At 64.1% G+C, this 57,671-nt stretch carries 46 protein-coding genes, 1 other RNA gene and 1 pseudogene (2 of these 48 only partly in view); 17 read left to right on the forward strand and 31 right to left on the reverse strand.

From position 1 onward, the window contains the following. The 4 genes from rlmD to surE all read right to left on the reverse strand — a co-directional run. Positions 1 to 191, reverse strand: partial view of a 23S rRNA (uracil(1939)-C(5))-methyltransferase RlmD gene (gene rlmD / locus SRAA_RS07020; protein WP_082039960.1) — the beginning only. The gene continues 1,363 nt to the left of window position 1, outside the view; 191 of the gene's 1,554 nt are visible here — the first part of the coding sequence; it begins with the start codon at positions 189 to 191; its stop codon lies off the left edge, out of view. Further along, on the reverse strand, positions 191 to 1,102 hold the full coding sequence (locus SRAA_RS07025; RefSeq protein ID WP_231849262.1) for a peptidoglycan DD-metalloendopeptidase family protein: 912 nt from the start codon (positions 1,100 to 1,102) through the stop codon (positions 191 to 193). Before SRAA_RS07025 ends, rlmD begins: the two co-directional genes overlap by 1 nt. Positions 1,103 to 1,201: 99 nt before the next feature. Next, complete coding sequence (locus SRAA_RS07030; RefSeq protein WP_082039962.1) at positions 1,202 to 2,023, reverse strand: protein-L-isoaspartate(D-aspartate) O-methyltransferase; 822 nt, start codon at positions 2,021 to 2,023, stop codon at positions 1,202 to 1,204. Further along, positions 2,020 to 2,889: a 5'/3'-nucleotidase SurE gene (surE, locus tag SRAA_RS07035; protein WP_045531719.1), complete on the reverse strand. Its 870-nt coding sequence runs from the start codon at positions 2,887 to 2,889 to the stop codon at positions 2,020 to 2,022. The genes SRAA_RS07030 and surE overlap by 4 nt, the downstream gene beginning before the upstream one ends. Before the next feature lie 100 nt (positions 2,890 to 2,989). On the opposite strand from surE, the gene SRAA_RS07040 reads away from it, so the two are divergent. The 11 genes from SRAA_RS07040 (at position 2,990) to gcvP (ending at position 14,054) form a co-directional block, all read left to right on the forward strand. Further along, positions 2,990 to 3,982 carry an NADPH:quinone oxidoreductase family protein gene (locus SRAA_RS07040; RefSeq protein WP_045533487.1) on the forward strand — a complete coding sequence of 331 codons (993 nt, stop codon included), beginning with the start codon at positions 2,990 to 2,992 and terminating at the stop codon, positions 3,980 to 3,982. A gap of 115 nt (positions 3,983 to 4,097) precedes the next feature. Next, positions 4,098 to 5,246 carry a cytochrome-c peroxidase gene (locus tag SRAA_RS07045; protein WP_082039963.1) on the forward strand — a complete coding sequence of 383 codons (1,149 nt, stop codon included), beginning with the start codon at positions 4,098 to 4,100 and terminating at the stop codon, positions 5,244 to 5,246. 93 nt (positions 5,247 to 5,339) lie between these two features. Beyond that, entirely contained in the window at positions 5,340 to 6,098 is a 759-nt protein-coding gene (locus SRAA_RS07050) for a Crp/Fnr family transcriptional regulator (protein ID WP_045531725.1), read from the forward strand. 165 nt (positions 6,099 to 6,263) lie between these two features. Next, entirely contained in the window at positions 6,264 to 6,479 is a 216-nt protein-coding gene (locus tag SRAA_RS07055) for a glycine zipper 2TM domain-containing protein (RefSeq protein ID WP_045531726.1), read from the forward strand. A gap of 105 nt (positions 6,480 to 6,584) precedes the next feature. Further along, positions 6,585 to 6,731 carry a lmo0937 family membrane protein gene (locus SRAA_RS12485; RefSeq protein ID WP_144318724.1) on the forward strand — a complete coding sequence of 49 codons (147 nt, stop codon included), beginning with the start codon at positions 6,585 to 6,587 and terminating at the stop codon, positions 6,729 to 6,731. Positions 6,732 to 6,791: 60 nt separating this feature from the next. Next, positions 6,792 to 7,007, forward strand: a complete 216-nt coding sequence (locus SRAA_RS07060) for a hypothetical protein (RefSeq protein WP_045533491.1) — start codon at positions 6,792 to 6,794, stop codon at positions 7,005 to 7,007. Positions 7,008 to 7,182: 175 nt separating this feature from the next. Further along, positions 7,183 to 8,871 carry an electron transfer flavoprotein-ubiquinone oxidoreductase gene (locus SRAA_RS07065; protein WP_045531727.1) on the forward strand — a complete coding sequence of 563 codons (1,689 nt, stop codon included), beginning with the start codon at positions 7,183 to 7,185 and terminating at the stop codon, positions 8,869 to 8,871. A 132-nt stretch (positions 8,872 to 9,003) separates the two neighbouring features. Then, complete coding sequence (locus tag SRAA_RS07070; protein ID WP_045531729.1) at positions 9,004 to 9,228, forward strand: hypothetical protein; 225 nt, start codon at positions 9,004 to 9,006, stop codon at positions 9,226 to 9,228. A gap of 174 nt (positions 9,229 to 9,402) precedes the next feature. Beyond that, complete coding sequence (gene gcvT / locus SRAA_RS07075; RefSeq protein ID WP_045533493.1) at positions 9,403 to 10,587, forward strand: glycine cleavage system aminomethyltransferase GcvT; 1,185 nt, start codon at positions 9,403 to 9,405, stop codon at positions 10,585 to 10,587. 46 nt (positions 10,588 to 10,633) lie between these two features. Next, on the forward strand, positions 10,634 to 10,999 hold the full coding sequence (gcvH, locus tag SRAA_RS07080; RefSeq protein WP_045531731.1) for a glycine cleavage system protein GcvH: 366 nt from the start codon (positions 10,634 to 10,636) through the stop codon (positions 10,997 to 10,999). A gap of 76 nt (positions 11,000 to 11,075) precedes the next feature. After that, a complete protein-coding gene (gene gcvP, locus SRAA_RS07085) occupies positions 11,076 to 14,054 on the forward strand; it encodes an aminomethyl-transferring glycine dehydrogenase (RefSeq protein ID WP_045531733.1) in 2,979 nt (992 codons plus the stop codon). Positions 14,055 to 14,077: 23 nt separating this feature from the next. Here gcvP and SRAA_RS07090 read toward each other — a convergent pair whose 3' ends face one another. From SRAA_RS07090 to gyrA, 11 genes are all read right to left on the reverse strand, one after another. After that, the gene (locus SRAA_RS07090) at positions 14,078 to 15,730 is read right to left on the reverse strand and encodes an acetolactate synthase large subunit (protein WP_045531735.1); all 1,653 of its coding nucleotides are present in this window, start codon (positions 15,728 to 15,730) and stop codon (positions 14,078 to 14,080) included. Further along, the gene (locus SRAA_RS07095) at positions 15,727 to 17,352 is read right to left on the reverse strand and encodes an FAD-dependent oxidoreductase (protein ID WP_029461665.1); all 1,626 of its coding nucleotides are present in this window, start codon (positions 17,350 to 17,352) and stop codon (positions 15,727 to 15,729) included. Before SRAA_RS07095 ends, SRAA_RS07090 begins: the two co-directional genes overlap by 4 nt. 21 nt (positions 17,353 to 17,373) lie before the next feature. Continuing rightward, entirely contained in the window at positions 17,374 to 18,522 is a 1,149-nt protein-coding gene (locus tag SRAA_RS07100) for a lipopolysaccharide assembly protein LapB (protein ID WP_029461664.1), read from the reverse strand. Next, a complete protein-coding gene (locus tag SRAA_RS07105; protein WP_029461663.1) occupies positions 18,512 to 18,805 on the reverse strand; it encodes a lipopolysaccharide assembly protein LapA domain-containing protein in 294 nt (97 codons plus the stop codon). The genes SRAA_RS07100 and SRAA_RS07105 overlap by 11 nt, the downstream gene beginning before the upstream one ends. A gap of 73 nt (positions 18,806 to 18,878) precedes the next feature. Continuing rightward, the gene (locus SRAA_RS07110) at positions 18,879 to 19,187 is read right to left on the reverse strand and encodes an integration host factor subunit beta (protein ID WP_045475833.1); all 309 of its coding nucleotides are present in this window, start codon (positions 19,185 to 19,187) and stop codon (positions 18,879 to 18,881) included. A 7-nt stretch (positions 19,188 to 19,194) separates the two neighbouring features. After that, positions 19,195 to 20,874: a 30S ribosomal protein S1 gene (gene rpsA / locus SRAA_RS07115; RefSeq protein ID WP_029461661.1), complete on the reverse strand. Its 1,680-nt coding sequence runs from the start codon at positions 20,872 to 20,874 to the stop codon at positions 19,195 to 19,197. Between the two features lie 163 nt (positions 20,875 to 21,037). Then, a complete protein-coding gene (locus SRAA_RS07120; RefSeq protein ID WP_045531737.1) occupies positions 21,038 to 23,104 on the reverse strand; it encodes a bifunctional 3-phosphoshikimate 1-carboxyvinyltransferase/cytidylate kinase in 2,067 nt (688 codons plus the stop codon). Between the two features lie 23 nt (positions 23,105 to 23,127). Next, positions 23,128 to 24,117: a prephenate dehydrogenase gene (locus tag SRAA_RS07125; RefSeq protein ID WP_082039964.1), complete on the reverse strand. Its 990-nt coding sequence runs from the start codon at positions 24,115 to 24,117 to the stop codon at positions 23,128 to 23,130. A 12-nt stretch (positions 24,118 to 24,129) separates the two neighbouring features. Continuing rightward, a complete protein-coding gene (gene pheA, locus SRAA_RS07130) occupies positions 24,130 to 25,329 on the reverse strand; it encodes a prephenate dehydratase (protein ID WP_082039965.1) in 1,200 nt (399 codons plus the stop codon). 95 nt (positions 25,330 to 25,424) lie between these two features. Then, positions 25,425 to 26,573 carry a 3-phosphoserine/phosphohydroxythreonine transaminase gene (serC, locus tag SRAA_RS07135; protein ID WP_045531742.1) on the reverse strand — a complete coding sequence of 383 codons (1,149 nt, stop codon included), beginning with the start codon at positions 26,571 to 26,573 and terminating at the stop codon, positions 25,425 to 25,427. 43 nt (positions 26,574 to 26,616) lie between these two features. Beyond that, entirely contained in the window at positions 26,617 to 29,367 is a 2,751-nt protein-coding gene (gyrA, locus tag SRAA_RS07140) for a DNA gyrase subunit A (RefSeq protein WP_045531744.1), read from the reverse strand. A 328-nt stretch (positions 29,368 to 29,695) separates the two neighbouring features. Here gyrA and ompA point away from each other — a divergent pair, with 328 nt between their 5' ends. From ompA to ssrA, 4 genes are all read left to right on the forward strand, one after another. Beyond that, positions 29,696 to 30,412: an outer membrane protein OmpA gene (ompA, locus tag SRAA_RS07145; RefSeq protein ID WP_029461655.1), complete on the forward strand. Its 717-nt coding sequence runs from the start codon at positions 29,696 to 29,698 to the stop codon at positions 30,410 to 30,412. Between the two features lie 159 nt (positions 30,413 to 30,571). Continuing rightward, positions 30,572 to 31,285, forward strand: coding sequence for a bifunctional 2-polyprenyl-6-hydroxyphenol methylase/3-demethylubiquinol 3-O-methyltransferase UbiG (gene ubiG, locus SRAA_RS07150; RefSeq protein ID WP_029461654.1), 714 nt, complete (start codon positions 30,572 to 30,574; stop codon positions 31,283 to 31,285). Continuing rightward, a complete protein-coding gene (locus tag SRAA_RS07155; RefSeq protein ID WP_045475830.1) occupies positions 31,282 to 31,950 on the forward strand; it encodes an HAD-IA family hydrolase in 669 nt (222 codons plus the stop codon). Before ubiG ends, SRAA_RS07155 begins: the two co-directional genes overlap by 4 nt. Positions 31,951 to 31,962: 12 nt before the next feature. Then, positions 31,963 to 32,351: a transfer-messenger RNA gene (ssrA, locus tag SRAA_RS12275) on the forward strand. A 324-nt stretch (positions 32,352 to 32,675) separates the two neighbouring features. Here the strand turns inward: ssrA and SRAA_RS07160 are convergent. From SRAA_RS07160 to SRAA_RS07175, 4 genes are all read right to left on the reverse strand, one after another. Next, positions 32,676 to 33,770: a hypothetical protein gene (locus SRAA_RS07160; RefSeq protein WP_045531745.1), complete on the reverse strand. Its 1,095-nt coding sequence runs from the start codon at positions 33,768 to 33,770 to the stop codon at positions 32,676 to 32,678. Between the two features lie 173 nt (positions 33,771 to 33,943). After that, positions 33,944 to 34,372: a hypothetical protein gene (locus SRAA_RS07165; RefSeq protein ID WP_045531747.1), complete on the reverse strand. Its 429-nt coding sequence runs from the start codon at positions 34,370 to 34,372 to the stop codon at positions 33,944 to 33,946. Continuing rightward, positions 34,369 to 35,724 (reverse strand): recombinase family protein, encoded by a 1,356-nt coding sequence (locus SRAA_RS07170; RefSeq protein WP_045531749.1) that lies wholly within the window; start codon positions 35,722 to 35,724, stop codon positions 34,369 to 34,371. Before SRAA_RS07170 ends, SRAA_RS07165 begins: the two co-directional genes overlap by 4 nt. Continuing rightward, on the reverse strand, positions 35,721 to 36,218 hold the full coding sequence (locus SRAA_RS07175) for a DUF2924 domain-containing protein (protein ID WP_045531751.1): 498 nt from the start codon (positions 36,216 to 36,218) through the stop codon (positions 35,721 to 35,723). Before SRAA_RS07175 ends, SRAA_RS07170 begins: the two co-directional genes overlap by 4 nt. Positions 36,219 to 36,280: 62 nt before the next feature. Between SRAA_RS07175 and SRAA_RS12855 the strand changes: the two are divergent. Then, positions 36,281 to 36,394, forward strand: a pseudogene (locus tag SRAA_RS12855) (glycoside hydrolase family protein); the annotation flags it as partial. Here SRAA_RS12855 and mcrC read toward each other — a convergent pair. From mcrC to SRAA_RS07235, 12 genes are all read right to left on the reverse strand, one after another. Further along, positions 36,383 to 37,525, reverse strand: a complete 1,143-nt coding sequence (gene mcrC, locus SRAA_RS07180; protein ID WP_045531753.1) for a 5-methylcytosine-specific restriction endonuclease system specificity protein McrC — start codon at positions 37,523 to 37,525, stop codon at positions 36,383 to 36,385. The pseudogene SRAA_RS12855 and the gene mcrC sit on opposite strands and share 12 nt — an antisense overlap. Then, positions 37,525 to 39,747: an McrB family protein gene (locus tag SRAA_RS07185; RefSeq protein ID WP_045531755.1), complete on the reverse strand. Its 2,223-nt coding sequence runs from the start codon at positions 39,745 to 39,747 to the stop codon at positions 37,525 to 37,527. Before SRAA_RS07185 ends, mcrC begins: the two co-directional genes overlap by 1 nt. A 12-nt stretch (positions 39,748 to 39,759) precedes the next feature. Continuing rightward, positions 39,760 to 42,750, reverse strand: a complete 2,991-nt coding sequence (locus tag SRAA_RS07190) for a type I restriction endonuclease subunit R (RefSeq protein WP_045531757.1) — start codon at positions 42,748 to 42,750, stop codon at positions 39,760 to 39,762. Beyond that, positions 42,740 to 43,933, reverse strand: coding sequence for a restriction endonuclease subunit S (locus tag SRAA_RS07195; RefSeq protein WP_045531758.1), 1,194 nt, complete (start codon positions 43,931 to 43,933; stop codon positions 42,740 to 42,742). The genes SRAA_RS07190 and SRAA_RS07195 overlap by 11 nt, the downstream gene beginning before the upstream one ends. Continuing rightward, on the reverse strand, positions 43,923 to 45,599 hold the full coding sequence (locus SRAA_RS07200; RefSeq protein ID WP_045531763.1) for a UvrD-helicase domain-containing protein: 1,677 nt from the start codon (positions 45,597 to 45,599) through the stop codon (positions 43,923 to 43,925). The genes SRAA_RS07195 and SRAA_RS07200 overlap by 11 nt, the downstream gene beginning before the upstream one ends. Next, positions 45,596 to 47,500: an ATP-dependent nuclease gene (locus SRAA_RS07205; RefSeq protein ID WP_045531764.1), complete on the reverse strand. Its 1,905-nt coding sequence runs from the start codon at positions 47,498 to 47,500 to the stop codon at positions 45,596 to 45,598. Before SRAA_RS07205 ends, SRAA_RS07200 begins: the two co-directional genes overlap by 4 nt. After that, positions 47,497 to 49,029 (reverse strand): type I restriction-modification system subunit M, encoded by a 1,533-nt coding sequence (locus SRAA_RS07210; RefSeq protein WP_231849263.1) that lies wholly within the window; start codon positions 49,027 to 49,029, stop codon positions 47,497 to 47,499. The genes SRAA_RS07205 and SRAA_RS07210 overlap by 4 nt, the downstream gene beginning before the upstream one ends. Before the next feature lie 93 nt (positions 49,030 to 49,122). Next, on the reverse strand, positions 49,123 to 50,355 hold the full coding sequence (locus tag SRAA_RS07215; RefSeq protein ID WP_045530664.1) for an IS110 family RNA-guided transposase: 1,233 nt from the start codon (positions 50,353 to 50,355) through the stop codon (positions 49,123 to 49,125). A gap of 111 nt (positions 50,356 to 50,466) precedes the next feature. After that, positions 50,467 to 52,143: a type I restriction-modification system subunit M gene (locus tag SRAA_RS07220; protein ID WP_231849264.1), complete on the reverse strand. Its 1,677-nt coding sequence runs from the start codon at positions 52,141 to 52,143 to the stop codon at positions 50,467 to 50,469. A 59-nt stretch (positions 52,144 to 52,202) separates the two neighbouring features. After that, on the reverse strand, positions 52,203 to 53,612 hold the full coding sequence (locus SRAA_RS07225; RefSeq protein WP_045531766.1) for a DNA-processing protein DprA: 1,410 nt from the start codon (positions 53,610 to 53,612) through the stop codon (positions 52,203 to 52,205). Beyond that, positions 53,609 to 55,687 (reverse strand): RecQ family ATP-dependent DNA helicase, encoded by a 2,079-nt coding sequence (locus SRAA_RS07230; RefSeq protein ID WP_045531768.1) that lies wholly within the window; start codon positions 55,685 to 55,687, stop codon positions 53,609 to 53,611. Before SRAA_RS07230 ends, SRAA_RS07225 begins: the two co-directional genes overlap by 4 nt. A 1-nt stretch (position 55,688) precedes the next feature. Next, a complete protein-coding gene (locus tag SRAA_RS07235) occupies positions 55,689 to 56,594 on the reverse strand; it encodes a helix-turn-helix transcriptional regulator (RefSeq protein WP_045531770.1) in 906 nt (301 codons plus the stop codon). A gap of 159 nt (positions 56,595 to 56,753) precedes the next feature. Between SRAA_RS07235 and SRAA_RS07240 the strand changes: the two genes are divergently transcribed. After that, positions 56,754 to 57,671 carry the 5' end (the start) of an ADP-ribosylglycohydrolase family protein gene (locus SRAA_RS07240; protein ID WP_231849265.1) on the forward strand. The gene runs 960 nt beyond the window's last position, so the window shows 918 of its 1,878 coding nt (coding positions 1–918); its start codon is at positions 56,754 to 56,756; the stop codon falls past the right edge of the window.

A 57,671-nucleotide genomic window follows, 5' to 3' on the forward strand; every position in this document is an offset into this window, starting at 1 on the left:
AACACCACCTTGCCGTCGGGGCGCCGCGCCACCCCTTGGGCATCGAGGTCCATGGCATCGACGCGCAGCCAGCCCGCAGGTGGCAGGCTGGCGCACGGCAGAGCAACCGTTTCAGGACAGGCAGCTGGCTCGTTGCAATCGGAAGCGTTGACAGGCTCGGGGCAGGCCGTTGAGGTTTCAGCGCAGGCCATCAACGACGAGGCAAGAATGTGGCCGGATCGACCGGACGCCCTTGGCGCCGCACCTCGAAGTGCAATTTGACGCGGTCGGCGTCGCTGCTGCCCATTTCGGCAATGCGTTGCCCTTGGCGCACCACCTGGTCTTCGCGCACCAGCAGCGACTGGTTGTGTGCATAGGCGGTGAGGAAGGTGTTGTTGTGCTTGATGATGACCAGATTGCCATAGCCGCGCAACCCGGCTCCGGCGTACACCACCCGGCCCGCCGCCGCCGCCAGCACCGGGTCGCCGGCGCGGCCACCGATGCCGATGCCCTTGTTGCGTGACTCGTCAAAGGCCTCGATCACCGGGCCGGCGGCTGGCCAGATCAGGCTGATGGTGTCGGCTGTAGCCGCTGCCGGCGCCGGGGCCGGGGCCGCCGCTGCGACGCCTGGCGCTGCGCGAGCCGGCTCAGGCGCTGCCGCAGGGGGGGCGGGGTCGGTCAGCGCCCGGCCTTGCACGCTGGGGGTGGCCACCGGGGCCGCCGTGGTGCCGGCCGCGCTCGGGGCTGGGGCCGCAACCACTGGGCGCGCCGCCAATGCCGTTTCGGGTGGCACCACCCGCAGCACCTGCCCGACCTCGATCCGGTCGGGGTTCGTGATGCCGTTCCAAGCGGCGATGTCGCGCCAGCTTTGGCCCGTCTCCAAGCCGATGCGGATCAGGGTGTCGCCGGGGCGCACCGTGTAAAAGCCGGGTTGGCCGGCGTTTTCTGCTCCGGGTGGCAAGGGGGCCACCGCCGCCCGCGTTGCAGGCACGGGGCTGCGCTCAGCCACCGGCGCGCGTTGCTGTGGCGGTGCGGCACAGCCCAGCAGCAGCACGGCGCTCAGGGCCAAACCGCCCCAAAGGGCCGTGGAGTGGCCGCGCCGCCCTTTGGTCAAGCCAGACAAGGCGCCTGCGGTGCACCTGCCAAACCCCTGCCCCGCACTGGGCACAACCCTTGCATTCATACAATACCCCATCAATGATCCCATCCGGCTGGCACAGAGTCAGCCCACCCCAGATTTTAGGGGGACGAAGCGCACCGCATCGAGCACCTGCCGCTTCCAACCCTGCGCCGTGCGCTCGATCAACACCAGATGCTGCTGCCCCGGGCTGAGTTCCGTCGGCGCCACCAGCCGGCCGCCGATTTCGAGTTGCTCCAGCCACACCGAGGGCAACTCCGGCCCGGCCGCCGCCGCAACGATGCCGGCATAGGGGGCGCCGGCCGGGTAACCGAGCATGCCGTCGCCCAAGATCAGGTGCAAATTGGGCAGGCGCAGCTCGCGCAGGTTCTCGCGTGCGCGCTCGTGCAGGCCGCGCAGGCGCTCGATGCTGTAGACCTCGCGGCACAGCAGGCTTAACAGCGCCGCTTGGTAGCCGCAGCCGGTGCCGATTTCCAGCACCCGCCCCAGCGGCTGCGTTCGGCCCGCGCACAGCAGCTCCAGCATGCGCGCCACCATGGTGGGTTGCGAAATGGTCTGCCCCAAGCCGATCGGCAGGCTGATGTCTTCGTAGGCTTGCGAGGCCAGCCCCGTATCGACGAAGCGGTGCCGCTCCACCGTGGCCATGGCACGCTCCACCGCCGGGTGCTGCAGGCCTTGCGCCACCAGCCGGCGCACCAGCGCCAGCCGCACCGCTTCCGAATCCAGCCCGCTGCCCCGGGAGGCTTGCGTTGCGGCCGCCGGCCTACCCGCCGCGCTGCGCACCACGGGGGGCTGGGGCCGCAAACCCGGAATCTGCGCTGGAAAGGCTGGGCGGGTGGTCGGGCGCGAGGTCTGATGGACAGCGCCCGTCGCCGCCGGGCCAACTCCGGGTTTGGGGCGGTTCATGGCTGCGCCGGCCCCGCTGCGGGCGCGGGTGCGGGCACGGCCACCGGCTGGGCCCCGGGTGCCAGCGGGCGGGGGGCACGCGACCACTGCGCCACCGACTGGCCCCAGTAGGCCAGGCGCGCATGGTCGGTCAGATCGACCTGCAGCGGCGTCACGGCAACAAAACCGTGCTCGGCGGCATGAAAATCGGTGCCTTCGGCGTCGTCCTTGGCTGGGCCGGCGCTGCCGATCCAGTACATGGTGTCGCCGCGCGGGTTGACTTGGGTGATCACGCGCTCGGCCGCATGGCGCCGCCCCAGCCGCACCACCTTGAAGCCGCGCAATTCGTGCCTAGGCAGACAGGGCACGTTGACGTTGAGCAGCCACGGCTCGGCCGGGTGCGGCTGCTCGGCCGAGCGCGGTTGCGCCGCCGCCTGCACCGAGGGCAGCAGATGCCGCACCAGCTCCTGTGCCTTGGCCGCAGCGGCGTCCAGGTGTCGCCAGCCCTTTTCGGTTTGCGAAAAAGCAATCGCCGGGATGCCAAACAAATAGCCCTCCATGGCCGCGCCTACGGTGCCGGAGTAGATCGTGTCGTCGCCCATGTTGGCACCGTTGTTGATTCCCGACACGACCAGATCGGGCGTGTAGCCCAGCAGCCCGGTGAGCGCGATGTGCACGCAGTCGGCCGGGGTGCCATTGACGTAGCGAAAGCCGTTGGGGGCCGTGTGCACGTAGAGCGGCGAATGCAAGGTGAGCGCGTTCGACTTGGCGCTGTTGTTGTGCTCGGGCGCCACCACCTCCACGCTGGCGATTTCGCACAAGGCCTCATACAAAGCAACGATGCCCGCTGCCTGATAACCGTCGTCGTTGGACAAAAGGATCTTCATTGCCGGCAATTGTAGGCCGTCGCTGCCGAGACAGCGCGGCCCGCTGCCTGCGCGCCCGCAAACCTATGATGACCGCACCCCAACCTTTGAGGAGATGAGCATGCACGCTTGGATCTGCGACCACCCGACCGGCATCGACGCCCTGCGCTGGCAAGAGCAGCCCACCCCGCAGCCGCAAGCCGGTCAGGTGCTGATTGAAATTCGGGCCGCCAGCCTGAATTTCCCCGACTTGCTGATCGTCCAGAACAAATACCAGATCAAACCCACCCCGCCCTTCGTGCCGGGGGCCGAATACGCCGGCATCGTGCGCGCCGTGGGTGCGGGGGTGACGCACCTGCAAGTGGGCCAAGCGGTGGCCTGCCTGAGTGGCACCGGCGGCTTTGCCACCCACACGCTGGCTCCGGCGGCGCTGTGCCTGCCGCTGCCACCCGGTTTTGACTTGGTCGATGCCGCCGCTTTCATGATGACCTACGCCACCTCCTACCACGCCCTGCTCGACCGGGGTGCCTTGCAGGCGGGTGAAACGGTGCTGGTGCTGGGGGCCGCAGGCGGGGTGGGCACGGCAGCCATACAGATTGCTCGCCAAGCCGGCGCCACCGTGATCGCCGCCGCTTCCAGCGCCGAAAAATGCGCCCTGTGCCAGCAAGTGGGCGCGCACCAGACCATCAACTACAGCGTACACCGGCCCGAGGGCAGCTTGCGCGAGGCCATCAAAGCCGCCTGCGGCGGCCGTGGGCCCGATGTGATCTACGACCCGGTTGGCGGGGATCTGGCCGAACCGGCGCTGCGCTCGATCGCCTGGCGCGGCCGCTACCTGGTGATCGGCTTTGCCGCTGGCCCGATCCCGAGCCTGCCGCTGAACCTGCCGCTGCTCAAAGGGGCTTCGGTGGTGGGGGTGTTCTGGGGCGAGTACGCCAAGCGCGAACCCCAAGCCAACGCCGCCATGCTGCAGACGCTGGTGCAGTGGATGGCGCAGGGCCAGATTAAACCGGTCATCGACCGCACCCTGCCCATGCGCGAACTGCCGCAGGCACTGCGCCTGATGGGCCAGCGCCAGGTCAAGGGCAAACTGGTGTTGCTCAACCCGGATTGAGTTCCCGTGCCCGGCACAATTCAGCGGCAGCATTGATCTAGGTCAAAGATTTTGGTTCCGTCGGGGTTTACATTGTTTGTAACAAAAGTTTACCAACCCCGAAGGAGAGTGCTCCATGAAGATCAAAGCCATCGCCGCTGCCGTGGCGCTTGCCGCTGCCGGTTACGCCGTTGCATCGTCCCCCGCGCCTGCGCGCACCGGCCCAGCCGCCACCCCCACTGCGGCACCCGCGGCGGCGGCGGCGCGCGGCGCGGCCCCGGCTGCGGCCCCTGCGCCAACCCGAGCGGCGGTGCCGCCCATTCCGGCCGCGCCGGCGGGAGCGGACGACCCGTTCCGTCACCTGTTCGCCCCCATCCAGCCGCCGCAGAGCATCAACATAGGCAAGGCCAACTTGGGCAAGATGATGTTCTTTGAGCCGCGCCTGTCGCGCTCGGGCTTCATCTCCTGCAACTCCTGCCACAACGTCAGCCGCGGCGGCTCCGACAACCTGCGCGTCTCGATCGGCGACCGCTGGCAAGCCGGCACGCTCAATTCACCCACCGTGTTCAACGCCGCGCTCAACATCGCGCAGTTCTGGGACGGCCGCGCCGCCACCCTGCAAGCCCAAGCCGGTGGCCCGATTGCCAATCCGGTCGAGATGGCGTTCACGCACGAACTGGCCATCGACATGCTGGAGTCGATCCCCGAGTACGTGCGCCAATTCCGCTTGGTGTTCGGGCAAGAGCGCATCACCATGGAGCAAGTCACCGCCACCTTGGCCGAGTTCCAAAAAACCCTGCTCACGCCCAACTCGCGCTTTGACCAGTGGCTGCTGGGCGACACCACCGCGCTCAACGCCAACGAACTGGCCGGCTACCGCCTGTTCAACCAAGCCGGCTGCATGGCCTGCCACAACGGGGTCAACCTGGGTGGCAACGCGTTCCAGAAAATGGGCGTGGTCGAGCCCTACCACAGCTTGGCGGGCGCCAGTGCGGTGGGCCGGGCCGCCGTCACCGGCAAAGACGCGGACCGCTTCAACTTCAAGGTGCCCACCTTGCGCAACGTCGACATGACCTACCCCTATTTCCACGACGGTGCCGCCAACACCCTGACCGAGGCGGTGGATGTGATGGGGCGCTTGCAACTCGGGCGGCGCTTTAGCGACCAAGAAAACGCGCAGATCGTGGCCTTCCTAAAAACCCTGACCGGCGACCAGCCCGCCTTCACCATCCCGCATCTGCCGCCGTCGTCCGACCGCACCCCGCGGCCCAACCCCTTCAACTGAGTTGCGGGGCTGCCCCTAGGCGCACCCAGTGGGTGCGCCTAGAATTTACAAAGCCACCGCAACCGCCAGCGCTGGCTTTTTTTCATGGCCCTCATGACGACGCCGCACCCCAGCCAGAACCACCTGCTCGCCGCCCTGCCTGCTGCAGAATTTGAGCCCCTGCTGGCGCATCTGGAACGGGTCGAGCTGGCAGTGGGCGACACGCTCTACCAACCCGGCGGCCAGTTGCGACACGCCTATTTTCCGACCAGCGCCATTGTCTCGCTGCACTACGTGACGGCATCCGGCGCCTCGGCCGAATCGGCGGGTGTAGGCAATGAAGGCGTGGTTGGCATTTCGCTGTTCATGGGCGGCGACACCACGTCCAGCTCGGCCGTGGTGCAGACTGCAGGCCAAGCCTACCGCATGGCGTCCGCCACGCTGCAGCAGGAATTCAAGCGCGCCGGCCTGTTCCAGCGCTTGCTGCTGCGCTACACCCAGGCGCTGATGACGCAAATGGCGCAGACCACGGTCTGCACGCGCCACCACTCGGTGGAACAGCAGCTGTGCCGCTGGCTGCTGCTGACGCTGGACCGGCTGCCGTCGAACCAGTTGGTCATGACGCAAGAGCTGATCGCCCACATGCTGGGCGTGCGCCGCGAAGGCATCACCGAGGCGGCCGGCAGGCTGCAGAGCGCGGGCGTAATCAGCTACCGGCGCGGGCACATTGCGGTGCAAGACCGCGCCGGACTGGAGACCCGCGCCTGCGAATGCTACGCCGTGGTGAGGTCAGAACTCGAGCGCCTGCTGTGCGATGTGCGCTACCGGCAGGATGGCAACGAGGCCCCCACCGACGCCGCATCGTCGAAATAACTGCGCGCTGCGCCGAGTTCGCGCAACCTATGTTCGCTAGCAGACAGACGGAAATGCGGGCACCCCCTATTCTTGACGCATCGGAAGCAGCAGGCGGCACGCTCTACACCGTGGTCAGGCGCACTGCCTGTTGCCCATCCGAGTTTGTCTCATCAAGGAATCTCTATGAAAACCCTACAGAAATTTGCCATCGCAAGTGCCTCCGCCATCCTGTTGCTGGGCTTGAGCGGTTGCGCCGGCATGACGGCGCAAGAAAGAAGCACGGCCATCGGTGCCGGGGCGGGTGCGGTCGGCGGCGCCATCCTGACGGGTGGTAGCCCACTCGGCACCGTGGGCGGCGCGGCCGTCGGCGGTGTGATCGGCCACGAAGTCGGCAGGTGATGCCGGCCGCAGCGCACCGCGCCAAGACGGCGGTGCGAGGCCGTCAGGCACCACACCAAGCCGGGCGCGCGGCGCTCCAACGACAACCTTGCTGAGGAACGCATCATGTTATACACCATTGCAATCGTCTTGGGCATCCTCTGGCTGCTGGGCATGGTATCCGCGCAAACCTTGGGCGGCCTGATCCACATCCTGTTGGTCATCGCGATCATCGTCATCCTGCTGCGCGTGATCCAAGGTCGCCGCCTTTAAGGGTGTGCGTGCGCGTGCCGGCGCGCGCCCCATGCATCCTGTTTAGATAGGTGAAAAATGATTAACGCAATCAAAATACTGGGTTTCGCCTTGATCGTGGCGGGTGGCTTGGGCCTGCTGTATGGCGGCTTCACCTACACCCAAGAGACGCATCAGGCCGTGCTGGGGCCGATCGAACTGACGGTGCAAGACAAGCAGACCGTGAACATTCCCATTTGGGCCAGTATCGGGGCGATTGTGGCGGGTGGCTTGCTGCTGCTTGTGCGCATCAAGTAGGCTGCGGTTGCAGACTCACGAGCGGGATCCGCCTTGCGCGGCGCTGCCCGTGATGCCCGTGTGTGGAATGGTCTGTGTGGCATGGTCAAGCGCTGGCCTACAATTGCTTGCCTATGCGTAAGTTGAACGCAAGCTTTGAGACCAACCCACCCGCAGCCTACTGCACCATCCACCCATGAAAACCCCCCCAGCGCTACTGGAGCAACACGGCCCGCGTGAGGCCATGGAATACGACGTGGTCGTCGTCGGCGGCGGGCCGGCCGGGCTGGCCTGCGCCATCCGCCTCAAGCAGCTGGCGACCGAAAAAGGGGCCGAGCTGAGCGTGTGCGTGCTGGAAAAGGGCTCCGAGCCCGGCGCGCACATTTTGTCGGGCGCGGTGATGGACCCGCGCGCCTTGAACGAACTGCTGCCCGACTGGAAGCAGCGCGGGGCCCCGCTGCACCAAGCCGTGAGCGGCGACGACGTGCTTTTTTTGCGAGAAAAATCGGCCACCCGCACCCCGGACTGGCTGGTGCCGCGCAATTTTCACAACCACGGCTGCTACGTGATCAGCCTCGGGGCGGTTTGCAAGTGGCTGGCCGAGCAGGCCGAAGCGCTGGGGGTGGAGATTTTCCCCGGCTTTGCCGCCGCCGAGGTGCTCTACCACGAGTCCGGTGCGGTCAAGGGCGTGGCCACTGGCCACCTGGGGCTGGGCAAAGACGGGCAACCGGGGCCCGACTTCCAGCTTGGCATGGAACTGCACGCCAAATACACCGTGTTTGCCGAGGGCGCGCGCGGGCACCTAGGCAAGCAGTTGATCGAGCGTTTTGAGCTCGACGCGGGCAAAGACCCGCAAGCCTACGGCATCGGCATCAAAGAGCTGTGGGAAATCCCGCCCGCACAAGCCAAACCGGGGCTGGTGGTGCACACCGCGGGCTGGCCGCTGGACAACCGCACCTACGGCGGCGGATTTTTGTACCACCTGGAAGGCAACCGGGTCACGCTGGGCTTCGTGGTCGGGCTTGATTACGCCAACCCGTGGCTGAGCCCCTTCGAGGAAATGCAGCGCTGGAAAACCCACCCGAGCATCTGCGCCCACATCCAAGGCGGCAAGCGCATCGGTTATGGCGCGCGGGCGATTACCGCTGGCGGCCTGCTGAGCCTGCCCAAAACCGTGTTTCCGGGTGGCGCCTTGGTCGGCTGCGAGGCCGGCACCCTGAACGCGGCGCGCATCAAGGGCAGCCATGCCGCCCTGAAAACCGGCATGTTGTGCGCCGAGGCCGCCTTCGAGGCGGTGCAGGCCGGCCGCAGCGGCGACGAACTGAGCGCCTACCCGGCCGCCTTCGAGCAAAGCTGGCTGCACCAGGAACTGGACCAGGCGCGCAACTTCAAGAGCTGGTTCAAAAAGGGCAACACCGTGGGCGCGCTCATGACCGGCGTCGAGCACTGGCTGCTGCCCAAAATCGGCCTCAAGCGCCCGCCCTGGACGCTGCACCGCCACGCCCCCGACCACAGCTTTTTGCGCCCGGCGGCCGAGTGCGCGCGCATCGACTACCCCAAGCCCGACGGCAAGCTCACCTTCGACCGCCTCTCCAGCGTGTTCGTGAGCAACACCAACCACAACGAACACCAGCCCGCGCACCTGACGCTGCGCGACGCCAGCGTGCCGGTGCAGACCAACCTAGCGCGCTACGCCGGTCCCGAGAGCCGCTACTGCCCGGCCGGGGTGTATGAGTTCGTCGATGCCGAGGGTGGCGGCCAGCGGCTGCAGATCAACGCCCAAAACTGCGTGCACTGCAAGACCTGCGACATCAAAGACCCGACCCAAAACATCGTCTGGGTCACGCCCGAGGGCGGGGGCGGGCCGAATTACGCGGGGATGTGATAAGGGCGTCAAAATCCTGTGTTAGGGTACACAGCGGCTTCGGTTTGGAAACCCTTTGTGGGAACCTGACCGGGGTGCGAGCGATCGATAGCCACAGTGTTCACCGTTGTTTTTCAACCCTCAGGAGTAAGCATGGACCTCTCTAAAGTTCTGGACAAGGCCTACAAGGGCCTGCCTTTGTCTGAAGTGGCCGACGCCCCGGTCGATGCGCTGCAGGGCGTCTCGGTCGCCGACGCCGAAAAGCTGGAAGCGGCTTTTGGCATCAAGACCGTGCGCGATCTGGCCACCAACAAATACTTCCTCGCCGCCCAAGCCATCGTCGATGAGGCCGACGACGTGGAAGGCGAAGCCGACTGACGCGCGTTCCAAACCAGCATCCAGCCGGGGCCGGGTCTTGCGCGTCGGTTCTGCTTGGCCCATGCGGGCCGCACCCTCTGTGGGCTGCGGCCTTTTTTTATGGCGGCCTTTTTGGCTTCGGCCCATTTCCTTGCCCGCCGGTTTGGCCCGATTTCTGCGCTACAGTCTGCGCCCATGAGCGCCCTTCAACCCCACCCCGAACCCACAGCCCCTGCTGCGGCCGCCCCTCACGCCCCGGCGCTGCAACGCACCCCGCTGTACGCCCTGCACCAAGAGCTGGGCGCGCGCCTGGTGCCCTTTGCCGGCTACGAGCTGCCGGTGCAGTACCAAGGGCCGGGCCAGGGCCTGCTGGCCGAGCACCTGCACACCCGCGCCAGCGCCGCCTTGTTTGACGTCTCGCACATGGGGCAGGTGCGCCTGCACGGCCCCGACGCCGCCGCGGCACTCGAAACCCTGCTGCCCATGGACGTGCTCGGCCTAGGGCCCAACCAGCAACGCTACGGCCTGCTGCTCAACGATGCGGGCGGCATCCTCGACGACCTGATGTTCCTGCGCAGCGGCGCATACTTGGGGCTGGTGCTCAATGGCGCTTGCAAGGCGGCCGATCTGGCGCACCTGCAGCAGCGCATCGGGGCGCGCTGCAGCATCGAAGCCCTGCCCGAGCAGGCGCTGCTGGCGCTGCAAGGCCCGCTGGCCGCTGTGGCGCTGCAGCGGCTGCTGCCAGGGGCCGAAAAGCTCATCTTTATGCAAGGTGCAGCGCTGGCGTGGCAGGGCCACGCGCTCACCCTCACGCGCAGCGGCTACAGCGGCGAAGACGGCTTCGAGATCTCACTGCCCGCACCCGCAGCCGAGGCCTTTGCGCGCGCGCTGCTGGCGCAGCCCGAAGTGAAACCAGCTGGCTTGGGGGCGCGCAACTCGCTGCGGCTCGAAGCCGGGCTGTGCCTGTACGGGCAAGACCTCGACACCAGCACCACCCCGGCCGAAGCGGCGCTGGGCTGGGCGGTGCAGAAGGTGCGGCGCAGCGGCGGTGCCCGCGCCGGGGGCTTTCCGGGTGCCGAGCGCGTGCTAGCCGAACTCGAAGGCCGCCAGCCGCTGGCGCGCAGGCGCGTCGGGCTCATTGCCAGCGAGCGCGTGCCGGTGCGCGAACCGGCGCTGCTGCAAAGCCCCGCCGGCGAAGCCGTGGGGCAGGTGAGCAGCGGCTTGCTTAGCCCAAGCCTGAACCAGCCCATCGCCATGGGTTACGTGGCCCCTGAATACGCCGCCGTGGGCACTGCGCTGCAAGCCATGGTGCGCGGCAAGCCCGTGCCCATGACGGTGTGCGCCCTGCCCTTCGTTCCCACCCGCTACCATCGCGGGTAAATCATTTGCGCGCTTGGCGCGCCCCACCCCCATGCAAGGAATACCCATGAGCTTGAAATACACCCCCGATCACGAATGGGTGCGCGTCGAAGGCGACTGCGCCACCGTCGGCATCACGGCGCACGCGCAAGACGCGCTGGGCGATGTGGTGTTCGTGGATCTGCCCGAAATCGGCGCCGCGTTGGCGCAAAAAACCGTGGCCGGCGTGGTCGAATCCGTGAAAGCGGCGTCCGACATTTATATGCCGCTCAGCGGCACCGTGCTCGAGGTCAACGAGGCGCTGCGCGCCGACCCGGCGCTGGCCAACTCCGACCCGCTGGGCGCGGGCTGGTTTTTCAAAATCCGCTTCAGCCAGCCGGCCGAACTGAATACCCTGCTCGACGAAGCCGCCTACACCCAGTTGACGCAGTGAGCGCGGGGTAAGCGCGCCGTTCGCGCCCCTGCAAGCACACCCCCACCATTTACCCCCGCTGCGGCCCGCTCGCGATATGACCCACCCTGCCCAAACCCCCTTGAGCGAACTCGAACAAGCCACCGAGTTCCATGCCCGCCACATCGGCCCCAGCGCCGCCGATGAGGCGCAGATGCTGCGCGCCATCGGGGTTGAGTCGCGCCGCGCCCTGATCGAGGCCATCGTGCCGCCCGGCATCGTGCGCGCGCAAGCCATGCAACTGCCGCCGGCCGTGGGCGAAGCGGCGGCGCTGGCCGAACTCAAGGCCATCGCGCAGCAAAACCAGGTGCTGCGCAGCTTTATCGGGCAGGGTTATTACGGCACCCACACGCCTGGCGTGATTTTGCGCAACATCCTGGAAAGCCCGGCCTGGTACACCGCCTACACCCCCTATCAGGCCGAGATTTCGCAGGGCCGCATGGAGGCGCTGCTCAACTTCCAGACCCTGGTCTGCGACTTGACCGGGATGGACATCGCCAACGCCTCCATGCTCGACGAAGCCACCGCCGCCGCCGAAGCCATGACGCTGGCCAAGCGCTCGGTCAAGGCCAGCGGACACACGATCTTGGTCAGCGCCGATTGCCACCCGCAGACCATCGAGGTGCTGCAAACCCGCGCCGCCCCGCTCGGCCTGGTGGTGCAACTGACGCACTCGGCCGAGGAATGGCAGACTGCGCTGCAGCAAGACCACTACTTCGCCGCCCTCAACCAGTACCCCAGCAGCAGCGGCTGGCTGGCCGACTGGCAGGCCAGCGCCGACGCCATCCACGCCAAGGGCGCGGCGCTGCTGCTGGCCACCGACCTGCTGGCCCTGACCGTGCTCAAAGAACCCGGCGCGATGGGGGCCGACATCGTTTTTGGCAGCAGCCAACGTTTCGGCATGCCCATGGGCGCAGGCGGCCCGCACGCCGCTTTCCTGGCCTGCCGCGACGCCTTCAAGCGCTCGCTGCCCGGCCGCTTGGTGGGGGTGAGCGTGGATGCGCACGGCCAGCGCGCCTACCGGCTGGCGCTGCAAACACGTGAGCAGCACATCCGGCGCGAAAAAGCCACCTCCAACATCTGCACCGCACAGGTGCTGCCGGCCGTGGTGGCCAGCATGTACGCGGTCTATCACGGGCCGCAGGGGTTGCGCCGCATCGGCGAGCGCGTGGCGCGCTACACCGCCATTTTGGCGGCCGGGCTGGAGCAGCTCGGGGTGCGGCTGCTGCACCAGAGCGCCTTCGACACCCTGACGCTGGACTTGGGCAGCGCCGACGCCGCCGCCGCGCTGCACCAGCGCGCGCAAGCCCAGGGCATGAACCTGCGCCGCTATGCGCATGAGGGCGTGGGCGTGGGCAAGGGCGAGCGTGCGGCCTGGGTAGGCATCAGCCTGGACGAAACCACCACCCGCGCCGACCTGTATCAGCTCTGGGGCCTGCTGGCCGACGGCGCGCACGCCCTCACCTGCTTGGGCGAGCTGGAACACGAGACCGAGCCGCGCATCCCACCGGCGCTGCGCCGCCGCAGTGCTTACCTGACGCACCCGGTGTTCAAGCGCTGCCAGAGCGAGACCGCCATGCTGCGCTACATCCGCTCCTTGTCGGACCGCGACCTGGCGCTGGACCGCAGCATGATCCCGCTCGGCTCCTGCACCATGAAGCTCAATGCCAGCAGCGAGATGATCCCCATCACCTGGCCCGAGTTCGCGCACCTGCACCCCTACGCCCCGGCGGAACAGATGCAAGGCTACCGTTTGCTCGACGAGCAACTGCGCGCCTGGCTGTGCGAGGCCACCGGCTACGCCGGCATCAGCTTGCAGCCCAACGCCGGCTCGCAGGGCGAATACGCCGGCCTGCTGGCGATCCGCGCCTGGCAGGCCGCCAACGGGCAGGGCCAGCGCGACATCTGCCTGATCCCGCAGTCGGCCCACGGCACCAACCCGGCCACGGCGCAGATGGTCGGCCTGCAAGTGGTGGTGACGCGCTGCGACGAGGCCGGCAACGTGGACTTGGCCGATTTGCAAGCCAAGTGCGAGCAATACAGCCAGCGCCTTGCGGCGGTGATGATCACCTACCCCAGCACCCACGGCGTGTTCGAGACTTCGGTGCGCGAACTGTGCGCGCTGGTGCACCGCCACGGCGGCCGGGTCTATATCGACGGCGCCAACCTGAATGCGCTGGTCGGCCTGGCGGCACCCGGCGAATTCGGCGGCGACGTGAGCCACCTGAACCTGCACAAAACCTTCTGCATCCCGCATGGCGGCGGCGGACCCGGCGTGGGCCCGGTGTGCGTAGTCCCCGACCTGCTGCCCTACCTGCCCGGCCACGCCAGCGCCCAGGCCGTGGGGGCTTATACCGGCAGCGCAGCGCCTGCAGGCGCAAGCGTGGGGGCCACACCAGTCGGGGCCATCTCAGCTTCACCGCTGGGCAATGCCGCCGTGCTGCCGATCTCGTGGATGTACATCCGCATGATGGGTGCCGACGGCCTGCGCGCCGCCACCGAGAGCGCCATCCTGAGCGCCAACTACATCAGCCGCCGCCTGGCGCCGCACTACCCCACCCTCTACGCCAGCCGCGAGCAGCACGTGGCGCACGAATGCATCCTGGACTTGCGCCACTTCAAGGAAAGCTGCGGCGTCATGGCCGAAGACGTGGCCAAGCGCCTGATCGACTACGGTTTTCACGCGCCCACCCTGAGCTTTCCGGTCGCCAACACGCTGATGGTCGAACCCACCGAGAGCGAACCGCTGCCCGAGCTGGACCGCTTCATCGCCGCCATGAGCGCCATCCGCGAGGAAATCCGCCTGATCGAAACCGGCCACTGGCCGCGCGACGACAACCCGCTCAAAAACGCCCCGCACTGCGCCGCGCAGCTCACGCGCTCCGACTGGCCGCACCCCTACCCGCGCGAAGTGGCGGCCGCCCTGCACGGCAGCGCCTTGGCCGGCAAATACTGGCCCCCGGTTGGGCGCGTGGACAACGTCTACGGCGACCGCAACCTGTTTTGCTCCTGCCCGCCGCTGGAGGAATTGCCCTAAGCCCTAACACCGGACCAGTTCGTTTAAGGCGCCACGGCGCGCTTGATGCCGAGCGCCATGGGGCGCGGCAAATGCCGCAGCGAGTGCAGCAGATAGGGCAACAAGCGCAGCTTCAGACCACTGACCGAGCGCGGCACCACCGCTTCGATCAGGTGCGGGCCGGGGGTGCGCAGGGCGTGCTCGAGCGCGTCCAGAAATTCTTCGGTGCTGCGGGCGCGGCGCGAGGGCACGCCCATGCCTTGCCCCAGCGCCACAAAGTCCAGCGGCGGCTGGCTCAGGTCGAACTGCTGCTGCGCGGCCCGCCCGCCTGCTTCGGCCCCGACGCGCTGCAACTCCAGGTTCAAGATGGCGTAGCTGCGGTTGTTGAAGACGATGTTGATCACGTGCAGCCGCTCGCGCGCCATGGTCCAGAGCGCTTGCAGGGTGTACATGGCCGAGCCGTCGCCGTTGAGCGAGATCACCGGCCGATCTGGGCAGGCCAAGGCGGCCCCAACGGCACAGGGCATGCCCTGGCCAATGGCCCCGCCAGTGAGGGTGAGCAGATCGTGCGCCGGCGCACCGGCGCTGTAGAGCGGCAGCAGCAGGCCGGAGGTCTGGGCTTCATCAACCACGATGGCGCGCTCGGGCAGCAGGTGCCCCAGCGCTTTGCAGACCTTGTCGGCGCTGAATTTGCCGCTCGGGCGCGGGGCGCGCCGGGCCGGCTGCAAGGCGGGCGTGGCTTGTGCGGCTCCCACGGTCTGCACCAGTTGTTCCAAGCTTCCAGCCACATCTTGCTCGGCGCTGCACAGGGTGTGCAGCGTGCAGCCCTCGGGTACCAAGCGGCTGGCTTGGCCGGGGTAGGCAAAAAACGAGACCGGCTCTTTGGCGTCGATCAAAACCAAATGATCGAGGCCGCGCAGTTGCACCGCGGCCAGTTCGGCCAGATAAGCGATGCGCTCGACGGCGGGCAGGCCGGCCCCGCGCTGCATGCGGGTCGGGAAGGTTTCGGCAAACAGTTGCACCCCGGTGTGCGCGGCCAGGCGCGCCGCCGCCAGCAGGGCCGTCTGGCGCAGTGCGCGGCCGCCCAGCAGCAGCGCTTTGCGCCCCGGGCCTTGCAGCACACGGGCCAAACGCTCCAACGCATCGGTGCTGGCCAAGGGCGGCGCGGCCGCAGGGGCCGCTGCCAGCGGCTGCGCGCCCTCACCCCACGAGACGTCGGCCGGCAAGATCAGGGTGGCGACGGCACCCGGTGGGCCCTTGCAGGCGGCCAAGGCATCGAGCGCGTCCTGGCACAGCGCTGGGCTGCTGGCCGAGGTGCGCACCCAGAGCGAGACGTTGCGCGCCACGGTCTCAATATCCGACTGCAAGGGTGCGTCGTGCTGCACGTGGCGGGTGGCGTGGTCGCCCACGATGTTGAGCAGCGGCACCCGGGCCTTGCGCGCATTGTGCAAGTTGGCCAAGCCGTTGCCCAAGCCACAGCCTAGGTGCAGCAGGGTGGCGGCGGGTTTGTCGGCCATGCGTGCGTAACCGTCGGCGGCCCCGGTGGCCACGCCTTCGAACAAGGTCAGCACGGCGCGCATCTGCGGCGTGCGGTCGAGCGCGGCGACGAAGTGCATTTCCGAGGTGCCGGGGTTGGTGAAGCAGGTGTCGACACCGGCATCGACCAGGGTTTTGAGCAGGGCATGGGCGCCGTTCATGGGGTGTCTCCAAGGGCAAGGTGGCGTGCGGCGGCGCGCGCCGTGAGGATGCAGCCGGGCAGGAAGGTGCCCTCCAGCGAGCGTTTGCCGCAGGCCCCGCCGCCACCAAAACCGGCTGCCTCACCAACGGCGTAGAGGCCGGGCAGCGGCTGGCCGGTGTGGTCGAGCACCCGGCTGTGCAAGTCGGTCTGCAAGCCGCCCAGGCTCTTGCGGGAGATAAGCCGCACCTGAATGGCGATATACGGCCCGGCCCCGGGCTGGCTCAAGGGCGCCGGGGCGCAGGTGCGCAGCCGATCGGGGCCCCAAAGCCGGGCGTGCAGGATGCGGCGGATTTGATCGTCGTTGCAGTGCGCCAGCCCGGCGCTGAACTGGGCGTCGAAGGCGGCCACGGTGGCTTGCAGGGTGCCGGGGGCCAGGTCTGGGTTGCCAGCGAGCGCGTTCATGCGCTGCTCCAGCTCGGGCAGGGTGTCGGCGGCGATGAACTGCGGGCTCTCGGCCAGCATCTGGCGCACCAGCCGGTGGTTGCCGAGCAGGGTTTCGCGCAAAAACGCCAGCCAGTTGCGCTCGCGGATGTGCAGGTTGTGTTCGGCGCCGGAAATCGCCAGCTCCTTGGCGGCGATGCGCCAGTTGAGCAACTGCCACGTGTAGCCGCGCGGTTGCGCCGCCACCTGCTGGCACAGGGCGTGGGTGTCAAAACCGGTGACCAGCGCTTGCGGCCCGATGCGCCGCCCGCTGCTGTCGAGCCAGAGCGCCGATTTGCAGGGTATGAGCGAGAGCCCATGCCCAGCGAAATGCGGCTGTGGGTGCGGCACCCCGGCGGCGTAGTTCCACATTCGCCCAGCGTGCGTGACCTGCCCACCCAAGGCCTGCACGCGCTGATGCAACACACCGTCGGCGTAGGGGTGGGCGCCGTTGAGCAGATCGGGCGGTGGCGCTGAGCCAGTCGGCCAGTGGCGGCGCACCTGCTCCAGGCTGCCGTTGATCCCGCCGGTGGCGACCACCACATGATCGGCCTCGAAAACCTGCTCGACCCCGCTGGCTTCGTCGATGGCGATGGCCCCATTGACACGGCCCGCCAGCCGCGTGAGTTCGGTGACGCGGTGCCGATGCCGCAGCAGCAGGCGATCGCTGCCACGGCTGCGTGCGGCTTGCTGCAAGGCGGCGATGACGGTCTGCGTCAGGTGCGCGGCGGTGCCCCACAGCACGTGGTAGCGCGGCAGGCTGTTGCCCTCGCCGTACTGGCCGCGCTCGACCCAGTTGACGGCAGGCAAAAAGCGCAGGCCGTGACCCAGCAGCCACTCATAAACCTCGGGCGTGCTGCGCTGCACGTAATGTTCGGCCCAGCGCCGGGGCCACACTTCGCTGGCATCGAGCTCGCCAAAGCGCAGCCAGTCTTGCAAGGCCCGCTCGGGGCTGTCGGGGATGCGCTTGCGCCGCTGCAGCGGGGTATCGATCAGGCACATGCCGCCAAAAGCCCAGCGCGCCAGACCGCCCAGACGCTCTGGGGTGTCGCGGTCCAGCAGCGTGACGCGCCGACCAGCGCGCAGGCACTCCAGCGCCGTCACCAAGCCGGCCAGCCCAGCGCCGATGACTAGGACCTCGGTGCGCGGCAGGGTGGGCATGGCAGGATTCCTTGGGAACGTTCAGATCTCTTCGATGCGCAACGGCGGGTAGCTGTCCCAGCTCTGGCAGCCGGGGCAGTGCCAGAAGTACTGGCGCGCCTCAAAGCCGCAGCCGGCGCAGCGGTAGCGTTTGAGCGGCTCGCAGGCGCGCTCGAGCGCCGGTTTGATGAGGCTTTCTTCTTCTGGCAGGCCCCAGTGAGCCCCACCCAGCCACAGGTTGGCGGCCACCAGCGAGGGCTCTCGCCTCAAGTGTTCGAGGTAACGGGCGCGCGCCGCTTGCACATCGTCTTCTAGGCTGGCCAAGGCTTGCGTGACGTCGAGCGAGGCTGTGTGCTGCTGACTCCACTGTTGCAGTGTGGCCCGCACGGCCTGGGTGCGCCCCAGGCGTTTGCCCCACAGCGCCAGATTGTGCGCCACCAGCGGCAGGTGCGAGGGCGTGTGCTGCACCAGGTGCTGCAAGGCATCCCAAGCCCCTTCGGTCTGCTGCAGGCTGTGGCGCAAATCGGCCAGCTGCACCCAAGCCCGCGCCGATTCGGGGATGCGCTGCACCAGTTGCTCCAGCAGCACCAAGGCCTCGGTGGTGTGCTGCTGCTGGCGCAAGGTGGCGGCTTGCTCGCAGCGGTAATGCGCCAGCCGCAACTGAAAGCTGCCACGACCGGCGTCCTCGAGCAGCTCGGCCATTGCGCCCGCTTGGCTCCAGTCGCGCGTGCGCTCGTAAATGGCCAGACGGGCCAATCGGGCATCGGTTTGCAACGGGGTGCCTTCGAGCCGCAACAGCGCCGCCTCGGCGCGGTCGAGCAGGCCCGCCTTAAGAAAATCCTGCGCCAGCGCATGGCGCGCACGCTCGGTCTCGCGGGCCGACAAGTCGGCGCGCGCCAGCAGGTGCTCGTGCACCCGCACCGCGCGGTCGTAGTCGCCGCGGCGGCGAAACAAGTTGCCCAGCGCAAAATGCAGCTCGGAGGTGTCGGGGTCGTTTTGCACCGCCTCGATGAAGGCGTCGATGGCCTGGTCGTGTTGCTCGTTGAGCAGGTGGTTCAGGCCCCGAAAGTAGGCCTTGGGGGCGCGCCGGTTTTCTAGCCGCATCTGGCGCAAATCGAAGCGCGAAGCCAGCCAGCCCAGCGCAAATGCCGCCGGCAGGCCCCAGAGCAGGCTGATTAGGTCAAATTCCATGAGGAGGTGGTTCGCCGCCGCCGCTTGCTTTGGATTCGGTGTGGCTGACCGGTGCAGCCACTGCGGCCCGTGCCGCCCGGCGCGCGCGCAGCCACAGCGGCGTCATGACCGCCACACCCAGTGCGACACCCAGCACCAGCGCCGCCAGCACCACCAGCACCAGCGGGGCGTCCCAGTAGGCACCAAAAAACAAATGCAGACGAACGGCGCCTTGGTTGTTGAGCGCGAACGCAAACACGACAAAAAAAATGGCTGCCTTGAGCAGCCACGAGAGGTAATTCACGCTTGCCCCCAGTGGTGTGCAAGATTGTAGCGGGCTTGCGCGCCCCCACACCCTTGCACACGCGCTGGCGCACTCAAGCGGAATTTGAACGGGAGGCCGCGCCCCCGGCATCGACCTGCTCGCGCAGGGCTTTACCGGGTTTGAAGTGCGGCACGCGCTTGGCCTCGATGGCCACGCTCGCACCGCTGCGCGGGTTGCGGCCCATGCGCGCCGCGCGTTCGTTCAGCGTAAAGCTGCCAAAACCGCGCACCTCGACGCGCTGGCCCTTGACCAAGGCCTGCGCAATGGCCGACAGGATCGTCTTGACGGCCAATTCGGCATCGCGCTGACCCAACTGGCCAAAGCGCTCTGCCAAAGCCTGCACCAGATCGCTGCGCGTCATGGCCGGGTCAACCGTTGTTGTCGAGCTTGGCGCGCAGCAGGGCCCCGAGGCTGGTGGTGCCCGCATTGCCCGCATTTTGCTGGCTCAGGTTGGCCATCGCCTCTTGCTGCTCGGCCATGTCCTTGGCTTTGATCGAAAGCTGGATGTTGCGCGTCTTGCGGTCCACGTTGACCACCACGGCCGTCACTTCATCGCCCTCTTTGAGCACGTTGCGAGCGTCTTCAACCCGGTCGCGCGCGATTTCGGAAGCCCGCAGGTAGCCGATCACGTCGCTGCCGAGGTCGATTTCGGCGCCTTTGGCGTCCACCGTCTTGACCTTGCCGGTCACGCTGGCACCCTTGTCGTTCATCGAGACGAAGGTGGTGAAGGGGTCGCCGTCGAGCTGTTTGATGCCCAAGCTGATGCGCTCACGCTCCACATCGACCGCCAGCACGATGGCCTCGACTTCTTGGCCTTTCTTGAAGTTGCGCACGGCGGTTTCGCCGGCTTCGTTCCAAGACAGGTCGGACAAATGCACCAAGCCGTCGATGCCCGCGGCCAAGCCGACGAACACGCCGAAGTCGGTGATGGAGCGGATCGGGCCCTTGACGCGGTCGCCGCGCTTGGTGGCTTCGGCAAACTCGTGCCAAGGGTTGGCGCGGCACTGTTTCATGCCCAGCGAGATGCGGCGCTTGTCTTCGTCGATCTCGAGCACCATCACCTCGACCTCGTCACCCAGGGCGACCAGTTTGTTGGGGGCGATGTTCTTGTTGGTCCAGTCCATTTCAGAGACGTGCACCAGCCCTTCGATGCCCGGTTCGAGCTCAACAAAGGCGCCGTAGTCGGCGATGTTGGTGATCTTGCCGAACATGCGCGTGCTGGCCGGGTAGCGACGTGCCACGCCCATCCAGGGGTCGTCGCCCATTTGCTTGAGGCCCAGGCTGACGCGCTGCTTCTCGGCGTCGAACTTGAGCACTTTGGCCGTGACTTCTTGGCCTGGTTGCACCACCTCGGAGGGGTGACGCACGCGCCGCCAAGCCATGTCGGTGATGTGCAGCAGGCCGTCGATGCCACCCAAATCGACGAAGGCGCCGTATTCGGTGATGTTTTTGACCACGCCGTGCACGATCGAGCCTTCGCGCAGGGTGTCGAGCAGCTTGGCGCGTTCTTCGCCCATCGAGGCCTCGACCACGGCGCGGCGCGACAGCACCACGTTGTTGCGTTTGCGGTCGAGCTTGATGACCTTGAATTCGAGCGTTTTGTTCTCGTAGGGGCTGAGGTCTTTGGTGGGGCGGCTGTCGACCAGCGATCCGGGCAGGAAGGCGCTGATGCCGTTGACCATGACCTTGAGGCCACCTTTGATTTTGATGCTGGTGGTGCCGGTGACGAAATCGCCCGATTCGAGCGCGCGCTCGAGCGCCATCCAAGAGGCCAGACGCTTGGCTTTGTCGCGCGACAAAATGGTGTCGCCGTAGCCGTTTTCGACCGCTTCCACGGCCACCGAGACGAAGTCGCCGGCTTGGACTTCGAGTTCGCCCTGATCGTTCTTGAACTCGGCGATCGGCACGTAGGCTTCGGACTTAAGTCCGGCATTGACCACGACGTGGTTGTGCTCGATGCGCACGACTTCGGCGGTGATGACCTCGCCTTGGCGCATTTCGGCGCGCTTGAGCGATTCTTCAAATAGGGCGGAAAAAGATTCAGACATGGGGCTTCCTGTGCCGCGAGTGCCTTGCAAGGGGGTGAGCGTAAGGCATGCGGCGGGTGCAAAAACGCAAGGCCAAAGGGCGCTGCGGGTTTCGTGGTTGTGAACCCTCGGGCCTGCGGCTGACAGAAACAGCCGGCGGGGCCTTTGGGGCCTGCTTAACTTGCTATTCCAGCGCAGCGCTTGGGCGCAACACCGGACTTGCCTGCCACCAGTCCAACACCTGCTGCACCGATTGCTCGATGCTCAGGGCGGAGTTGTCTAGCAGGAGGGCTCCTTCGGCCGGCTTCAAAGGCGCTGCGCTGCGCGAGCGGTCGCGCTCATCGCGTGCCTCTAAGTCAGCCAAAAGGTCTTTAATTGTAGCACTTTCGCCCCGCTCTTGCAACTGCCACAGCCGCCGCTGGGCACGCTGGGCCGCGCTGGCGGTGAGGTAAACCTTGAGCGCGGCGTCGGGAAAGATGACGCTGCCCATGTCGCGCCCGTCGGCCACCAGGCCGGGCAAGCGCCGGAAGTTGCGTTGCAAGTCGAGCAAGGCGGCGCGCACCTCGGGCACAACGGCCACGCGCGAGGCCGCCATGCCGGCGGCTTCGCTGCGCACCTCGTCTGTCACATCCTCGTGGCCCAACCAGACCCGGCCCTGCTCGAAGCGCACCAGGAGCTGCTGCGCCAGCCGGCCCAAGGCGGCGGCCTGCTGGGGCTGCTGCAAGGCGGCGGCTGCGGTGTCGAGCCCGGCGCGCTCGGCCGCCAGCCCCACCAGCCGGTACAGCAGGCCCGAATCGAGCAGGTGGTAGCCCAGCCGCGCCGCCAGTTCGGCCGCCAGCGTGCCCTTGCCGGAGGCGCTGGGGCCGTCGATGCACAGCACCGGGATGTGCGACGGCTGCGCCTGGCAGACGCCAAACAGGGTCTCGAAAAAATCGGGGAAGGTTTTGGCCACGCACTTGGGGTCTTCGATGCGCAGCCCGAGTTGCGCCGGGTTGAAGGCGGCCAAGGCAAAGCACATCGCCACCCGGTGGTCGTCGTAGGTGTGGATGCTGGCCGTTTGCCAGCCGCGGCCATCGGCGGGCAGGGGGTGCACGCGCAGATAATCGGGCCCCTCCTCCACTGTGGCGCCGAGCTTGCTGAGTTCGCAGCGCATGGCGGCGAGGCGGTCGGTTTCCTTGACGCGCCAGCTCGCGATGTTGCGCAGGGTGCAGGGGCCGTCGGCGTAGAGCGCCAGCACGGCCAGCGTCATGGCGGCGTCGGGGATGGCGTTGCAGTCGAGGTCGATGGCCTTGAGTGGCCAGGCGCCGCGCCGCACCTGCAGCGCATTGGCGCTGCCTTCGATCTGCGCCCCCATGGCGCGCGCGGCTTCCACAAAACGGATGTCGCCCTGGATCGAGTCCAGCCCCACGCCTTCGATGGTGATGCCGCTGTGCCCTAGGCTGGGCTGGGCGATGGCCCCGAGCGCGATGAAGTAGCTGGCCGAGGAGGCGTCGGCCTCGACGTGGATTTGCCCCGGCGACGCGTAGCGGCTGCCGGCGGGTATGACAAAGCGCTGCCAGCCCTGGCGCTGCACCGCCACGCCAAAGCGCGCCAGCAGCGCCAGCGTAATTTCTATGTAGGGCTTGGAGATGAGCTCGCCCACGACCTCGATTTCAATCGCCTGCTGCTGCGCCGCCAGCGGCAGCGCCAGCAACAAGGCGGTGAGGAACTGGCTCGATACGTCGCCGCGCACGCGGATGGGCTCGGCCAGCCGCAGCGCGTGCGGCGCGCCGTCGCCCACGCGCAGCGGCGGGTAGCCGGGCTGGCCCAGGTGCTGCACCGGACAGCCGAGCTGGCGCAGCGCGTCGGCCAAATCGCCGATGGGGCGCTCGTGCATGCGCGCCACGCCGCTGAGCTCGAAAGCCGCCCCGTGCTGGCAGGCCAGCAGGGCCAGCGCGGCACACAGCGGGCGCATGGCGGTGCCGGCGTTGCCCAAAAACAGGCTGGCTTGGCGCACCGGCAGTTGCCCGCCCAGGCCGTGTACCGTGAGGCTGTGCGGGCCGTGGCGTTGCAAGCGGCAGCCCAGCGCGTCGAGCGCGGTCAGCATGACGCGGGTGTCGTCGGAGTCGAGCAGGTCTTCGATCCGGGTCTGGCCTTGGCTGAGCGCAGCCAGCAGAAGCACCCGGTTCGAGATGCTCTTGGAGCCAGGCAGGCGCACCGTGCCACCGGCGCGGTGCAAGGGGGGGAGATCGAGAAAGGCGGTGGCGTACATGGGGCGGGTGTTGGGGGGCCGAATTATTCGAGGCAGAGCCGGGGCTCGGGTGTGCCAGCGGGGTTGCTGGCACCACCCAGGGCCGGCGCTGTGGCAGCCGGAGCGGCATGCGCATTTGCAGCCGCACCCGCCCCGCCCTGCCCGCCTGCCGGCCATTGCTGGGCATGCTGGCTGCGGCCTCGGCTGGCGTGGCCGATCAGGGCCTGGAGCGCCGCCGTGTCGCGCTGCTGCATGGCGCCTTCCAGAGCAGCCAGGGCATCGCGGAAATGTTGCAGTTGCGCCAGCACCTCGGTGCGGTTGGCCAGCAAAATATCGCCCCAGATGGTCGGGTCGCTGGCGGCAATGCGGCTGAAATCCCTGAAACCCGGCCCGGCCAGCCCCAGCCACTGCGGCCCCTTCGGCTGCGCCAGCAAGGCGTTGAGGGCGGCAAAGGCCAGCAAATGCGGCAGGTGGCTGACGGCGGCGTAGGCGGCGTCGTGCGCCTGCGGCTCCATCTGGCGCACCTGTGCCCCGAGCGCGCCCCAGAGCCGCTGCGCGCGCACGGTCTGTTCCGGGTCGGTCTCGGGCAGCGGCGTCAGGATCACCTGGCAGCCACGGTAGAGCTCGGCGTCGGCGTGCTCGATCCCGGCCGACTCTTTGCCGGCAATCGGGTGCGCCGGCACGAACTGCGGCAGGTGCGCGCCCAGGTGCTGGCGCGCCGCCGCCACCACGTCGGCCTTGGTCGAACCCACATCCAGCAGCAGCGCCTGCGGGGCCAGCAGGTGTCGGATGGCCTTGAAGGTGTCGGCGCAGGCCGCCACCGGCACGGCGACCAGCACCAGATCGGCGCCCGAGACGGCCAGCAACGCCGATGGCGCTTCGACATCGATCACCCCCAGCGCACGGGCGCGCGCCAGCGTGAGCGGCGATTTGCTGTAGCCCACCACCCGCCGCACCAAGCCCGCGCGCTTGAGCGCCAGCGCAAAGGAGCCGCCCATCAGGCCGCAGCCGATCAGGCCGAGTTGCTCAAACATATCGTGGCCCTCTCATTCGGCCACCGGGTAGGCCCCGAGCACCTGGTAAAACGCACACAGGCCCTGCAACTGCTGCAAGGCCGCCGCCACGTGGGGCTGGCTCGGGTGGCCGGCTAGGTCGATGTAGAAGTAATACTCCCACTGGCCCGATTTGGCCGGGCGCGACTCGAAGCGCGTCATCTGCACCCCGTGCTGCTTGAGCGGCACCAGCAAATCGTGCACGGCGCCGGGGCGGTTCGGCACCGAGAGCACGAGGCTGGTGCAGTCGCGCCCCGAAGGCGGCGGCATGGCCATGGTCTGCGGCAAGCAGATCACGGCAAAGCGGGTGCGGTTGTAGGCTTCGTCCTGCACCGCATGCGCCACGATGTGCAGTCCAAACTGCGCCGCAGCGCGCTCGCTGGCCAGCGCCGCCCAGGCCGGGTTGGCCGCTGCCAGCCGCGCCCCTTCGGCGTTGCTCTCGACCGCGCGCCGCTCGGCCTGCGGCAGGTGCAGCGCCAGCCAGTGCTGGCATTGCGCCAGCGCCTGCGGGTGCGCCAGCACCCCCTCGATGCCCTCCAGCGTGTTGAGCTGGCGCAGCAGGTTGTGGCGGATCAGCAGGCTGACTTCGCCCACCACGTGCACCGGCGAGCGCAAAAACAGATCGAGCGAGCGCGTGACCACGCCTTCGGTGCTGTTTTCAATCGCCACCACGCCAAACTGCGCCGTGCCGGCGGCGGTGGCGTGAAACACCTCGTCGAAGCTGCTGCAAAAAATCAGGTTGGCGGCACTGCCAAAGTATTCCACCGCCGCCTGCTCGCTGAAGGTGCCCGCCGGGCCCAGCACCGCCACCCGCTGCGGGGCTTCCAGCGCCAGGCAGGCCGACATGATCTCGCGCCAGATCGCGCCCACGTGTTGGTTCAGCAGCGGGCCGCCGTTGCGCGCCTGCAAACCCTCGATCACCTGCGCCACCCGGTCTGGCCGAAAAAACGGCGAGCCTTCGGCGCGCTTGATCGCCCCCACCTGCTCGGCCACGCGCGCGCGCTGGTTCAGGAGCGCGAGCAGTTGGGCGTCGAGGGTGTCGATCTGCAGCCGCAAATCGGCCAGGGCCGGGGTTTGCTGCACTGGCTGGGCAAGGGCCGATGCCGGAGCCGATTGCGCCGGGCTGGCCGCAGCGGCTGCTGGGGCGGTGGAAGGTGCCGGGGCGGGGCAAGGGTCGGAGGCGGGCGGCTGCATGGGCGGGGCGGTGAGAGATGGGGTGGGCGATGGGGGTGGATCAGGCTGCAATCGGATGCAAGTTGGTGCCATCGGGCCTTGATTTGCCGCCCCCTTTAGGACTGGCGCTCGAACTCGCGCATCCACTCCACCAGCGCCTGCACGCCCGCCAGCGGCATGGCGTTGTAGAGGCTGGCGCGCATGCCACCCACCATTTTGTGGCCCTTGAGCTGCAACAGCCCGCGCGCGGCGGCCCCTTCCAAAAAGGCGGCGTTGCGCGATTCGTCGCGCAAAAAGAAGGGCACGTTCATGCGCGAGCGGCAGGCCGGATCGACCCGGTTCTCGTAAAGCTGTGAGCCGTCGATGCAGTCGTAGAGCAGGCGCGCCTTGGCAATGTTGCGCGCCTCCACCGCCGCCAGCCCGTGCAACTCGGCTTGGCCCTGGCCCACCGGCTCGCGCTGCGCCTTGATCCACTGCAGCGTCAGGCCGGCCAGGTAAATGGCGTAGGTGGGGGGGGTGTTGAGCATCGACTGATTCGCCGCTTGCAGGCGGTAGTCGAATACGCTGGGGCAGATTGGCAGCGCGTGGCCGAGCAAGTCTTCGCGCAGCACCACCAGCGTCAGGCCAGCCGGGCCAATGTTTTTTTGCGCCCCGCCATAAGCCAACGCGACCCGGCTCCAGTCCAGCGGGCGCGAGAGCACGTGCGAGGAAAAATCGATCAGCAGCGGGGCTTGGCTGCCGAGCGCGCTCAGGTCGGGCAGCTCGTGGAACTCGACCCCGTGCACGGTTTCGTTGCTGCACAGGTGCAGGTAGCTGGCCTCGGGGCGCAGGCGCCAAGTGGTAGGGGCGGGGATGTGGGTGTAGCCGCTTTCAGCACCTGCATGGGTGCTGGCCGCGTCGGCCACCACCTGCGCGTCGCCGTATTTGGCGGCTTCTTGGGCCGACTTTTGGCTCCAACTGCCGGTGACGACGTAATCCATCTGCCGCTGCGGCTTGAGCGCGGCCAGGTTGAGCGGGATGACGGCGTTTTGCGCCTGCGCTCCGCCTTGCAGAAACAGCACCTTGTAGTGCGCCGGAATGGCCAGCAGCTCGCGCAAATCGGCCTCGGTCTGCTCGATGATGGGGCCGTAGTCGCGGCCGCGGTGGCTCATCTCCATCACGCTCATGCCGCTGCCGTGCCAGTCGAGCATTTCGTCGGCGGCTTGCTGCAGCACCGCCTCGGGCAGGGTGGCGGGGCCGGGGGAGAAGTTGTAGGGGCGGGTCATGGGGGGCGGCGGTGGAGGGGGGCAAATGCGGCAGGGCTTGGGTTCATTCGGCCGCAGCGTCGTCGGCGGCCGGGGCGGGGGCTGGGCCGGGTTCGTCAGTTGCAGGCTCCGATTCCTCACCCACCCCAGCCCCCGCCCCGGTCGCAATGGCGGCATCGTTTTCCACCACGCGCTGCAAGCCGCTGAGCTTGGCGCCGGCATCGGTGGCGATCAGGGTCACGCCCTGGGTGGCGCGGCCCATCTCGCGGATTTCGGCCACCCGGGTGCGCACCAGCACGCCGCTGTCGGTAATCAGCATGATTTCGTCCTCCGGGTGCACCAAGGTGGCGGCCACCACCTTGCCGTTGCGCTCGGTTTGCTGGATGGCGATCATGCCCTTGGTGCCGCGGCCGTGGCGCGTGTATTCGCTGATGGCGGTGCGCTTGCCATAGCCGTTTTCGGTCGCGCACAGCACGCTGGCGCGGGGTGCGGCGCTGGCGCTGCCCGTTGGGGTGTCGGATGCGGTGTCGGATTCGGTGGCCTCGGAGGCCTCGGCCACCAGCATGGCGATCACGCGCTGGCCTTCTTCGAGCATCATGCCGCGCACGCCGCGCGCGTTGCGGCCCATCGGGCGCACATCGTTTTCATCGAAACGCACCGCCTTGCCGCCGTCGGAGAACAGCATCACGTCGTGGTGGCCGTCGGTGAGCGCGGCCCCGATCAGGAAGTCGCCCTCGTCCAGATCGACGGCAATGATGCCGGCCTTGCGCGGGTTGGAGAACTCATCGAGCGCGGTCTTTTTCACCGTGCCCATGGCGGTGGCCATGAACACATACTGGTCCGCCGGGAAGCGCCGGTTGGACCCGGTGAGCGCCAGCGCCACATTGATTTTTTCGCCTTCGGCGAGCGGGAACATGTTCACGATCGGGCGCCCACGCGAGCCGCGCGAACCCGATGGCACCTCCCAGACCTTGAGCCAGTACAGGCGGCCGCGGTTGGAAAAGCACAAAATCCAGTCGTGCGTGTTGGCGATGAAGAGTTGGTCGATCCAGTCGTCCTCTTTGGTGGCAGTGGCCAGCTTGCCGCGCCCGCCGCGCTTTTGTGCCCGGTACTCGCCCAGCGGCTGGCTCTTGATGTAGCCGCCGTGGCTGAGCGTGACCACCATATCGGTCGGGGTGATCAGGTCTTCGGTTGAAAGGTCGTGCGCGCTGTGCTCGATGGTGCTGCGCCGCGCGCCCAGCCGCGTGAGGCCAAACTCGGTTTTGATGGCCGTGAGTTCGTCGGCGATGATCTGCGAAACCCGCTGCGGCGTGGCCAGGATGTCGAGCAAATCGTCGATTTCGGCCATCACAGCGCGGTATTCGGCCACGATTTTGTCTTGCTCCAGCCCGGTCAGGCGCTGCAGCCGCATCTGCAAAATTTCTTGCGCCTGTGTCTCGCTCAGGCGGTACAGGCCCTCGGGCTGCATGCCGAACTCGCGCTCCAGCGCGTCCGGGCGGTAGTCGTCGGCATTCACGCTGCTGCCGTCGGCGCGGGTGCGGGTGAGCATCTGGCGCACCAGTTGGCTGTCCCAGTGCCGCGCCATGAGCTCGGTGCGCGCCTGCACCGGCGTGGCCGATTCGCGGATGATGCGGATGAACTCGTCGATATTGGCCAGCGCCACCGCCAGCCCCTCCAGCACGTGGCCGCGCTCGCGCGCCTTGCGCAGCTTAAACACGGTGCGCCGCGTCACCACCTCGCGCCGGTGCTGCAGGAAAATGTCGATCAAATCCTTGAGGTTGCACAACTTGGGCTGGCCATCGACAAGGGCCACCATGTTGATGCCAAAGGTGTCTTGGAGCTGCGTTTGCTTGTACAGGTTGTTGAGCACCACCTCGGGCACTTCGCCGCGCTTGAGCTCGATCACCAGCCGCATGCCGGATTTGTCGGATTCGTCCTGGATGTGGCTGATGCCCTCGATTTTTTTCTCGTGCACCAGCTCGGCCATGCGCTCTTGCAGCGTCTTTTTGTTGACCTGATACGGCAGCTCATCGACCACGATGGCCTGGCGCTGGCCGCGGTCTATGTCTTCGAAATGGCATTTGGCGCGCATCACCAGCCGCCCACGGCCAGTGCGGTAGCCCTCGCGCACGCCGTGGATGCCGTAGATGATGCCGGCGGTGGGGAAGTCGGGCGCCGGGATGATTTCCATCAAGTCATCCACGCTGGCTTGCGGGTGGCGCAGCAGGTGCAGGCAGGCATCGACCACTTCGCTTAAGTTGTGCGGCGGAATGTTGGTCGCCATACCGACCGCAATGCCGGTCGAGCCATTGACCAGCAAATTGGGCCAGCGCGCCGGCAGCACCAGTGGCTCTTTTTCGCTGCCGTCGTAGTTGGGGCCAAAGTTCACCGTGTCTTGGTCGATGTCGGCCAGCATCTCGTGCGCGATCTTGGAGAGCCGGATTTCGGTGTAGCGCATGGCGGCGGCGTTGTCGCCATCGACCGAGCCGAAGTTGCCCTGCCCATCGACAAGCAGGTGGCGCAGCGAAAAATCCTGCGCCATGCGCACGATCGTGTCATAGACCGCGCTGTCGCCGTGCGGGTGGTACTTACCGATCACGTCACCGACGATGCGCGCCGATTTTTTGTAGGGCCGGTTCCAGTCGTTGCCCAGTTCGTGCATGGCAAACAGCACGCGCCGGTGCACCGGCTTGAGGCCATCGCGCGCATCGGGCAAGGCCCGGCCCACGATCACGCTCATGGCGTAGTCGAGGTAGCTGCGCCGCATCTCCTCTTCGAGGCTGATGGGCAGGGTTTCCTTGGCGAAAGCAGTCATGGGGCGGCAGGGTAGGCTATACAGAGAAGGCAATCCGACATTTTAGGCGCTGGCGCGCGGGCCTGGCCCAGCCGCACGCTCGGTGTGAAGCGACCAACCACCCCAGCGACTGAGCTTCGGCTGCCCCGGGTCATTGCGTGAAGTCTGCTGGAATGCAAAGGCTGTTGCGATCGTGCAACAGTTTTGTATCGGACCCCGCGCCGTTGGCGCACCAGTTAGCGCGCGTGCATCGGGGTGCGGCGGGCTTGTGGCACAATGGTCGAACTTTCGGGCGAAGCTGCAAGGCTTCGGTTGATTTCCAGTTCACACCCTAATTAAGAGGAACGCAATGAAAAAACTGAACAAAATCGCTGCCCTGTTTGCCGCTGTCGCCCTGGCTTCCGTTGCGGGCATGCCGGCCCACGCCCACAACCACGGTGCCCCAGCTGCCGCCACGATCGACAACTGGCGCGCCACCGACGGCACCGTCTGGCGCAGCGCCGACCGCCTGTGCTGGCGCAACGCGAGCTGGACCCCGGCCACGGCCGCTCCTGGCTGCGATGGCTGGATCGTGCCCCAACCGGCTCCTGCTCCCGCTCCCGCACCGGCTCCTGCTCCCGCACCGGCTCCGGCTCCTGCCCCGGCGGCTGCTCCGGCTCCAGCACCTGCCGCCGCACCGGCTCCCGCCCCTGCACCCGCTCCAGTTGCAGCCGCACGCGTCACTTTCTCGGCCGATGCCTTCTTTGCCTTCGACAGCGCCGTGCTGCAGCCTGAAGGCCGTGCCCGCCTCGACGATCTGGTCGAAAAAATCGCCCCGATCAACCTCGAAGTGATCATCGCCGTCGGCCACACCGACGCGACCGGCGCCGCCGCCTACAACCAAGGCCTGTCCGAGCGCCGCGCCGAAGCCGTCAAGGCTTATCTGGTAAGCAAAGGCATCAGCGCCGACCGCGTGTACACCGAAGGCAAGGGCGAAACCCAGCCCGTGGCCGACAACCGCACCCGCGAAGGCCGCACACAAAACCGCCGCGTCGAGATCGAAGTGGTGGGCACCCGCCGCAACTGATCCCTGCCGAGCTTGGGTGGGTGCATCAGCCCCTGCCCTGCTCTCTTAAAACCGCGCTTTGGGCGCGGTTTTTTTATGCCCGGGCTTGTGATGCGGCTTGATGCCCGGGCGCAACGGCTGGTTTTTATTTTTTTGCCGCAGTCGGGCCATAATTCCACCATGGACAAAACCCTCAACGCCGATCCGGCCGAACTGGCCAAATTCTCCGAGCTGGCGCACCGCTGGTGGGACCCGGAGAGCGAGTTTCGCCCGCTGCACCAGATCAACCCCTTGCGGCTGGAGTGGATCGAAACCCTCACCCCGCTGAAAGACAAAACGGTGCTCGACGTCGGCTGCGGCGGCGGCATCCTCTCCGACGCCATGGCGCGCAAGGGCGCGCACGTGCTGGGCATAGACCTGTCCAGCAAGGCGCTCAAGGTGGCCCAGTTGCACGCGCTGGAGGCCGAAACGCCACGCGTGCGTTACCGCGAAGTCAGCACCGAGCAACTGGCGCTGGAGCAGCCCGGGCAGTACGACGTGGTCACCTGCATGGAAATGCTCGAACACGTGCCCGACCCGGCCTCGGTGGTGCGCGCCTGCGCCACCTTGGTCAAACCCGGCGGCTGGGTGTTTTTCTCCACCCTCAACCGCAACCCCAAATCCTTTTTGTTTGCCATTGTGGGGGCCGAGTACGTGCTCAATCTCTTGCCCAAAGGCACCCACGAGTACGCCAAGTTCATACGCCCCAGCGAACTGGTGGGGCACTGCCGTGCGGCCGGTCTGCAAGCGCAAGCCATGCGCGGCCTGCAGTACAACCCGCTCAGCCGCCGTTATTGGCTCAACGCCGACACCAGCGTCAACTACCTGGTGGCCACACAAAAGGCCGAAGCGTGAAGTTTGGCGGCATCCGCGCCGTGCTGTTCGACCTCGACGGCACCCTGATCGACAGCGCCCCCGACCTGGCTTGGGCGGCCGACCAACTGCGCCTGGCGCGCGGGCTGGAGCCGCTGCCCGTGGCGCACTACCGCCCCGCCGTGGGCACCGGAGCCCGTGGCCTGATCCACGCCGCCCTCGGCCTAGGGCCGGAACACCCCGAGTTCGAAGGCCTGAAACACGAGTTCTTCGACACCTACCAAGGCTGCATGAACCAGCGCACCCAAGCCTTTGAGCAGGTGAACGAATTGGTGGCCACCTTGCTCCAAAACGGCATGGCTTGGGCCGTGGTGACCAACAAGATCGAGCGCTTCGCCCTGCCCATCACGGCCGCTTTGCCGCTGTTTGCCAGTGCGGGGGCGGTTATCGGCGGCGATACCACCCCACACCCCAAGCCGCACCCAGCGCCGCTGCTGGAGGCGGCGCGCCGCTTGGGGCTGGCCCCAGAGCGCTGCATCTATGTGGGCGACGACCGGCGCGACATCGAAGCCGGGCGCGCCGCCGGCATGGCCACGGTAGCGGCGCTATACGGCTACATCGGCAGCGCCGACGACCCCCACACCTGGGGCGCCGACGCCGCCATAGAAAATCCGCTCGGGCTCTTGAACTTTCTGGAAATGCCTTAAACTAAGCTGTATGGGGCTGCATTGGTTTCGACGTGGGAACGGATGCGCTGCAGGGCATGTCGAGGTTCTGTCACCTCGTTAATCAGCAGAAAAAAAGTAACTGCAAACGACGAACGTTTCGCACTCGCCGCTTAACCCGGTGAGCCTTGCAACAGTTGGCCAATGGGCTGGGCAAGGGCGGTACAGGTAGCAATACCGGCACCGTCCAGGCTGCAAGGGAATCTACATAGGCTGGCCGGGGCGCGGGCAACTTGCGCAACGGTAAGACTCAAGGTTGCTGGCTGGATGCACAGCGTGTCGCTGCGCGGCGCACCCGGCGAGACCCAAATCAGACGACTACACATGTAGAACTGCTCACAGAAGGCTTGCGGACGGCGGTTCGATTCCGCCCAGCTCCACCAATAACAAAACCCCAACCGTTCTCGGTTGGGGTTTTTTCTTGCCCGATCGCGCCGGTTTCCGCGTGTTGTTGGGGGTTCCTGCGGAAGCCTGCGGACTTCGCCAACCGCCAGAATTGGCCGTTCCCGGCCTCATTCCACTCTCTCCTGGCCATTCCTCGCTTCGACCTCGCTCCCTGGAACTGGCCCGAAGTCCGCAAAGGCCCGAATTTCGAGCCATATATATCAACGAGTTACGCGCGGACGAATCAAGCGGTTGGATTGCAGCATTGGCTGCCGGAGTGGGCAAACGTCCCTAGCGCAAAGCCAGCAGTCTTACCGTGCGTTCTATTCGATCTGGTCAAACAGTTTCTGCGCAGCGAGCCTGGCAGCGGCGTCTTGTGCCGGAGCAAGCGGTTCAAGATCTACCCCGTCACGACCTGCGACGTAGGCTGGACCGCCGACGTCATCGTCGTAGTCCGAACCGTCCTCGTTGATGGCGTAGTGCGCGTCCCGAGTCAGATCCGTTCCGACCAACTGCGAGAGATACACCCACGTCCAGCATCGCTGTAGGTCACCTTGATCGTGTTCCTCAATGAGCTGGAGCATGGCGTCCGTATCTCCCCTCTCGGCAGCCAGCGTCAGCCAATGCTTGGCGTCTGAAGTGCGGCCCATGCGTTCTGCGATCGCCGCAATCGCTGCTGGGTCAGCATCGACGCCGTGGCGCGACTGCTCGAAGAAGGACGGATCGTCAAATCGATCCGCCAAGTCGAGAAGTGCATCCTGATTCCCCAGTCGACTGGCCTCCCTCAGGTGCCGCGAGTACTTCTCGGCTTGAGCGAGACGAGCCTCGTGGGCTTCGGCCCACTCCTTTTCCACCCCCGTCAGGACACGGCCCTGCTGCCCCTGGGAGTACCAATAGGAACTTCCAGCGTCCGGGTCGTCTTCATCGTCAGGGGCGTGTATCAGCGCCAGCGCGTAGTGAGCCAGGGCATTGCCCTTACTAGCCGCCGCAGCCAATCCATCTAGAAGGATCGGTCCGAACGCCTCGTCGGTAGGGTCGAATAGCTCATCCTCGTCGTATTCGAGCTCTTCGTCTTGGCTGGACGACTCCACTCTCAGTCGACTGACCAATGACGAGATGCTGGCGACACCGATCTGGCGCTCTGCCAGGAAAGATTCCAACGCCGACGACGCCAGAATCACGGTGTCAGGTTGAAACCCAAGCTCGATGCAACGCCGCTTGATGAGCGCACTTTGCGGGACCACCCGCCGGTCGTTCTGGCGAAGTTCCGTGAGCACGGTGTCAACGCCAAACGCGGCGTGAGAGTTGAAGCCGAAGGAAGCTGCCAACAGCTCGTAGACGTGGGCTCGCTTGAATGAGCCACCAGTGCTGGCCTGAAGGTGCTGCTGCGCGGAATACGCGAGTTCTTTGATTGTCATGACAAACCTTTCCTCAATGCCACGCCGATTTCGGGTCAGGCGCACACGTTTAAGTCCCCGACGACGAGGCTCAATAGAGAGGTTTTCAGTGACAGTGAGGCAACGCCTTTTTTTACTCGTGTGCAAGTAAGGTGGGCACCTGGGGCAATTTTACCCCTGTGTCCCCGCTCGGTCTACATGAGCCTGGCCCGCTGCTCATCCCACAGCGCTGGCGGATCAACCGCCAGATCAAACAGCGTGACGTGGTTCGGCAATACGTCGTCCAGGATGGCCGCCACGATGTCAGGTGCCAGCGTGGTCAGGTTGACCATCCGGCTGACGTAGCTGTTGTCGATTCCTTCCCGCGTAGCGATCTCCTTCAAGGACCTCGCCTCTCCTGACTCCAGCATTGCCAGCCAGCGGTGGCCCCTGGCCAGCGCCAGTTGGATGGAGGTCGGTGCTACGTCCCACGGTCTAACCGGCGCGGTTTCACCGTTTGGCAAGGTGACCAGCTTGCGGCCGCTGCGGCGTTTGATCTGGATCGGCACGGACAAGGTCAGCCTGCCGTCGCTGGTCTGCAGGATGTCGGGCTCGCCTGTCTTCTGGATGCGGATGTCGCTCATGCCAGTGCTTCCACTTGTTGCTCGACCGGCTCGGGGCGCAGCTCCAGCACCAGGCGTTCGATGCCATTTGCGCGTAGCCGCACTTCGAGGTCGTTGGGTGACACGATGACTTTCTCGACCAGCAGTTTCACGATCCGGGTCTGCTCGGCCGGGAACAGTTGATCCCAAATCGCGTCGAGCCGGGTCATGGCCACGGTGATCTTCGCCTCGTCCAAGGTTGGATCGAGCTTGATCGCCTGCGGCAGCATGTCGCCGAGTAGATTCGGGGCACGCAGGATCGCGCGCAATTGGTCGAGTACCGCCGACTCGAGTTCGGCGGCCGGCAAGCGCGGCAGGCCTGAGGCGCCCGCGTGCTCCTTGGCGTCACGCTGAGGCACGTAGTACCGGTAACGACGGCCATTCTTCTTGGTCGTGTGCCACGGCGACAATGCTCGACCATCGTTGCCGAACACGATGCCCTTGAGCAGATACGCCACGGTTGCCCGCGTTGCGTTGCCGCGCACCCGGCCATTGGTGGCCAGGATCGCGTGGACGCTATCCCACAGTTCGCGGCTGATGATGGGCGGGTGCTCCGCCTGGTACCACTGGTCCTTGTGCCGCAACTCGCCAAGGTAGGTCCGGTTGCTGAGGAGCTTGTAGATGTGGCCCTTGTCGATCGGTCTGCCCTCGCGGGTCTTGCCGTCTTGCGTGGTCCACGCCTTCGACGTCACGCCATCCAGTTTCAGCTCCTTGACCAGCGCCGTACTGGAGCCGAGTTCAACGAAGCGCTGGAATATGTGCCGGATCAGTTTGGCCTCGCGTTCGTTGGGCACCAGTCGGCGGTTCTCGACGTCGTAGCCCAGCGGTGGCACGCCGCCCATCCACATGCCCTTGCGCTTGCTGGCTGCGATCTTGTCGCGGATGCGTTCGCCGGTGACCTCGCGCTCGAACTGAGCGAAGGACAGCAGGATGTTCAGCATCAACCGACCCATCGAGGTCGTCGTGTTGAACTGCTGGGTGACCGACACGAACGACACGCCGTAGCGCTCGAACACCTCGACCATCTTGGAGAAGTCCGCCAGGCTGCGCGTAAGGCGATCGATCTTGTAGATGACCACCACGTCGATCTTGCCGGCCTCGATGTCCGCCATCATGCGGCGCAGCGCCGGACGCTCCATGTTGCCGCCCGAGAAGGCGGGATCGTCGTAGTCGTCGGCTACTGGAATCCAGCCCTCGGCGCGCTGGCTGGCGATGTAGGCATGACCGGCGTCGCGCTGGGCATCGATGGAGTTGTATTCCTGGTCGAGTCCTTCGTCGGTGGACTTGCGCGTATAGACCGCGCAGCGCATACGGCGCTTCAAAACTTCGCTCATCGTCCACCTCGCTTCTTGGTGGACGGCTTGGTCTTGGCATTGGATGGCGGCCTGAGCCCAAAGAACAACGGCCCCGACCAGCGCATGCCAGTGATCTCACGGGCGATCATCGAGAGGCTCGGGAACATGCGGCCGTGGAAGTCGTAATGGCCATCGGCGGTTGCGATCACCCGGTACTCGACGCCTTTGTATTCTCGGACCAGCACAGTGCCGGCGGCCGGACGGTAATCGCGGTCGCGCTTTTTCACCTTGCCGGTTTCCACCAGGGATTCGATGCGGCGCTGATTGCGATCCAGCAGGTTGGCATCGACCTTGCGGAACTCCAGCTCTTGCAACCGGTAGGCAATCCGGCGTTCGAGGAACTGACGGTTGTGGGTGGGCGTGTCGCCGCCGACCAACTTCTGCCAGAGGGCCCGGATCTCTGCCATGGGCAACTCGGGCAACCTGGCGATTTGTGCTGCCACCGATGGCGGCGTTGAAAGTGACGTGCTCATTTGGACTCCGTAGTTGTCTTGTTGACGGGGTCTGAATGAACGCGCTGGTTGCCAGATAAGCCAAGCAGGACTGGCATGCTGCGGGCAAGGAGCTGCGGCGCTGGGTGTATGGCGGTGGGAAAGTGCTGCCGGGCCTTGTCACACGGCGGGAGGCCGAAGTGGCGCTACTGCTGTGACCCAGGCGATTTCAGGGATGGCTCACACAAGCGCAGCAGTTGCGCTCGGATGTCCGCAGGAGTTGCCGTCAAATCCACAGTGGCAAATCGAATGGCGTGCCCCTGGATCAGCACTGTCTCGTCGACCATCTGGCCGATCGCGGGATGCAACAACAACCCACTCGCGTGATCTGCAAGCGCATCGCCGCACCCAACCTGGGATCGCAGATAGGCGTAGATCTGGTACACGTATCCGCTGCGCAGGGTTTCCTCACGGTACCAACCGCTCGTCACAATCGAGGTGAACTTGGTATCGATGACGATCCTCTGCACGGTTGACGGGTGGTCGAGCACGACATCAGTTCGCATCGTCGGCAGGATCTTGTCGATCCCCGCCGTCTTCTGCTCGATCTGCCAGCCCATCGTCCCGCCGCATAGCACCCGCCAGCCCTGCGGACTCAATACGACTTCGTAGAAGCCGCCCACCGCCCGCTCGAACAAACGGCGTACCCACGTCGCTTCTCTGTCCGGCAGAGAGAGCACATTCGCACCTGACGCCTCCGTAGGTAGCACTAGGTCGAACGCCAGCTTTGCGGCTGCCACCATGAACCGGTCGTCCGCATCGTTACGGCCGAAACGATCGGTGCTCATTTGGGCGCGGGTCGGTGCGTCCCCTGATACACCCATTGCCTTCATGCCACCCGCAAGTGCGCGGCACCGATGGGCAACGTCCTTCCTCTGAACGATCCTGGAGATGGACTCCAATGCTGCTCGTACGAAACGATTGCGTGGGGTGTCGATGGTGAGTTCGTCGAACCGGCACGCCACCAGGCCTCTATCCATCAACTGATGGCGTTCGGTGGTCAAGACGTCGATCCGGCCACGCACGCGATTGATGACTGCATCACGAGATCGATATCCAAGACTCAAGCGGCGACGCTGTCGCACCTCAACCGCGTGGGCAAGGATCTCCGCGACTAGATCCGGTAGATCGTCCGGGCGGTCTTCCAAGCCGATCTTGCCGATGCCGCGAGTGCGGAACAGGTCAGAGGCGTAGAGCATCAGCAGCCAGAGGTTGCGCACCGGAATGCGTCCGATGAACCCCTCAGCGCTCATGGATGCACTTTCCACCTGTTCTGCGACGGCGGTCATCACCAGCCCTGCGTCAGCCGTGCAATCGCCTTTTGTGCTTCGTCGGGCGCGTCGAACCAGTATTCATCCAGCAACGGGCCGATCTCCGTCTCCACGACCTGCTGGAACCACTTCTTCGTGTCTCCCGCCTCCAGTCGATGTGCGGGTGTCACATAGCTGTGACCAATCCGGAATTGCTTGCCAAGGCGCGCATCCGCCGCGATCTGGTCGTTTAGCTCGGCGATACGGCGCTCGATATCCGCGACCAAGCCCGGATCGACAGCGCAATCCTTGACCACCCAATCCCGCCAAACCTGGCCGAGTCTCGGCTCCAGCCCAACGAAAGCAAAGCGACGACGCAATGCCAGATCGACCAGTGCAAGCGATCGGTCGGCGATATTCATGGTGCCGACCACATAGAGATTCTCGGGAATATGGACGGGACGTCGTTTGCCGTCCGCATCCGGATAACAGAGTTCCAGCGCTTCGTTGGGCGTCCGTTTGCCCGCCTCAAGCAGCGTCAGCAACTCGCCGAAGATCTGCGCCGGGTTTCCGCGGTTGATCTCCTCGATTACCACGACAAACTTCGACGAAGGGTCCTTCGATGCAGCCTTGATGGCTTCCATGAAGACACCGTCCGCCAGCGACAACTTGCCTTCGCCAGTGGGGCGCCACCCTCGAACAAAGTCCTCGTAGGACAGGTTGGGGTGGAACTGCACTGCACGGACCCTGCTGTCGTCCTTCTGGCCCATGAGCGCGAACGCGAGCCGTTTGGCTAGCCAGGTCTTGCCCGTGCCCGGAGGCCCCTGAAGGATGAGGTTCTTTTTTGTGCGCAGACGATCGAGCAAGCGGTCAATCTCGGCCCGCTCCAGGAAACAGCCGTCCTTGAGGATGTCCTCCACCGAGTAGGGAACGATTGGCGCTGCCACCTGAAAGGCTTCGCGAACTTCACCTTCAGTTTCCTGTTCTGCTCCGGCATTGGTACCGATATCGCCAGCCGGCACAGGCTCGTCAACCGGATCTTTGTACATCCAGGACGCAAGCGACAAGTCCGGGAAACTGTGGACCGGATAGCCGTCTTCGCCGAAGCGCGAACGCAAATCGTCCAGCAGCTTCAGATAGGCCCGACCATCACATGGGCCTTGCTGACCACTGATGGCGACATTCAGGCCGAGCCGCTTGTTGATGTAGTGGCGCGACTGGCTATCCAGGGTCAGGAATTCCCACGGATGCGCCCAGTAGAGACCTGTCGAAAGGTTCCATGCGACACCCCATACTTGGGTTGCCTCGTCATAAGCCCGGATGAAGGCATCGCGAGTGTCCAACTGGTCGCCATCGACCATCTTGCTCGCGGCAACGAATACCTTCCATAGCGCGTCGATGTCGCCCGCACCACGCTTGTCGGCATAGGCGAAAAACCAGGAACGTTGGTTGTTGAGAACGGGAATGCCTTCGAATGAAGGCGGGACCGGCACCGTCACACCCAGCAACTTGGCAAGTTCGCCCGCGATGGTCTTGCGGTTGGCATCGGTCATGGACCGGTTAAAGGTGCCCATCGTGGTGAACGGGCAAATGTCCCGCAGCGGACCACTGGTTCCATCGGGAAACTTATCCTGGAGATAGGTCAGCCCCGGCACCCGGGACGCGATCTCGTGGATGCCCTCGATGAGCGGAGTTCGATCGTCTGCGTGGGCCAGCAGCTTTTCGGCTACTGCCTCGTAGAAGTCCGTCCACTCGAAGCGCTGCTTTTCTGGCGAAGTCGTGCCGTAACGCTCCCGCCAAAAGGGCTCGTTGCGAAAGCGATCCACATCCTGCGGCTTGCCGTCAAACGCAAATGCAATCAGCGCATCGTTCATCCATTCGCCGGGCAGCACGCGCCAGATCGTTGCTCGGTGAGTGTAGAAGTACCACTCCCGTACCGGCTCGACCTTGGCCCAGTCCACCTTCACCCGCTTCCCGTCGTTCAGGTTTTCGGTGATCGTGCCGACCGCCTTGATGCCCATAACCGAAACCGCTCGGCCTCGGCTATCGAAGGGCAGACCGTGCTTTCGCGTGTAAGACGACTTGATGGCGATCCGCTCTCCCGGGCGCATGGAACGCACCACATCGAGGAGCTTGTCGTCGTAGCCGTTCTCCCAAATTCCTTCTGCAAGAAATCGCGGCATCTGATCATCGGTACCGCCGTAGCTGGCGCCGACAAACCAGGTTGCATGCGGTGCACTATCTATCGTCTGAGTGGTCATCCCCCGCCCCCTTTAGTAATACTGCCGGATGTAGCTGTAGGCCTTCTCGAACAGCTCTTCATCCGCATGCAGCTTGTATTTGAAGAGCGCCTTTCGTAGCGCCTTCTTCACCTCGCGCTCACCAGCCTGCGTGCCTTGCCATCCGGGAAAGCGCACCAGTCGCACAATCTCGTCGATGTCCGCGACCACGCGTTCGACCATGATGGGCGTCTCAGAGGTCTTGACCTCGTTGAATAGCTCGGTGAGCGCCGCCTTGCCGCGATCCTCGTCCTCTTCGGGCGGGACCTCCTTCTCGGCTTGCAGCGTCTCCTTGGCGATTTCCAGTAGCTGCTTCAGAAATTCGACGCTGTTGATCTGGCCAGACTCGAACCGGTCTTTCAGCGCATCAAGCCGCTCCGACAGCTTCTTGAACTTGGGGTTGCCGCCATGCCCGCGCAGCCGGCGCTTGAGCTTGATCTCGATCTCCTTGGCCTTCTTCGGATCGGGGTTCGAGAGCACGGCCTCCAGCAGATCAGCGTCCAGCACCAAGGTGTCGAGGTCATCCCGCACGGCGTCCACATGCACGTTCTGGTGGATCAGCTCGATGGTCTTGGCGCCCAGCGAGTGCCAGATCAGCTTGCCGTGGCCACTGGAGGGCTGCACCGACTGGTACACCTGCGACAGCCACTTGTAGTCCTTTTCGAAGGGGCCCAGAACAGTGTCTGGTGACAGTGCCTCCCAGATCTTGTTGAGCACGCTGTACTCGGCGGCAAAGTTGTCGCGCACCTCATTGTTGGGCAGGCACTGCTGCGCGGCGATCAGGCCCTCATAACCCTGCAGGGTGCGGTCGCAGCCAGCGAAGAAGGCCAGACATTTCTGCATCGCCTCAGGCAGTTTGTCCTTCAGCTCCTGGATGTTGCTGACCACCTGCTTGACGCTCTGGTCGTCGAACTCCAGTGCCGCCGCCACGTCGTCGAAGATGCCGAGGTAGTCCACGATCAAGCCGTGGGTCTTCTGCTCGGAGTAGGTGCGGTTAACCCGGCAGATGGCCTGCAGCAACGTGTGGTCCCGCAACGGCTTGTCCAGGTACATGGCCTGCAGGATGGGCGCATCGAAGCCCGTAAGCAGTTTGGCCGTGACGATAATCAGCTTCAGCGGATCGGCCGGGTCGCGGAAGCGATCCAGCAGTCGCTCCTCTTCGTCGCGGCTTCGGTCGTAAGACGCGTACTCTGGATGCTCCTTCTTGTCGGACGCCTGCACCGACATGACGATGTCCGTGGCCTCTGGTGGCAGCAGCTTGTCCAACTCGGTCTTGAAGAGCAGGCAGGACTCCCGGTCGAAGGTGACGATCTGGCCCTTGAAGCCGTTGGGCTCCACCTTGGCCTGAAAGTGCTCGACGATGTCCTCGCAGACCTTGCGGATGCGCTCGGGCGTCTTGACCAGCACGGCCATCTTGGCGGCGGTCTTGGCGAGGTTGTCCTTGTCCAGATCCGACAGGCCGCCGGTCAGGTCTTTGTAGGCGGCATCCAGCGCAGTCTTGTCGATGTGCAGGTCGATCAGTCGGGGCTCGAAGTGCAGCTTCAGCGTGGCGCCGTCGCGGATCGACTCCTCGAAGCCGTACCTGCTCATGTAGCCCTTCTCGTCTTCGTCGGCGCCGAAGGCGTAGAAGGTGTTGCGGTCGGCACGGTTGATCGGCGTGCCGGTCAGGCCGAACAGAAACGCATTGGGCAGGGCCTCGCGCATCTTGCGACCGAGGTCGCCTTCCTGCGTGCGGTGGGCCTCGTCCACCAACGCGATGATGTTGCTGCGGTCGTTGAGGCTGCCTGTGGCCTCGCCGAACTTGAAGATCGTGGTGATGATGATCTTGCGCACGTCCTGAGCCAGCAGTTGCTGCAGCTTCTCGCGGCTGTCCGCCTTTTCCAGATTGGGAATGTCCGCCCCGGTGAACGTACCCGTGATCTGGCTGTCGAGATCGATCCGGTCCACCACGATCAGTACGGTAGGGTTCTTCAACCCCGAGTGCATCCGCAGCTTCTGCGCGGCAAACACCATCAACAGTGACTTGCCAGAGCCCTGGAAGTGCCAGATCAGCCCTTTCCTGGGGTAACCCGCCAGCACGCGCTCGACGATCTTGTTGGCCGCTTCAAACTGCTGGTAGCGGCAGATGATTTTGATGCGCTGCTTTTTCTTGTTGGTGGCGAATAGGGTGAAGCTGCCCAGGACATCCAGCACCACATGCGGCCGCAGCATGCTCTCGGCGGACAGCTTGAGCGACTTCAGCGGGTGGTGCTGACCATCCTCCCCATTGCCATCCAGATGCCACGGCCCCCAATCCTTGACGGGCAGGCCGATGGAGCCGTAGTGGTAGGCCTTGCCCTCGGTGGCCACCGAGAACACGTTACACACGAACAGCTCCGGCACGAACTTCTCATAGTCATCGTGCACCTGCACCGCAGCGTCGACCCAGCTGATGCACTTCTTGACCGGCGTCTTGGCCTCGATCAGTACCAGCGGCAGGCCGTTCACCAACAGCACCAGATCGGCACGGCGCTCGGTGGGGCCAGCACGGTAGGTGTACTGTTGGGTGACGATGTACTGGTTCTGCGCCAGGTCATCCAAGTCGATCAACCGCACCGGCACATGCTCATTGTTGTGGCCGAAGGGCATCGAGCGCTCACCACGCATCCACGCGGTCATTTCCTCGTTGGCGCGGATCAGTCCATCCGATCGCACGGACAGCACGATGGCGCGCAGCTTGTAGAGCACCTCGTCGGCGCGGTCGGGCTGGGCGGCAATCTCGGGGTTCAGGCGGATCAGTGCATCGCGCAGCCAGGGTTCGACCAGCACTTCCTGGATCTGGCGCGGCACCTCAGACGGAGCAGCGTAGCGCCAGCCGATGCCTTTGGGGCTGGGACCGTAGCTGGCTTGAGGTTCCTGGGCGGTGTTGGCCGGGACAGCCTTGACTGGGCCAGCGAGCAGATCGCGGACGTAGGCTTCGACGGTGTTTGATTCGTTAAATGCCATTTCCGCCCCCATTCTCAATCGACCTAAGCGCATGCAGTTTCAGGTTCTGTGCAGCCGTCTTGCGAGTAGAAATGTTCTTTCGAGCTGATCGAATTGCTCTCATCTCTGCCAGCAGATCATCCTGTTCTTCTACTTCCGGCACTTTGAGTGCGTGTTGGCGAATGTCAGCACCGTTTATTTTCCAGATTCCGTTTGTGGATTTGGCGCGCGAGATCAGACGGTTATGAGTGCTCTGGCTGTTCCACTGCAATACCGCAAACTCCGGCCTGATGATCTTCTCGTCAAACTTGAGTCGAATCAGCAGATCTGGATAGAAACACCCCTTTGGCACGACATCGACAAGGCCGCATCTGCCGGTGAGTAGCTTGTTGCCATTTCCACGAACAACAAGTACGTCGTTTGCCTTCAGTTCAAACGCAGCAGCTTCAGCATCGGATATCTCGGCGTACTTTGTATTGCCTTCGGCAACAATACGTCCATCCCGCACGGCGCCGATGCTGAGGGTTGGATATCCACGTTCGTCAGCATTTGCTTTCGGGGATAGACCGTTCTTTGGTCCGAGTGGAACGAGTTTGTCGACCGTGATGACACGATCAGCCGGTACTGAAGCAAGCGCGTCTTCAATTCGTGAGTTTTCTAGTGCTGTTGTCGCTAGGTCAGCTTCCGAAAGCGAAGCCAAGCAGCCTTCAATGGAGGTGAGAAGTTTGACGAGCCGATGCTGCTCATCCATCGGCGGGAGCATGAACTCAAAGTCCGCCAAACTCGTCCAGTTCGTGCGGGGGCTCAAGGAGCCCGCCGACGTACCCACAGCGTGCTCGAAGAAAGCATCGGTCTGGCAAATGAAGGGCAGTAACTCCGGCAGTAAGACCTGCGCATCCTTGGTCTCCAGCACGTAGATGTCGCCGGAACACACTCCAGAGAAATCTGCCACAGCCACCTTGCGCTGGTAAGCGCGTCGCTTGCCGAACAGCACCTGCCCAGGTTGAAACACGCTGGTGAAGGTTACGCCGTCAGCGACGTTGCCCCAACTGCGGATGCGCAAATCACCGGGTTCGAGGTGTTCCAGACCGACGTAGCGTTCAATGCCATCGGCCAACGGATCTTGGCTGCGGGCTTTCGAGAGGCGCACCACGTCGCCGAATTTCACCCAACGCCAGCCAGGTTTCAGAGATTCACTCTTCATTTTCTTTGCTCACAAACGGCATGACGTAACCAAAGAACTCCTGGTGTGGAGTCCGTTTTTCCTGCCAGCGATATGGATTGGAAGGCGGGGTTTCCCGGTGCTTGCTCATGGTGACAACCAGCCGCCGCTTCGCACGCGAAACACCTACGAAGAAACCGCAGCGTTCTTCGTCGGGCTTGCCCCAAAACGTCTGATTCTCAACTCCTAGAATGATGACCGAGTCGAACTCCAGGCCCTTGCTTTTGTGGATGGTCAGGATGCGCACCGCTTTGTCATCCGCAAAGCGTTCAAGCGCCTTAGGCAACTCGGGCTCAATTTTGAGCAGCTCTTCGATACGTGCTTTGGTGTCGCGCACCACCTCTTTCAGCCGATCTGGCGATTCGTAGTCAGGCGAGAGCGCTACCAAGGTTTCGCGGGGGATCTTGTTCAAAAATCCTCGCGCCGACTCCCACCAACCTGAGTAGGGCTCATCAATCAACTCCAGAAGTGAGGCGCTCTTGCGCTGTGCTTTGATCAGGCGATCAAAGTCCCGGCGGGTGTTGGCTTGGATTTCGTCATCGGCAAAAGGCACCAGCAAGTTCATCAGCCGCACCCATGCCTTGGGCTCACGCTTACCGTAAATGCAAGACAGATAATCGACCACCAAGCGCGCTGCGGGCTCGGTGGTGATGTCCTGCAATTGTTGTTCGTTGCGGTAGGGGATGCCTTTGGCCTCCAGCGCCGCAATCAGATGGTTGGCGTAGAGATCCGGTTGCTTTGAGATCAGTACGGCGATCTCCGAGTGCGGGACAAGTTCGTGATCAATCCACTCGGCAATTCGATCTGCTAGGTGCGCAGCTTCTTGTCGGCTGTCTTCGAAGCCCCAGGTGAGGACCTCTCCTTCATCCCCGGCAATTTGCTCTTCCGGCATGACCGATGCGAGGTCAAGCACGCGGATGACTTCGTTCTGCAAGCGCAGCAGTCGCGGCTTGGAGCGAAAGTTGCGGTACATGTTGAGAGGAGTCGCCGCAAAATCGGCTGCAAAGGTCTTAAAGATGCCATCGAGGGCACCGGCCCAGCCCATGATCTTCTGCTTGGTGTCGCCGACTGCCGTCAGTCGGATGCCTGTGCCTTGGAAGGCGAGCTTCACAAGCTCGTATTGTTTGTCTGTGCAGTCCTGAAATTCATCCAGGAAGACGTCGCTGTAGGTCTGGCGAATAGCGTTTCGGGCAAGCTTTGACTTCTGAAGAATCTGGATAGCGAGGGGGAGCAGATCACTGAACTCAATCTGCTTATGCGTGATCTTCGGGCTCCCAAGTATGTATCCTGGCTCAAGCGCATCCTTGCCGGTCAGTACAGGACGGAAGCGATCAATGATGCGTTTGGCAAAGGCATGGAAGGTGTAGCTGTCAAAGCGTGAAGCGAGATCAGCACCACAACGGCGCTGCACGCGTTCCTTCAGATTTTTGCTGGCATCAACCTTGAACGAAATCGCCAGAATCCGCTTGGGATATCTGCAGGTGCCTGTGCGCAAGAGGAAATCTGCGCGCTGCGCCAGCATTTCAGTCTTTCCAGCACCAGGCCCAGCCGTGAGTGCGAGGCAACGCTTCTGCTCTTTAACGGCAAGCAGCGCATTCGGTTCGAGCGTCAGCCCATCTGAAGGCTGCCAAGCGTCGATGGCAATCACTCGGGCAGCTCCGCCAGTTTGGCGATGACGGCATCGGCCAGCCTTCTCAGCGAAGCGGGCATGTTTGCCAGCAATTCTGCATCCGTCAGTTGGGCCAGTGCATCGATGTGGGCTGCCGGTTTGCTGCCGAGTTTGAACCGCTGGTGATAGGTGCTGAAAAGTTTCAGTTCATCTTCACTGTACTGGCCTGCGTCATGATGGCTTTTCCCAAGTACAGCCTTGATCGTTGATTCATCCGGCTCATCCTCTTCGACGCCGTAGGCATCGGGGAAGGAAAGCAGCATTGCAAAGTCGAGGTCCATGGGATACGAGAAGTACACGCCTCTTTCCTCAAGCTCCTCAAGATAGTTGTCGTAATCCCGAACCATGTCTGTTGTTGAATCCCACTTTGGGATGCCGTGGCCTTTGGGCAGCTTCTGTTCTGGCCGAAACTTTCCAAGTTGATCATTGACGTACTTGATCCGCCCCCAGCCAGCGGCGTAACGAGCTACATCCAGATCAAGCAGTGTCAGATATGGGATTTGCAAAGCCGAGAGCAGGCGCCAGAAGTGATTGACGTGCCTGCCCCCCAGAGGCGCAATCGTGACTGCTGATTCATCAACTGGCGCGCCTTTGATCTGCAGCAGGCGTGGCAAAACGATCTCTTCGCTATCGCCTTCGCCCAAGACGACCAAGCGCGAGAAATAGATCTCCGGAAATGCTTGGACGGCTTCCCGCACGAATTTGTGTGCTTCGTCCGTGCTTTCGGGCAACTGAATGTGTGTGACGCGCGATGTTCGCTCTTGGGTTAGCCGCAGATACCGGATGCGTTCCGGAGCAACGCGACGCAGCATCGACGGCGCGTGGGTGGCAATCAGTGCTTGTGCGTCGCCGTCGCCCGTCATGCTGTTGAGGGCACTGACGATTCGCCCAAGGTAGTGGGGCGATAGGCTGTTTTCTGGCTCTTCGACCGCTACCACGGTAAACACGGGTGGGCGTAATTTGACTGCGTCGAATGACTTGTCTTCTTCAGCCAGAACAGCGCGTCCGATGGCCTGCGAAGACAGCACAAGCGACAGATACAGCATTGACTTCTGGCCGTCACTCAGTCGCGAGAAATCGACCAGCTGCTCGTCATGGCCTGGAGTGAAAGACACCGACATGTGGCGCAACAATGACTCGATCTCGGACGCTACAAAAGTGAGCTTTGGGTCCGCAAAGAAGCTGCCCTTGTGCAAAGCGCTCCATGCCGTTTTCAAGCTTGTGCTGAACGCATTGATTGACGGATTTGCCGCCAGGCTGTCGCTGATTTGATCGGTCAGACCCTTGATGACAGTTCGCTCGGCATCCCAGGTCACCGCACGCAGCATGCGCCCGAGCAATGCATTGGCGCCGTAGGCAATGTGATCAGCAGGATCACGGCGTGCGGGCAGATAGTGGACGTGGATATGGTTGCGTTCAGATCGGGGCACTTGTGCGATGGTCAGTGGCGAACCATCAGCATTGATGTCCAACACATAGACCATGTTCTCCTCTATGTCCCCATCCATCCCCATGGTGGCGCTAAGGCGAAAACGCACACGAGGAGTGCCATCAACTTCGTAAAGGCGCATGTGGCCGAAATGAGGTGCAACAGTGCTGTTGTCCTTGTCTTCGACGAGTTCTGGGAACAGAAAGTCGGCCTCGATCCAGAGCTGACGCTCGGCGGGTGGAGCCTCCTCGTTGAATGGGACATGAAAGTCCGAGCGTAGGATTCGGCGCAGTGATGGATCGAATGCGAAGAAACGACACAAGGCCTGCAGCGCCGCTGTTTTGCCGGACCCATTGGGCCCGATGAGGTAGGTAATCTCCTCAAGCGCAACCTCGGTCGGCGCCTCACCGAAAGATTGGAAGTTCGACAGCCGGATCGTTTGGAGCTTCATTGCGTATCCTTAGCCATGGAAAGCCCATCCAGCGTTTCCACCAACGTGTCCATCTGTTGCCAGAAGACGCGCCCATCGGTTTGCCATTGGTCCCAGGCCGAGCGCAGCGTTACGGCCTCGCCATTGCTGTCGGTGGCGACTGCGGCGGCAATGCGCTTCACGTACACAGGGATCGAGAGGTTGCCCGCATTGGCACCGATCTCGTCCAGGGAGGCGACCTTGGCGAAACCGGGCACATCAGCAAAAATTTTGTAAGCGGTCAGGATGCGCTGTTGGTGCTCGGGTTTCAGGAAGCTCTGCGCGCGTTCGCGGGTCACCTCATTCACCGCGTCGATGAAGATCACCTTGCCCTTGCGCGCAGCCGTTTTTTTGCGGTTGCAGATGACGATGCACGACTCCATCGGGGAGTTGTAGAAAAGGTTGGGGCCCAAGCCGATGACGGCCTCGACCCAGTCCTGCTCGACCATCTTGGCGCGCATGGCCTGTTCTTCGTTACGGAACAGCACACCGTGGGGCCAGAGCACGGCACTACGCCCCTTGGTGGTGAGGCTGGTCAGGATGTGCTGCTGGAAGGCGTAGTCGGCGCGGCCTTGCGGCGGCGTGCCAAGGGAGTTGCGGCCCCACTTGTCACTGCTCCAGGCCTCGCGGTTCCACTGCTTGATGGAGTACGGGGGGTTGGCCAGGATCACGTCGAACTGGCGCAGGCGATCGCCTTCGATGTGTTTGGGTTCGGCCAGGGTGTCACCCCGGATGATCTCGAAGTCCTCCACGCCGTGCAGGAACAGGTTCATGCGAGCGATGGAAGAGGTAATGAGGTTGCGCTCCTGCCCGTAGAGCTTGAGCGTGCGGTACTCGCCGCCCGAGCGCTTCACTTCGTCCAGCGCTGAAATCAGCATGCCGCCGGTGCCGCAGGTAGGGTCGTAGATCGACTCGCCTGCCTGTGGCGCCAGGAGTTGCGTCATCAGGTGCACAACGGTGCGGTTGGTGTAGAACTCGGCCGCCGTGTGGCCGGAATCGTCCGCGAACTTCTTGATCAGATATTCGTAGGCGTTGCCCAACTCGTCCTCGGGGACGTTGGCCACCGACAGCGTCTGGGTGGAGAAGTGCTCGATGAGATTTTTCAGCGTTTCATCTGGCAGGCGCTCGCGGTTGGTCCAGGGTGCATCGCCGAAGATGCCATCGAGAAGATCCGGGTTGGCGGTCTCGATAGCGCGCATGGCTTTCTGAATGGCTGCGCCCACGTTCTTGGGTGCCTGGCGAACATCGTTCCAATGGGCACCTGTAGGGATCTGAAAGCGGTGGTTCTCGGCAAACTGCGCGTAGGAGAGGTCGCCCTTCGAGTTGGCCAGGGCCGCTTGGTATTCCTCCTCCCACACATCCGACACGCGCTTGTAGAACAGCAGCGGGAAGATGAACTGCTTGTAGTCGCCGGCGTCGATGAGGCCGCGCAGCAGCACGGCGGCGCCCCAAAGGTAGCTTTCGAGTTCTTGTTGGCTGATGCGTTTACTTGGGTGACTCATTTCAGCCATCCCCCTTTTAATGTGGAAGACACCCCACCAGCAGCCGAGACTCATCCTGACCTCAGGCTGGCCGGGGCCGCGAGATCAGCGGGTAGGTCAGCCTCAGGCGGCTGCGGCTGCGGGATTGGTGATGAAGCCGTGTTTGAGCAGCATCTTCATCCAGCGTGGGGCGTTGCGCTCGACGTTGAGCGCCTCATAATCAACCTCCTTGTCCCGGTAGTGGGTGCCATGGGTGAGCATGGCGTAGATGGTGCGCAGCATCTTGTGCGCCAGCGCGATGATGGACTTCTTGCGCCCCTTGCGGATAGTCAGCGCATCGAACTTGGCCTTGAGCGCACAGCGCGTTCGAGCCGCAGCTTGGGAAAACTCGCACAACAGCCTTCGCACCCAAGCGTTGCCCTTGCGGATGCGCCCGCACTTGCGCTTGCCCGCGCTCTCGTTGTTGCCCGGGCAAATGCCGACCCAGCTAGCCAGGCGCTCAGCGCTGCCAAAGACGCTCATGTCTGCGCCAATCTCTACCAGCAGCATGGCCGCGCCCTGCTCGTCGATGCCGGGAATGGTTTGCAGCAGCGTCAGTTGCGCCCGCCAGGGCCGCAGACCTTCGAGCAAGTACCGATCAAAGCCCGCTATGCGCCGCTCCAGAGACTCGATGTGCTGCATGATCTCATCGGCTACGAAGCGGTGCGCGGCGCTGAACTGCTCGGTGCATAGGGCCTCGAACAACTCGTCTCGGCTGGCACGCAGCCGCCCCTTGTGATCGAGCACCTCGTGCATGGGCTGGCCGACAATCAGCGCCTTGATCATCGCACGCGCACTGCTGCCGTGGATGTCGGAGACCAGCACGTTGAGGCGAATGCCCGCATCCACCAGCACCTTGTGCAGCCGGTTCTTCTCGGCGCTGCACATGCCCACCAGCTTTTGCCGCTGGCGTGCAACCAAGCGCAGTTGGCGCATGAGCTGGGGAGGGATGAACGAGGCGCGCAGCAGCCCCGCACGCGCCAGCGTGGCCAGCCACTGCGCATCGGCCATGTCGGTCTTGCGACCGGGCACGGCCTTGACGTGCCTTGCGTTGACCACCCAAGCGATGATGCCCACCGCCTCCAGTGCCGCAAACGGGCTCTTCCAGTACACGCCCGTGCTCTCCATGACCACTACCTCGGGTGCGATTTGCAGCGCCCACTGCGCCAAGGCGCGCCGATCACGCTTGAAGGCACCAAAGTCGCGCTTGGTCACCTGCACGCGGCCGTCATCGTGCTCGACGACGGCACACGCGGTGATCTTGGCTTGGTGAACATCGAGCGCGAGCACGCGCTTGTGCATCGGGGTCAAATCCATTGCATCTCTCCTAGCAGCTTGAACGATAATCACAAGCGTGCAGGGCAAGCATGGGTGCCGCAGACCAACGGCCTGCCGGGCAAGCCCGGCGGCTCCATTTAATGTGGGCTGTCAGGCATGCACTGATCCGACTGGGTCAGGGCAGCGCCCGCAGGCAATCCAGGGTACGAGTGGTCGGCGGCGGGTCAAGTTAGGAATCGCGGTCAATGTGCCATCAAAGGTTTGACCGACCTCTACCCAAGCTCGCCCGCACACCCCCTCAGTGTCTTCCATCGTCCGGGGTGTCGCGCAGGATTCATGAGAGTTAGTCATGACCTGCGCGAGCCGCTCTTCGGCTTCACGGCAGCGGGTGAGCGCGTCCTTGAATGCCGCGATAGCATCGGGCAGCGGTGGGATGTCTTCCTGCAATGGCGGCAGGACATAGCGCGAAATGTTCAGCGTCCAGTCCTCGGCTTTGATCTCGTCGAGACCGACCACGCGGACCGCGTCCTGCACATCGGCAAAGCCGCGATACCAGCCGAGGATCTCGGCGGCGTGCTCGGGCTCCAGATAGTTTTGCGCGCGCCCCCGGCGGAACAGGCGTGACGCATCGGCGATCAGCACCTTTTTTTTGTGCTTGACCGGTTTGCGCTTGCGCAAGACCAGGATGCACGCGGCCAGGCCGGTGCCGTAGAAAAGGTTGGGCGCCAACCCGATCACGGCCTCAACCAGATCCATCTCCAGCAGTTTCTGGCGGATGCTGCCTTCCACACCTTTGCGGAACAGTGCGCCCTGGGGCAACACCACTGCCATCCGGCCGCTGACGTCGGCCATCGACTTGACCATGTGCTGCACCCAGGCGAAGTCACCGCTGGATGAGGGTGGCAGGCCGGCAAAGTTGCGGCCAAAGGGATCGTTCAGCCACAGGTCCTCGCCCCACTTTTCCAGCGAGAACGGGGGGTTGGCGATCACGCAGTCGAATGTGGCCAGTCGGTCGACCTCGAAGAAGGCCGGGTTACGTAGGGTGTCGCCACGCACCACCTGGAAATCTTCAATGCCGTGAAGGAACAGGTTCATCCGTGCGATGGATGAGGTGGTGAGGTTCTTCTCTTGTCCGTACAGCTTGCCCCACAGCCGCTTCACGTCGCCATGCTGTTCCTTCACGTGCTGCACGGCGGCCAGCAACATGCCGCCGGTACCGCAGGCCGGGTCGTAGATGGTCTCGGCTTCTTTGGGATCGAGCATGTCGATCATCAGCCGCACGACGCTGCGCGGGGTGTAGAACTCGCCGGCCTTCTTGTTGGTGGCGTCGGCGAACTTCTTGATCAGGTATTCGTAGGCGTCGCCAAGCAGATCCGAGTTGACGTTCTTGTTGCCAAACGGCAGCTTGGAGAAGTGCTCGATCAGGTCCTTGAGCAAGGCATCAGACAGCCGATCCTTGTTCGACCACTGGGCATCGCCGAACACGCCGTACAGGGTGTCGGGGTTGGCTTTCTCAATCTCGCGCATCGCGCGCTGAAGGGCCGTCCCGACATTGCTGGCCTTGGTGCGAACGTCGTTCCAGTGGCAGTCTTCCGGGATCTGGAAGCGGTGCGACTCCGGAAACCAGGCCAGTTGCTCGTCGCCGGTCTCATCAACAATCTCCTGGTATTCCTCATCCCAGACGTCGCAGATGCGCTTGAAGAACAGCAGCGGGAAGATGTAGGTCTTGAAGTCGGCCGCATCCACCGGGCCGCGCAGGATGTTGGCGGATTCCCAGAGGTGGCCTTCGAGTTGGCTGAGGGTGATTTGTTGGTCGCTCAAACGCATGGCCCTTCTATATCGATGCCGTCGCACTGCGGCTTGTGTTCTTGTTTGGTCTTCATCGGTTACTCGAACAGCCGCTTTTGCTTGACGATGTAGCCCGCAGGCTTCTTCTGTTTTTCTAATACGCCTTCGTCGACCAGACGCTGCAACCATGCCTTGGCCTGCGCGTTGGAAACGTCCAGCGCGGCTGCCACTTCGGCGTCCTTCATCGGCGCACTCAAGAGTTGCTGAATCGCTGCGCGCACGGCAGCGAAGAGCACTTCGGCAGGGGTCGATTCCGGCTGCGCAGGCTCCTTGGCCTCGTCTAGCGGCGCCACCGCCTCTGGCGTGACTGGCGGCAGTTCTTCCAATGCCGCAGCGGGTGGCTGCGCATCGGAAACAACGTCGACCGGTGCCGATGGCTCGCTCGCGGCCTGGGGCGCTGGCGCGGCGTCGCGTGGCACGGGCGCCGTTGGCTTGGTATCAGCCGACGATGGGTCTTCGTTCGAGAACAGCGCAAAACCAACCTGTGGGGAGGCCGTCGGCGTCGCCATCGCCACGTTGAACACGTCCTCGAAGGAATCCACGTCTTGCGGGTTCGGCCAGGAAAGTGCTCCCTTCTTTCGCAAACCATCCAGTCCGGCGGAAGACTCACCCGTCGATCGAATGAAGACTGGAACAAACTTGAGTTTGTCGAGCTGCTCGACAGCACCCGTCCAAGTACCGCCTTTGTTTAGGTCGGAACTGACCACCAGCGATGTGTCTGCCAACGCATAAATCAGCTTGTTCCGCTGCATGGCGTTGCCGACATTGAACCCGGCACTCGGGTCGTAGGGCGAAATCAGCACCAGTTGGCCATCGAGCAGCAGGTTGCGGTGCTCGCGGTTCATGGTGGTCTTTTCCAGACTGTCCGCCAGCACGCCACAAACTTTTCCACCCCCCTCAAGCGCGCCACGCATGGCGGCCTGGTCGATGCCCTTGGCGCCACCGGAGACAAGCGTTCTCCCTGCGCGAGCAGCGAGCCGGCCAACTGCGATTGTGTAGTCGATGAGGGCGTCGTCCACATGGCGCGATCCGACGACGGCAAGCCCACCAGTTTCGAGCAAAGCCATGTCGCCACAGCCGTAGAGCACTGCCGGCGCATCTTCACGAAGGCGCGTTTTCAGGCGACGCGGATACTCAGCATCAGCGCGGCTGACCACCCAAATGGCGCGTGCCTGCCAGCGCTCGATCACTTGGCTCAGCAGGAATCCGCGCCCCAACAATTTCTGCAGGCGGCTCTCGTCAATCACCGGCTGGCACGCACGCAGGATTTCAGCCGCGTCCGGCGAGAGGAGATCCGCAGGCTGACGCTGGATCTCGCGCAAATGACGCGCGAGACGTTTGTATTCACCAGGCGAGAGCAGATCCGATGACGCAGTGCCGCGTCCGGCAATGAGCGGCGCAGTCAGCAGCAGGATCGCCTGGGTGTTGGGTGAGAGGACTGGCGTCATTCGTCGTGCCCCGTCTGTGAAAGGGCCATAGGCCAAACCGCGCCACTACCGCTTTTGCGCAGCAGCCATGCAGACACCGTGAGCGTCCAGCGCGAGTCGACCATGTCATCAACCAGGAGGACTGGTCCGGGAGGAATGGGTTGACCATTGAGTGCGAGCGAACCATCAATGTTGCGCGCCTGTTGTGTACTGTTTGCCATCGTTTTCTGTTCGGGCCTTGCGTCTGTTTTTGCGATGACCATATGAAACGGCAGACCCAGCGCAGCAGCCAAGCGTTGCGCGAAATTCGGCACCAATTCGGGATGCCGAAGCGAAGGAACGCAGGTCACCCAGGTCGGGCTCGGCTGCGGATTCCACTCTTGAATCATCTTCACGCACGCAGCAACGAGGTCATCGGAAAAGTGGCCGTCGTGGTACTTACCCTGTCGAACCAAGCCGCCCCAACCGGCATCGCCCCAGACGCAGAGGGCTTTGCCTGGCTGCGCTTGATAGGGAATGGTGGATGCGGTGTGAATTCCGTACTGCGGCATTCCCCCCACGGGCCATTTTTTGCGAGGCTCGATGGGCAGACTTGTGCGACAAAGAAATTCCTCGGCTTCCCGAACCAGCAACTGATCTACGTCTTCTGACAGCGGCGGCAACGACGGTGGGCTGACGGTGCTTGAATCGCCATCAAGCGCATCAATCAGAAAGCCCATGTGCTGCCCGAAAGGCCGAGAGACGTATTCCTGCATTTGCTGGAGCTCGGCACGCCTCAATTTGGTGAGCCGGTCTGCTCGCGCCCAGAATTCGTCTCCTAGCTCGGCTGCAGTAAGTTGCCACTTCGTACCTTGCTTGGCGATCGGCGCTGGAGATTCGAGAGACAGTGCCGTGATAGTCTTCTCGATGCGACCTTTGCTCATGTTCACGCAGGTCATGAGGTCAGGTATTGAAAGTCCTTCCGGTGCCTCATTAAGAGCCCCCAGGACATCGTCTACCTCTTGGCGAGTTGGGAACGCGCTACGGATAAACCAGTCGGTAATTCCTTCTTCTTCATCTCCGCTCAAGAGCACGCCATATGCAGATTCCAGCGCTCTTCCTGCGCGCCCTACTTGCTGGTAATAGGCGACAACTGAGCCGGGCATCTGAAAATGGATAACGAATGCCAGATCCGGCTTGTCGTAGCCCATACCCAATGCGGTTGTCGCTACAAGTGCCTTAACCTTGTTCTCCTGCAGAGCCTGCTCTAGCTCCTCACGCCGATCACCTGTCTTACCTGTATAGGCCTCTACAGCAAAGCCCTGGGCCTTGAGCCAATCCGCCAGTTGATTGGCATCTCGGATAGTGAGTGTGTAAATGATGCCGTGCCCTGGAAGTGAACTGAGTTGCTGCGCGATCCATGCCAGACGGACAGCCTGACTGGGTAAACGCATCGTTTGCAGCGTCAGAGAACTTCGATTCAGGTCACCGCGCAGCACCTTCATGTTGGGGCCGAGCACAGCCACAAGGTCTTCCATAACGCGATCGTTTGCTGTTGCTGTTGTGGCCAGCAGCCGCAGATTGGCTGGAAGCGTTCTGGCGATACGTTCCAGCAGTCGGTAGTGAGGACGGAAGTCGTGACCCCAATCGGAAATGCAATGGGCCTCATCGATAACCATCAGCGAAATCTGCCCTGCGATACCAGCTAGAACCTCTGTGTTAAACCAGTCGTTACCCAGCTTTTCTGGCGCTATCAGCAGAATGTCTACTTCGTTTCGACGCAGCTTGGCTTCAACCGATTTCCATTCATCCTGGTTATCGGAGTTGATGGTGGCGGCGCGAACCCCCATCCGTTCTGCCGCTGCGATCTGGTTTCGCATCAGCGCCAGCAGCGGCGAGATCAATAACGCCGGGCCGGCTCCAGCTTCCCGCAGCAACTTGGTCGCGATGAAGTAGACAAAGCTCTTGCCCCACCCGGTCTTCTGCACGACCAGCAAGCGGCCTTTGCCTTCGACGATGTGACGAATGGCATCTTCTTGGCCGTCGCGGAAAGTGGCATCGGCGCGTCCGGAGCCGATGCGGAGAAGTTCCAGCGCGCGTTTTGGGTCGTAGGCCACGTTATTGCTCTCCCTTGTTTTGGTCGGGCGAGCGGTACCCCGGCGCCAACACAGCGTTCTTGACGCCGTATAGCGCCAGGTGATCTTTCAGCCAGAGTCTGAATTCATAACCGCGCAGACTGTGGTCCGGAGAGCAGTCCACACTCCACTGCCGCAAGATGTATCCGGCGGTGGCAGCACGCAGCTTCATCCGCAGTGACCCGCGAACCATGCCGTAATCCATCTCCGTAATTTCAGGGCGGGGCTGGTCCGGGTGCGGCACCATCTCCAGCTCCACGATCCGGGTCCATTGGATGTCCTGATCACTGCGCTCATGGGGCTGCACGTCTGCATCCCTCATAAGGACCGGGCGCTTGATCCGAGTGATGACGAAATCCCGGAACTCCTGGGATTTCCGGTCGAAGGCGCGGACGTGCCAGCGCAGACCGTTGTCGATCAGCGCGAACGGGACGATCTCCCGCTCGGTGCGACCACTGGAGATGGAGTGGTACTCAATGCCGAGCGGACACTCCTGGTGGATCGCACGGGTCACGCTCGCCAACACATCCAGATCCGGATGCGTGAGCCGTGACGGGCTCTCGCTGGCCACCCAAGCCTTGAGCCGCATCGGCTCACCATCGCCAAAGCCCTGGGTCAGCCACGACAGCACCCGCTCTGGGGGAAAGTCGAATACGGGCCGGAAGTCCGGCCCCAGGACGTAGGACTTGCCCTTGGGGTCGTAGTCGATGTTGCCCGGGGCCAACTCCTTGTACAGCGCCAGATCCCTGGATGCGGCGGCGGACTGGATGCCAAACCGCATGACCAAGTCCTGACGGCGTATCTCCCCGATGAAGCGCACGCGCAACTCCACAAACGCGAGCCGGTCGCGTTGTGGCTGGGTTAGATCTGCAAGCTGTTCGTTCGACATCCTGGCTGGTTCGTTCGGGTTAGCGAATGCTTGTACGGGTTATTGCGGAAAGTATATGGTCTGCCCTAGAATCTGTCCATGACTCTATTGTGATTTGTGTATGCATCGTGTTGTGATAACCACAAGCGGCGCAGCGATAAAAGGATCGGTACGGGCGCCATGCAAGATTTCGCAGAGCTTCACCTCAAGCCAGAGACGCTGGCGCAGTACGGGTTGCCGGACATCGCGTACCCCGTTCCAGCAGCCGATCTGAAGTCGGCCCTGCTCGATAACGGGGACCTGCCGCTGGCCGTGATGCTGCACGGTCTGCAGCAGCGTAGCCGGGATGGGGAGGCCGAATGGCAGCAGGTCGAACCCGCAATGGATCGGCTTGCCGAGCTATTGGCGCCCGACGATGCCCGCGATGTCATTTCAGCGGCCGGGGACCACTGGTGGCTCGAGGTCGGGCCCGTGGACCTCGGCGGCAAACTGGTCACCATCCAACGTGGCGATGCTCTGATCGCTGCCATCACCGCCCGGGACGACGGACGCTTGCGGGTGGCGGTGTTTCGCCCGTTGGACGCCAAGAGCGCGGAATACCTGATCGGGCTGGGGCAAGTGCCTCACCCTGAGCACGGTGTCTGCATGCGCGAGAACAACTGGGAGTACGCGCTCGACTGCTCCGCCGGCAACGGCAACTACTACGCTGCCGACCGGGGCGAGGCCTACCTGTCCTACTGGGAGAAAGGCCTGGGCATCAGTTGGGACGGCTCCGATGTGCCCGAGTGGCGCAAGCAGCTGGACCTCGTCGCCCGACCCGTCGCCCGCGTAGTCGCAGAGTTGGGCGTCTACTACACATTGTCCGGCAATGAGGACGAGGAGCCTGTTGCCGATGCGGGCGCGGTGGAACGATCCGAGAAGCCGGCGCCTCCGGCCTGGCGCAGCAAGCGCCAGCAAAAACGCACGGTCCAGGGGCGGTTTCTGGGCTGTCTGCTAGGTGGTGCAGTCGGCGATGCGCTGGGCGCACCGGTTGAGTTCATGAAGCGGACCGAGATTCTGCGTCGCTTCGGCCCGAAGGGAATCACCCAGTACGCACCG

Source organism: Serpentinimonas raichei, assembly GCF_000828895.1.
Lineage (GTDB): Bacteria > Pseudomonadota > Gammaproteobacteria > Burkholderiales > Burkholderiaceae_C > Serpentinimonas > Serpentinimonas raichei.

What these genes read in the sequence shown, in the direction of transcription:
- surE (WP_045531719.1), bottom strand. Translation starts at nt 2,889, where the DNA reads ATGAAGATCCTTTTGTCCAACGACGACGGTTATCAGGCAGCGGGCATC.
- SRAA_RS07195 (WP_045531758.1), bottom strand. Translation starts at nt 43,933, where the DNA reads ATGAAGAGTGAATCTCTGAAACCTGGCTGGCGTTGGGTGAAATTCGGC.
- SRAA_RS07065 (WP_045531727.1), top strand. Translation starts at nt 7,183, where the DNA reads ATGAAAACCCCCCCAGCGCTACTGGAGCAACACGGCCCGCGTGAGGCC.
- SRAA_RS07120 (WP_045531737.1), bottom strand. Translation starts at nt 23,104, where the DNA reads ATGTACGCCACCGCCTTTCTCGATCTCCCCCCCTTGCACCGCGCCGGT.
- SRAA_RS07170 (WP_045531749.1), bottom strand. Translation starts at nt 35,724, where the DNA reads ATGAGCGAAGTTTTGAAGCGCCGTATGCGCTGCGCGGTCTATACGCGC.
- SRAA_RS07190 (WP_045531757.1), bottom strand. Translation starts at nt 42,750, where the DNA reads ATGGCATTTAACGAATCAAACACCGTCGAAGCCTACGTCCGCGATCTG.
- SRAA_RS07210 (WP_231849263.1), bottom strand. Translation starts at nt 49,029, where the DNA reads ATGGCTGAAATGAGTCACCCAAGTAAACGCATCAGCCAACAAGAACTC.
- mcrC (WP_045531753.1), bottom strand. Translation starts at nt 37,525, where the DNA reads ATGACCGCCGTCGCAGAACAGGTGGAAAGTGCATCCATGAGCGCTGAG.
- SRAA_RS07100 (WP_029461664.1), bottom strand. Translation starts at nt 18,522, where the DNA reads ATGGAATTTGACCTAATCAGCCTGCTCTGGGGCCTGCCGGCGGCATTT.
- SRAA_RS07225 (WP_045531766.1), bottom strand. Translation starts at nt 53,612, where the DNA reads ATGACGCCAGTCCTCTCACCCAACACCCAGGCGATCCTGCTGCTGACT.
- ompA (WP_029461655.1), top strand. Translation starts at nt 29,696, where the DNA reads ATGAAAAAACTGAACAAAATCGCTGCCCTGTTTGCCGCTGTCGCCCTG.
- SRAA_RS07030 (WP_082039962.1), bottom strand. Translation starts at nt 2,023, where the DNA reads ATGAACCGCCCCAAACCCGGAGTTGGCCCGGCGGCGACGGGCGCTGTC.
- SRAA_RS07050 (WP_045531725.1), top strand. Translation starts at nt 5,340, where the DNA reads ATGACGACGCCGCACCCCAGCCAGAACCACCTGCTCGCCGCCCTGCCT.
- SRAA_RS07055 (WP_045531726.1), top strand. Translation starts at nt 6,264, where the DNA reads ATGAAAACCCTACAGAAATTTGCCATCGCAAGTGCCTCCGCCATCCTG.
- serC (WP_045531742.1), bottom strand. Translation starts at nt 26,573, where the DNA reads ATGACCCGCCCCTACAACTTCTCCCCCGGCCCCGCCACCCTGCCCGAG.
- SRAA_RS07125 (WP_082039964.1), bottom strand. Translation starts at nt 24,117, where the DNA reads ATGTTTGAGCAACTCGGCCTGATCGGCTGCGGCCTGATGGGCGGCTCC.
- pheA (WP_082039965.1), bottom strand. Translation starts at nt 25,329, where the DNA reads ATGCAGCCGCCCGCCTCCGACCCTTGCCCCGCCCCGGCACCTTCCACC.
- SRAA_RS07215 (WP_045530664.1), bottom strand. Translation starts at nt 50,355, where the DNA reads ATGGATTTGACCCCGATGCACAAGCGCGTGCTCGCGCTCGATGTTCAC.
- SRAA_RS07160 (WP_045531745.1), bottom strand. Translation starts at nt 33,770, where the DNA reads ATGACAATCAAAGAACTCGCGTATTCCGCGCAGCAGCACCTTCAGGCC.
- ubiG (WP_029461654.1), top strand. Translation starts at nt 30,572, where the DNA reads ATGGACAAAACCCTCAACGCCGATCCGGCCGAACTGGCCAAATTCTCC.
- rpsA (WP_029461661.1), bottom strand. Translation starts at nt 20,874, where the DNA reads ATGTCTGAATCTTTTTCCGCCCTATTTGAAGAATCGCTCAAGCGCGCC.
- SRAA_RS07175 (WP_045531751.1), bottom strand. Translation starts at nt 36,218, where the DNA reads ATGAGCACGTCACTTTCAACGCCGCCATCGGTGGCAGCACAAATCGCC.
- SRAA_RS07110 (WP_045475833.1), bottom strand. Translation starts at nt 19,187, where the DNA reads ATGACGCGCAGCGATCTGGTGCAGGCTTTGGCAGAGCGCTTTGGCCAG.
- gcvP (WP_045531733.1), top strand. Translation starts at nt 11,076, where the DNA reads ATGACCCACCCTGCCCAAACCCCCTTGAGCGAACTCGAACAAGCCACC.
- SRAA_RS07090 (WP_045531735.1), bottom strand. Translation starts at nt 15,730, where the DNA reads ATGAACGGCGCCCATGCCCTGCTCAAAACCCTGGTCGATGCCGGTGTC.
- gyrA (WP_045531744.1), bottom strand. Translation starts at nt 29,367, where the DNA reads ATGACTGCTTTCGCCAAGGAAACCCTGCCCATCAGCCTCGAAGAGGAG.
- SRAA_RS07235 (WP_045531770.1), bottom strand. Translation starts at nt 56,594, where the DNA reads ATGTCGAACGAACAGCTTGCAGATCTAACCCAGCCACAACGCGACCGG.
- gcvH (WP_045531731.1), top strand. Translation starts at nt 10,634, where the DNA reads ATGAGCTTGAAATACACCCCCGATCACGAATGGGTGCGCGTCGAAGGC.
- SRAA_RS07185 (WP_045531755.1), bottom strand. Translation starts at nt 39,747, where the DNA reads ATGACCACTCAGACGATAGATAGTGCACCGCATGCAACCTGGTTTGTC.
- SRAA_RS07070 (WP_045531729.1), top strand. Translation starts at nt 9,004, where the DNA reads ATGGACCTCTCTAAAGTTCTGGACAAGGCCTACAAGGGCCTGCCTTTG.
- SRAA_RS07165 (WP_045531747.1), bottom strand. Translation starts at nt 34,372, where the DNA reads ATGAGCGACATCCGCATCCAGAAGACAGGCGAGCCCGACATCCTGCAG.
- SRAA_RS07045 (WP_082039963.1), top strand. Translation starts at nt 4,098, where the DNA reads ATGAAGATCAAAGCCATCGCCGCTGCCGTGGCGCTTGCCGCTGCCGGT.
- SRAA_RS12485 (WP_144318724.1), top strand. Translation starts at nt 6,585, where the DNA reads ATGTTATACACCATTGCAATCGTCTTGGGCATCCTCTGGCTGCTGGGC.
- SRAA_RS07205 (WP_045531764.1), bottom strand. Translation starts at nt 47,500, where the DNA reads ATGAAGCTCCAAACGATCCGGCTGTCGAACTTCCAATCTTTCGGTGAG.
- SRAA_RS07040 (WP_045533487.1), top strand. Translation starts at nt 2,990, where the DNA reads ATGCACGCTTGGATCTGCGACCACCCGACCGGCATCGACGCCCTGCGC.
- SRAA_RS07220 (WP_231849264.1), bottom strand. Translation starts at nt 52,143, where the DNA reads ATGCGTTTGAGCGACCAACAAATCACCCTCAGCCAACTCGAAGGCCAC.
- gcvT (WP_045533493.1), top strand. Translation starts at nt 9,403, where the DNA reads ATGAGCGCCCTTCAACCCCACCCCGAACCCACAGCCCCTGCTGCGGCC.
- SRAA_RS07095 (WP_029461665.1), bottom strand. Translation starts at nt 17,352, where the DNA reads ATGCCCACCCTGCCGCGCACCGAGGTCCTAGTCATCGGCGCTGGGCTG.